The 56,222-nt window shown below is 71.3% G+C and carries 52 protein-coding genes and 1 pseudogene; 30 read left to right on the top strand and 23 right to left on the bottom strand.

Annotated elements, in window-relative coordinates; translation table 11 throughout:
* Positions 1–121: 121 nt before the first annotated feature.
* Positions 122–1,003, bottom strand: a complete 882-nt coding sequence (locus ACIPLC_RS30680; RefSeq protein WP_400476290.1) for an SDR family oxidoreductase — start codon at positions 1,001–1,003, stop codon at positions 122–124.
* Positions 1,004–1,087: 84 nt separating this feature from the next.
* Here ACIPLC_RS30680 and ACIPLC_RS30675 point away from each other — a divergent pair, with 84 nt between their 5' ends.
* Positions 1,088–1,669, top strand: coding sequence for a TetR/AcrR family transcriptional regulator (locus ACIPLC_RS30675; protein ID WP_400476289.1), 582 nt, complete (start codon positions 1,088–1,090; stop codon positions 1,667–1,669).
* Between the two features lie 123 nt (positions 1,670–1,792).
* Here ACIPLC_RS30675 and ACIPLC_RS30670 read toward each other — a convergent pair whose 3' ends face one another.
* Positions 1,793–2,602, bottom strand: a complete 810-nt coding sequence (locus ACIPLC_RS30670; protein WP_400476288.1) for a LysR family transcriptional regulator — start codon at positions 2,600–2,602, stop codon at positions 1,793–1,795.
* 69 nt (positions 2,603–2,671) lie between these two features.
* Between ACIPLC_RS30670 and ACIPLC_RS30665 the strand changes: the two genes are divergently transcribed.
* A complete protein-coding gene (locus ACIPLC_RS30665) occupies positions 2,672–3,568 on the top strand; it encodes an NAD(P)H-binding protein (RefSeq protein ID WP_400476287.1) in 897 nt (298 codons plus the stop codon).
* 146 nt (positions 3,569–3,714) lie between these two features.
* Here the strand turns inward: ACIPLC_RS30665 and ACIPLC_RS30660 are convergent, their stop codons facing one another.
* Entirely contained in the window at positions 3,715–4,911 is a 1,197-nt protein-coding gene (locus tag ACIPLC_RS30660) for an FAD-dependent monooxygenase (protein ID WP_400476286.1), read from the bottom strand.
* Positions 4,912–5,052: 141 nt separating this feature from the next.
* On the opposite strand from ACIPLC_RS30660, the gene ACIPLC_RS30655 reads away from it, so the two are divergent.
* The 3 genes from ACIPLC_RS30655 (at position 5,053) to ACIPLC_RS30645 (ending at position 6,848) form a co-directional block, all read left to right on the top strand.
* A complete protein-coding gene (locus tag ACIPLC_RS30655; protein ID WP_400476285.1) occupies positions 5,053–5,571 on the top strand; it encodes a MarR family winged helix-turn-helix transcriptional regulator in 519 nt (172 codons plus the stop codon).
* Between the two features lie 385 nt (positions 5,572–5,956).
* The gene (locus ACIPLC_RS30650) at positions 5,957–6,403 is read left to right on the top strand and encodes a nitroreductase family deazaflavin-dependent oxidoreductase (protein ID WP_400476284.1); all 447 of its coding nucleotides are present in this window, start codon (positions 5,957–5,959) and stop codon (positions 6,401–6,403) included.
* 220 nt (positions 6,404–6,623) lie between these two features.
* Entirely contained in the window at positions 6,624–6,848 is a 225-nt protein-coding gene (locus ACIPLC_RS30645) for a hypothetical protein (protein WP_400476283.1), read from the top strand.
* Positions 6,849–7,206: 358 nt separating this feature from the next.
* On the opposite strand, the gene ACIPLC_RS30640 is transcribed toward ACIPLC_RS30645, so the two are convergent.
* Complete coding sequence (locus ACIPLC_RS30640) at positions 7,207–7,620, bottom strand: hypothetical protein (protein ID WP_400476282.1); 414 nt, start codon at positions 7,618–7,620, stop codon at positions 7,207–7,209.
* 622 nt (positions 7,621–8,242) lie between these two features.
* Here ACIPLC_RS30640 and ACIPLC_RS30635 point away from each other — a divergent pair.
* Together ACIPLC_RS30635 and ACIPLC_RS30630 are read left to right on the top strand one after the other, a co-directional pair.
* Positions 8,243–8,881, top strand: a complete 639-nt coding sequence (locus ACIPLC_RS30635) for an ATP-dependent Clp protease proteolytic subunit (protein ID WP_400476281.1) — start codon at positions 8,243–8,245, stop codon at positions 8,879–8,881.
* Position 8,882: 1 nt separating this feature from the next.
* Positions 8,883–9,485, top strand: coding sequence for a ClpP family protease (locus tag ACIPLC_RS30630; RefSeq protein WP_400476280.1), 603 nt, complete (start codon positions 8,883–8,885; stop codon positions 9,483–9,485).
* Between the two features lie 119 nt (positions 9,486–9,604).
* Here ACIPLC_RS30630 and ACIPLC_RS30625 read toward each other — a convergent pair whose 3' ends face one another.
* Complete coding sequence (locus ACIPLC_RS30625) at positions 9,605–10,036, bottom strand: helix-turn-helix domain-containing protein (RefSeq protein WP_400476279.1); 432 nt, start codon at positions 10,034–10,036, stop codon at positions 9,605–9,607.
* Between the two features lie 254 nt (positions 10,037–10,290).
* Here ACIPLC_RS30625 and ACIPLC_RS30620 point away from each other — a divergent pair, with 254 nt between their 5' ends.
* Entirely contained in the window at positions 10,291–10,713 is a 423-nt protein-coding gene (locus tag ACIPLC_RS30620; protein WP_400476313.1) for a hypothetical protein, read from the top strand.
* 44 nt (positions 10,714–10,757) lie between these two features.
* Here the strand turns inward: ACIPLC_RS30620 and ACIPLC_RS30615 are convergent.
* The 5 genes and pseudogenes from ACIPLC_RS30615 to ACIPLC_RS30595 all read right to left on the bottom strand — a co-directional run.
* Positions 10,758–10,871, bottom strand: a pseudogene (locus ACIPLC_RS30615) (hypothetical protein); the annotation flags it as partial.
* 53 nt (positions 10,872–10,924) lie between these two features.
* Positions 10,925–13,099 carry an SdrD B-like domain-containing protein gene (locus ACIPLC_RS30610; RefSeq protein WP_400476278.1) on the bottom strand — a complete coding sequence of 725 codons (2,175 nt, stop codon included), beginning with the start codon at positions 13,097–13,099 and terminating at the stop codon, positions 10,925–10,927.
* 429 nt (positions 13,100–13,528) lie between these two features.
* The gene (locus ACIPLC_RS30605; RefSeq protein ID WP_400476277.1) at positions 13,529–13,903 is read right to left on the bottom strand and encodes a hypothetical protein; all 375 of its coding nucleotides are present in this window, start codon (positions 13,901–13,903) and stop codon (positions 13,529–13,531) included.
* A 154-nt stretch (positions 13,904–14,057) separates the two neighbouring features.
* Positions 14,058–15,299, bottom strand: coding sequence for a hypothetical protein (locus ACIPLC_RS30600; protein ID WP_400476276.1), 1,242 nt, complete (start codon positions 15,297–15,299; stop codon positions 14,058–14,060).
* 44 nt (positions 15,300–15,343) lie between these two features.
* Positions 15,344–16,576: a hypothetical protein gene (locus ACIPLC_RS30595; protein WP_400476275.1), complete on the bottom strand. Its 1,233-nt coding sequence runs from the start codon at positions 16,574–16,576 to the stop codon at positions 15,344–15,346.
* A 345-nt stretch (positions 16,577–16,921) separates the two neighbouring features.
* Here ACIPLC_RS30595 and ACIPLC_RS30590 point away from each other — a divergent pair, with 345 nt between their 5' ends.
* Positions 16,922–17,152, top strand: coding sequence for a hypothetical protein (locus ACIPLC_RS30590; protein WP_400476274.1), 231 nt, complete (start codon positions 16,922–16,924; stop codon positions 17,150–17,152).
* A gap of 140 nt (positions 17,153–17,292) precedes the next feature.
* On the opposite strand, the gene ACIPLC_RS30585 is transcribed toward ACIPLC_RS30590, so the two are convergent.
* On the bottom strand, positions 17,293–17,712 hold the full coding sequence (locus ACIPLC_RS30585) for a peptidase inhibitor family I36 protein (protein ID WP_400476273.1): 420 nt from the start codon (positions 17,710–17,712) through the stop codon (positions 17,293–17,295).
* A 370-nt stretch (positions 17,713–18,082) separates the two neighbouring features.
* Here ACIPLC_RS30585 and ACIPLC_RS30580 point away from each other — a divergent pair, with 370 nt between their 5' ends.
* Positions 18,083–19,981, top strand: a complete 1,899-nt coding sequence (locus ACIPLC_RS30580) for an RICIN domain-containing protein (protein ID WP_400476272.1) — start codon at positions 18,083–18,085, stop codon at positions 19,979–19,981.
* A 765-nt stretch (positions 19,982–20,746) separates the two neighbouring features.
* Entirely contained in the window at positions 20,747–21,646 is a 900-nt protein-coding gene (locus tag ACIPLC_RS30575) for a TIGR03619 family F420-dependent LLM class oxidoreductase (protein ID WP_400476271.1), read from the top strand.
* Positions 21,647–21,814: 168 nt separating this feature from the next.
* Here ACIPLC_RS30575 and ACIPLC_RS30570 read toward each other — a convergent pair whose 3' ends face one another.
* Both ACIPLC_RS30570 and ACIPLC_RS30565 read right to left on the bottom strand, forming a co-directional pair.
* Positions 21,815–22,348 carry a hypothetical protein gene (locus ACIPLC_RS30570; protein WP_400476270.1) on the bottom strand — a complete coding sequence of 178 codons (534 nt, stop codon included), beginning with the start codon at positions 22,346–22,348 and terminating at the stop codon, positions 21,815–21,817.
* Positions 22,349–22,749: 401 nt separating this feature from the next.
* Positions 22,750–23,445, bottom strand: a complete 696-nt coding sequence (locus ACIPLC_RS30565) for an alpha/beta hydrolase (RefSeq protein WP_400476269.1) — start codon at positions 23,443–23,445, stop codon at positions 22,750–22,752.
* Between the two features lie 374 nt (positions 23,446–23,819).
* Between ACIPLC_RS30565 and ACIPLC_RS30560 the strand changes: the two genes are divergently transcribed.
* The 12 genes from ACIPLC_RS30560 to ACIPLC_RS30505 all read left to right on the top strand — a co-directional run bounded on the left by ACIPLC_RS30560 (position 23,820) and on the right by ACIPLC_RS30505 (position 36,368).
* A complete protein-coding gene (locus ACIPLC_RS30560; protein WP_400476268.1) occupies positions 23,820–24,812 on the top strand; it encodes an ATP-binding cassette domain-containing protein in 993 nt (330 codons plus the stop codon).
* Positions 24,813–24,817: 5 nt separating this feature from the next.
* Positions 24,818–25,624, top strand: coding sequence for an ABC transporter permease (locus ACIPLC_RS30555; protein ID WP_400476267.1), 807 nt, complete (start codon positions 24,818–24,820; stop codon positions 25,622–25,624).
* Positions 25,621–26,415, top strand: a complete 795-nt coding sequence (locus tag ACIPLC_RS30550; protein ID WP_400476266.1) for an ABC transporter permease — start codon at positions 25,621–25,623, stop codon at positions 26,413–26,415. The genes ACIPLC_RS30555 and ACIPLC_RS30550 overlap by 4 nt, the downstream gene beginning before the upstream one ends.
* Before the next feature lie 90 nt (positions 26,416–26,505).
* On the top strand, positions 26,506–28,272 hold the full coding sequence (locus tag ACIPLC_RS30545) for a glycoside hydrolase family 36 protein (RefSeq protein WP_400476265.1): 1,767 nt from the start codon (positions 26,506–26,508) through the stop codon (positions 28,270–28,272).
* Between the two features lie 43 nt (positions 28,273–28,315).
* Positions 28,316–29,500, top strand: coding sequence for a MalY/PatB family protein (locus tag ACIPLC_RS30540; RefSeq protein WP_400476264.1), 1,185 nt, complete (start codon positions 28,316–28,318; stop codon positions 29,498–29,500).
* Positions 29,497–30,399, top strand: a complete 903-nt coding sequence (locus ACIPLC_RS30535; protein ID WP_400476263.1) for an NAD(P)-binding domain-containing protein — start codon at positions 29,497–29,499, stop codon at positions 30,397–30,399. Before ACIPLC_RS30540 ends, ACIPLC_RS30535 begins: the two co-directional genes overlap by 4 nt.
* A complete protein-coding gene (locus ACIPLC_RS30530; RefSeq protein ID WP_400476262.1) occupies positions 30,396–31,187 on the top strand; it encodes a hypothetical protein in 792 nt (263 codons plus the stop codon). Before ACIPLC_RS30535 ends, ACIPLC_RS30530 begins: the two co-directional genes overlap by 4 nt.
* Positions 31,188–31,254: 67 nt before the next feature.
* Entirely contained in the window at positions 31,255–31,965 is a 711-nt protein-coding gene (locus ACIPLC_RS30525) for a hypothetical protein (RefSeq protein ID WP_400476261.1), read from the top strand.
* A gap of 74 nt (positions 31,966–32,039) precedes the next feature.
* Complete coding sequence (gene galE, locus ACIPLC_RS30520) at positions 32,040–33,050, top strand: UDP-glucose 4-epimerase GalE (protein ID WP_400476260.1); 1,011 nt, start codon at positions 32,040–32,042, stop codon at positions 33,048–33,050.
* A 95-nt stretch (positions 33,051–33,145) separates the two neighbouring features.
* The gene (locus ACIPLC_RS30515) at positions 33,146–33,790 is read left to right on the top strand and encodes a hypothetical protein (protein ID WP_400476259.1); all 645 of its coding nucleotides are present in this window, start codon (positions 33,146–33,148) and stop codon (positions 33,788–33,790) included.
* 32 nt (positions 33,791–33,822) lie between these two features.
* Entirely contained in the window at positions 33,823–35,151 is a 1,329-nt protein-coding gene (locus ACIPLC_RS30510; RefSeq protein WP_400476258.1) for a hypothetical protein, read from the top strand.
* Positions 35,148–36,368 (top strand): radical SAM protein, encoded by a 1,221-nt coding sequence (locus ACIPLC_RS30505; protein ID WP_400476257.1) that lies wholly within the window; start codon positions 35,148–35,150, stop codon positions 36,366–36,368. The genes ACIPLC_RS30510 and ACIPLC_RS30505 overlap by 4 nt, the downstream gene beginning before the upstream one ends.
* 101 nt (positions 36,369–36,469) lie before the next feature.
* Here the strand turns inward: ACIPLC_RS30505 and ACIPLC_RS30500 are convergent, their stop codons facing one another.
* Positions 36,470–36,892, bottom strand: a complete 423-nt coding sequence (locus ACIPLC_RS30500) for a hypothetical protein (RefSeq protein ID WP_400476256.1) — start codon at positions 36,890–36,892, stop codon at positions 36,470–36,472.
* Between the two features lie 428 nt (positions 36,893–37,320).
* On the opposite strand from ACIPLC_RS30500, the gene ACIPLC_RS30495 reads away from it, so the two are divergent.
* On the top strand, positions 37,321–38,370 hold the full coding sequence (locus ACIPLC_RS30495) for a glycosyltransferase (RefSeq protein ID WP_400476255.1): 1,050 nt from the start codon (positions 37,321–37,323) through the stop codon (positions 38,368–38,370).
* Positions 38,371–38,415: 45 nt separating this feature from the next.
* On the opposite strand, the gene ACIPLC_RS30490 is transcribed toward ACIPLC_RS30495, so the two are convergent.
* The 3 genes from ACIPLC_RS30490 to ACIPLC_RS30480 all read right to left on the bottom strand — a co-directional run bounded on the left by ACIPLC_RS30490 (position 38,416) and on the right by ACIPLC_RS30480 (position 42,828).
* Positions 38,416–39,363 (bottom strand): amidohydrolase family protein, encoded by a 948-nt coding sequence (locus ACIPLC_RS30490; RefSeq protein WP_400476254.1) that lies wholly within the window; start codon positions 39,361–39,363, stop codon positions 38,416–38,418.
* A 384-nt stretch (positions 39,364–39,747) separates the two neighbouring features.
* Positions 39,748–41,172, bottom strand: a complete 1,425-nt coding sequence (locus ACIPLC_RS30485) for an MFS transporter (RefSeq protein WP_400476253.1) — start codon at positions 41,170–41,172, stop codon at positions 39,748–39,750.
* A gap of 177 nt (positions 41,173–41,349) precedes the next feature.
* Positions 41,350–42,828: a purine-cytosine permease family protein gene (locus ACIPLC_RS30480; protein WP_400476252.1), complete on the bottom strand. Its 1,479-nt coding sequence runs from the start codon at positions 42,826–42,828 to the stop codon at positions 41,350–41,352.
* Positions 42,829–43,624: 796 nt separating this feature from the next.
* Between ACIPLC_RS30480 and ACIPLC_RS30475 the strand changes: the two genes are divergently transcribed.
* Positions 43,625–44,452 (top strand): M55 family metallopeptidase, encoded by an 828-nt coding sequence (locus ACIPLC_RS30475; RefSeq protein ID WP_400476251.1) that lies wholly within the window; start codon positions 43,625–43,627, stop codon positions 44,450–44,452.
* On the opposite strand, the gene ACIPLC_RS30470 is transcribed toward ACIPLC_RS30475, so the two are convergent.
* Both ACIPLC_RS30470 and ACIPLC_RS30465 read right to left on the bottom strand, forming a co-directional pair.
* Positions 44,439–45,140 carry a helix-turn-helix domain-containing protein gene (locus tag ACIPLC_RS30470; RefSeq protein ID WP_400476250.1) on the bottom strand — a complete coding sequence of 234 codons (702 nt, stop codon included), beginning with the start codon at positions 45,138–45,140 and terminating at the stop codon, positions 44,439–44,441. The genes ACIPLC_RS30475 and ACIPLC_RS30470 overlap by 14 nt on opposite strands.
* A 412-nt stretch (positions 45,141–45,552) precedes the next feature.
* On the bottom strand, positions 45,553–46,470 hold the full coding sequence (locus ACIPLC_RS30465) for a glutaminase (RefSeq protein WP_400476249.1): 918 nt from the start codon (positions 46,468–46,470) through the stop codon (positions 45,553–45,555).
* A 160-nt stretch (positions 46,471–46,630) separates the two neighbouring features.
* On the opposite strand from ACIPLC_RS30465, the gene ACIPLC_RS30460 reads away from it, so the two are divergent.
* Together ACIPLC_RS30460 and ACIPLC_RS30455 are read left to right on the top strand one after the other, a co-directional pair.
* A complete protein-coding gene (locus ACIPLC_RS30460) occupies positions 46,631–46,963 on the top strand; it encodes a hypothetical protein (protein WP_400476248.1) in 333 nt (110 codons plus the stop codon).
* Between the two features lie 66 nt (positions 46,964–47,029).
* Positions 47,030–47,485 (top strand): hypothetical protein, encoded by a 456-nt coding sequence (locus ACIPLC_RS30455; protein WP_400476247.1) that lies wholly within the window; start codon positions 47,030–47,032, stop codon positions 47,483–47,485.
* Positions 47,486–47,758: 273 nt separating this feature from the next.
* On the opposite strand, the gene ACIPLC_RS30450 is transcribed toward ACIPLC_RS30455, so the two are convergent.
* From ACIPLC_RS30450 to ACIPLC_RS30435, 4 genes are all read right to left on the bottom strand, one after another.
* The gene (locus ACIPLC_RS30450; protein WP_400476246.1) at positions 47,759–48,253 is read right to left on the bottom strand and encodes a cupin domain-containing protein; all 495 of its coding nucleotides are present in this window, start codon (positions 48,251–48,253) and stop codon (positions 47,759–47,761) included.
* Between the two features lie 1,098 nt (positions 48,254–49,351).
* Positions 49,352–50,248, bottom strand: coding sequence for an aminoglycoside phosphotransferase family protein (locus tag ACIPLC_RS30445; protein WP_400476245.1), 897 nt, complete (start codon positions 50,246–50,248; stop codon positions 49,352–49,354).
* Positions 50,249–51,037: 789 nt separating this feature from the next.
* The gene (locus tag ACIPLC_RS30440; RefSeq protein ID WP_400476244.1) at positions 51,038–51,739 is read right to left on the bottom strand and encodes a hypothetical protein; all 702 of its coding nucleotides are present in this window, start codon (positions 51,737–51,739) and stop codon (positions 51,038–51,040) included.
* Entirely contained in the window at positions 51,739–52,278 is a 540-nt protein-coding gene (locus ACIPLC_RS30435; RefSeq protein WP_400476311.1) for a SigE family RNA polymerase sigma factor, read from the bottom strand. Before ACIPLC_RS30435 ends, ACIPLC_RS30440 begins: the two co-directional genes overlap by 1 nt.
* Positions 52,279–52,763: 485 nt before the next feature.
* Between ACIPLC_RS30435 and ACIPLC_RS30430 the strand changes: the two genes are divergently transcribed.
* The 3 genes from ACIPLC_RS30430 to ACIPLC_RS30420 all read left to right on the top strand — a co-directional run bounded on the left by ACIPLC_RS30430 (position 52,764) and on the right by ACIPLC_RS30420 (position 56,070).
* Positions 52,764–53,066 carry an ArsR/SmtB family transcription factor gene (locus ACIPLC_RS30430; RefSeq protein WP_400476243.1) on the top strand — a complete coding sequence of 101 codons (303 nt, stop codon included), beginning with the start codon at positions 52,764–52,766 and terminating at the stop codon, positions 53,064–53,066.
* A complete protein-coding gene (locus ACIPLC_RS30425; RefSeq protein WP_400476242.1) occupies positions 53,063–53,455 on the top strand; it encodes a VOC family protein in 393 nt (130 codons plus the stop codon). The genes ACIPLC_RS30430 and ACIPLC_RS30425 overlap by 4 nt, the downstream gene beginning before the upstream one ends.
* Before the next feature lie 323 nt (positions 53,456–53,778).
* On the top strand, positions 53,779–56,070 hold the full coding sequence (locus ACIPLC_RS30420) for a hypothetical protein (protein ID WP_400476241.1): 2,292 nt from the start codon (positions 53,779–53,781) through the stop codon (positions 56,068–56,070).
* The last annotated feature ends 152 nt before the right edge of the window (positions 56,071–56,222 follow it).

Below are 56,222 nucleotides of genomic sequence, written 5' to 3'. Positions count from 1 at the left end.
GGGCCGGTCCCCGTGGCGGCCGCACCGCGCGCAGGGGGATCGAGGAGCATGCCCGGGCCCCCGCTCGGCGGGCGAGCGGGGGCGGGTTCCTCGGCGACCGCAGGTCGGTCCGGCGGGCATCTCAGGCTTCGATGTTCTCCAGGTCGTCGAGCAGGCTCGGGCGCGTCGGCTCCCAGCCGAGGGCGGCACGGGTGTGACCGCTGGACGCGGGCTGGTCGGTCGCGAAGACCGGGCCGAGGGGGCCGAAACCCTCCTGCGGCACCGGCTCGACCGGAAGGTGGAGCCGCCGCCCGATGACCGCGGCGATGTCGCGTACCGCGTCGCCCTCGTCGGCGACGGCGTGCCACGAGCTTCCGGCCGGAGCCTCCTCCAACGCGAGCCGGAACAGGACGGCGGCGTCGAGCGCGTGGACGGCGGGCCAGCGCTGCGCGCCGTCCCCGGGGTAGCCGGCGACCCCGGTACGGCGGGCGATGTCGGTGAGCAGCCCGGCGAACCCGCCCTGGCCCTGGTCGTGGACCGTGCGCGGCAGCCGTACCGCCGAGCTGCGCACGCCGCGTGCGGCGAGTGCGAGGGCGCGGGTCACCGACAGGCTGCGCCCGGCGACAGGCCCGTCCAGCGGCAGCGGGTCTTCCTCGGTCGAGGCGCGTCCCGCCACGTGGGGCGTGCCGGACACGGTGACGAGCGGGCGGTCCGTGCCGACGAGGGTGTCACCGAGGACCGCGAGCGCGGCGCTCTCCTCGGCGATCCCTCGCGCGAGCGCGTCGGGCGAGCTGAAGTCGTTGCTGAAGGCGAGGTGGATGACGCCGTCCGCCTGCTCCGCGCCGGTTCGCAGCACCGTGAGGTCGGCGAGCCCGCCGCGGAGCACGTCGGCGCCGGCGGCTTTCGCGAGGGCCGCGGAGGCGTCGGAACGGGCGAGGGCGGTGACCGAGTGGCCTGCGGAGAGCAGTTCGGCGACGACGGCAGAGCCGATCAGGCCCGTGCCGCCGGTGATGAAGACGCGCATGGTGAGCTCCGAGGAGTGATGCGACTTGTGTCCCATCACTGTACAGCGCGATGCGACAGGTGTCGCGTCATCTAGACTGGCCCTATGCCGAGATGGAAACCCGATGCCCGACAGCGCCTGGTCATGGCGGCCCTCGGCCTGTTCGCCGAGCAGGGCTACGACGAAACGACGGTCACCCAGATCGCCGAGCGGGCAGGGCTCACGCGGAGCACCTTCTTCCGCCACTTCACCGACAAGCGGGAGATCCTCACCACCGGACAGACGACGCTCAGCCGCCTGCTGGCCGAGGGCATCGAGGCCGCCCCCGCGGACGCGACGCCGATGACGGCCGTCGCGGCCGGGCTGGAGCGCGCATCGGGCGAGATGACGTCGTTCAACCGCGAGCTCAGCCCGCTGCTCCACGCGGCGATCAAGGCGAACGCGGAGCTGCAGGAGCGCAACGCGTTGAAGAGCATCGGCATGGCCGCGGCGATGGTCGACGCGCTGAAGCGACGGAACGTCGCAGAACCCGCGGCGCACGTGGCCGCCGAACTCGGCGTCCTCGCGTTCAGGCTCGGATACACCCGGTGGGCCGACCCCGGCCGCGACGAGGACCCCGGCGAGCTGGCGCCCCACGCGCTGGCCGCGTTCGACGAGCTCCGCGCGGCAGCCGCGGAGCTCCGTTAGGGCCGGCCGTTCCGCTGCTCGACGCCTGACGGCCGGCTTCCGCCCGCAGGTATCCGGCTGCGAGCCACCGCCACCGCGGCTCTGGAGGCCCGGGCGTCCGGCCCGGCCGCGACCGCCGATCGCTCAGGTTGGTCGCAGCGTCGCGGTCGCGATCTCCAGGAAGTCGCGCACCGGCTTCTCCTGACGGCCCGCGACGACGGCGAGACAGGTCTCGATCCCCGGAGCGTCCGTCACCGGGAGGTGGCGGAGGTCGGGGCGGGCGTAGGAGCGCGCGACGCTCAGCGGGACGAGCGCGATGCCCCGCCCCGAGGCGATGAGCTCGAACTTCTCCTCCAGGGTCGACGTACGCCGCCTCGGTGAGTCGAGCATGCGTTCACCGTCGAGGTCCGCGGAGGTGAGCTCCTGACGGCCGGCCAGCGGGTGCGTCGCGGGCATGCAGGCGACCCTGGGATCCAGCCCGACCGGGATGGTCCGCAGCCCCGACTCCTCGAACGGCCGCCGCAGGTACCCGACCTGGGCCCGTCCCTCCCGGAGCGGTGCGTCCTGTTCCCACCAGCGCGCCGGGACGAGGTCGGTCTCGACGTCCGGGTGCCGCGCGGCGAAGGCGAGGATCGCCTCCGACACGCGCAGCCCCGGGGAGAAGGCGACGACGAGCCGTCGGGTGCCCCGGTCGGCGTCGTGCACGCGCTGGACCGCCGCGGTGGCGGCCGCGAGGATCCCCGGAGCGTCCCGGTAGAGCTGCGCCCCGGCGGCGGTCAGCTCCACGCTCCGGGTGGTCCGCACCAGCAGCTCGCACCCGAACTCGCCCTCCAGGGCGGCGATCTGACGGCTGAGGACCGGCTGCGTGATGTAGAGCTGCTCCGCCGCCCGGCCGAAGTGCCGCCGCTCCGCCACCGCGAGGAAGTAACGGAGCTTGCGCAGATCGAGATCCATGTCCTCACGGTATCAATCGCCGGAAAAGGGTATTGGACGCCGCCGACGGTGTGCCCCGAGACTCGAAACATGATCGTCATCACCACTCCGACCGGCCACATCGGAGGCCGGCTCCTGGACATCCTGCTCAACGAGGCCCCCGGCCGTGGCGAAGGACTGCGCGTCATCGTGCGTGACCCCGGGCGGCTCCCCGCCGAGGTCCGCGCCCGCGTCGACGTGGTCACCGGCTCGCACGGCGACGCCGAGGTCGTCGACCGGGCCTTCACCGGTGCGGACGCCGTCTTCTGGGCGGTTCCGCCGGCCCCCCGGACTCCGAGCCTGGACGCCGCCTACTCGGGGTTCACCCGCGCTGCGGCGCACGCCCTCACGGCGCACGGCGTGGGACACGTCGTCGGGGTCTCGGCGCTCGGCCGCAACACCCCGGTGGCCGACCGTGCCGGACACGTCACGGCGTCGCTGGCCATGGACGACCTCATCGCGGGGACGGGCGTGGCCTACCGGGCACTCGTCAACCCGACCTTCATGGACAACCTCCTGTGGCAGCAGGCCTCGATCCGCGACGACGGCGTCTTCACCGGCACCCTCGCCGCCGACCGCCAGGTACCGATCGCCGCCACCCGGGACATCGCGGCGGCCGCCGCCGCTCTGCTCCTCGACCGCTCGTGGACGGGGACGGGCGAGGTCCCGGTGCTGGGCCCCGAGGACCTCTCGGCGAACGACCTGGCGCGGGTCATGTCCGAGGTGCTCGGCCGCCCGGTCCGCTACGAGCGGCAGTCCCTCGACGACCTGCGCGCCGGACTCACCGGACAGGGCTTCGGAGCCGCGCACGCGCAGGGCCTCGTCGACATGATGCGGGCCAAGGAGGCGGGCCTCGATGAGGGCGTGCGGCGCACCCCCGGGACGGCGAGCCCGACGACCTTCCGCACCTGGTGCGAGGAGGTCCTCAAGGCGGTGGTCGAGGCGTGAGCACGAGGGCGGTCCTCATCGTCGGGGCGTCCCGCTCGCGCTGAGGGCCGCCATGTGCCGGAATCCGAGCGGCAGTCCCTTGTGATCGGTGGGCTCCGCCCGCAGTGCCGACTACGACTTCCGGTCGCAGGCGCGCGGGCACGCCCTCATCCGGCGTGGTCGTAGTCCGGCAGGATCACGCCGGTGTGGGCCGCACGCCCCCCGGTTCCCGTCAGGCTGGTGGGGTTGCGCAGGGCCGCGTTGCGGGCGTCGAGCATGTCCTGGGTGCCGGGGACGAGGGCGGTGCCGCCCGAGGCGGCCAGTGCCTGGTTCCGCTCCACGAAGGGGCGCGCCCTGCGCTCGTAGGCCGCGAAGGCGGCCGCGTGGTCGGCGTGGCCGGCCAGTTCTCCGGCCAGGAGGTAGGCGCCGACGAGCGAGACGCTGGAGCCCTGGCCGGACAGGAACGAGGTCGCGTGGGCCGCGTCCCCGGCGAGGGCGACGCGGCCGCGGGACCAGGTGGGCAGGTGGATCTGACTGACGACGTCGAAGAACAGGTCGTCGGCCTCGCGCATCGCGCTCACCAGGCGTGGGATGTGCCAGCTGTGCTCGGGGAAGGCGGCGGCGACGAGTGCGCGCTGCGCCTCCCGGTCCCGGAAGGCGCCGAAGGGGGCGTCCTCCCGCTTGAGGACGAGGAAGCCGTGCACGCGGTCGCCGGGTTCGTGGGCGTAGAGGACGGCCGCCCGGCCGGGCGTGTTCCAGATGATCCCTTCGTGGGCGAGGCCCAGGTCGTCGGTGAGGGTGAAACCGGCGAAGACGTGGCCGAGGTAGCGGTGGAACGCGTCCTCGGGGCCGAAGACCAGCCTGCGGGTGTTGGAGTGCAGCCCGTCCGTACCGATCACCAGGTCGAAGGTGCGGCGGACGCCGCTGTCGAAGGTGACGTCGACGCGGTCGGCCCGGTCGTCCAGGGTGGCGATGGAGTCGCCGAAGAGGAATTCGACCCTGTGGCGGAGTGGAGCGTAGAGGGCGTCGGCCAGGTCGCCGCGCCGTACTTCCAGGTCCAGGCCTGCGGCGCCTCCGGTGAGGACCTCGGGGGCGACGGAGCCGATGAGGGCCCCGTCGGCGTCCACGAACGAGAGCCTGCGCGTGTCCACGTGGGCCTCGCGCAGCTGCGGCAGCAGTCCCATGCGGTCGACGACCTCGCGGGCGGCGCCACGGATGTCGCCGGCGTACCCGCCGCCCCGTACCTCTGACGCCCGTTCGACGATGGTGACGTCGAAGCCGTGGCGGTCGAGCCAGTAGGCGAGGGCCGGGCCGGCGATGCTCGCACCCGAGATGAGGATCCTGCGGTTCGCGGAGTGGTTCATGGTGTGCTCCCCTCCTGGCGGTCGCACCGAAGATGCGTACCTTAGGTATCTTTATGGACGGCACGGCGCGCCCGCGGAAAGCGGGCGCGACCCCAGGATATAGATACCTAACTTAGGTATGCAAGTGGAGGTGGTGGTCCGATGACCGCGGACTCGCCGGACAACCCCGGCACGGACGAACAGGCGGCAGCCGTCTGGGCGGCCCTGCCCCGGCTGGCCCAGCTGAGCAACGCCATGACCCGCGGCCGCCTGGCCGAACGGGCGGCCGAGGCAGCGGGGCTCGCCCTGGACCGCCCCGCGCTGAGCGCACTCATGACCCTGCACACGGCGGACCGGCCGCTGCGCATCGGGGAGATCGCCGAACGGATGCAGGTGGTCGGCCCGCACGTCACGCGACAGGTCCAGGCGCTGGAGCGGCGCGGCCTCGTCCACCGCGTCGGCGACCCGCACGACCGGCGTGCCAGCCTCGTCGAGGCGACCGCCGAAGGGACGAGGGCGGCGAACGCCTACGCAACGTCCATGATCGGCTGGTTCACGGACGCGATAGCGCACTGGCCGGACCAGGACCGCAGCGACCTGGGCCGACTGCTCGCGAAGCTGGCCGACGACGTCATCGCCCGTCTGGCCCTCCTCGACGACACGCCACCGCCTGCCACCTGAGCGGACCCGCCCAACGCCAAGAAGATCAAGCCACCGGGTAGCCCGTGGGTGCTCCGCCCTTCAGGGCGGTGCGGAGCCCCGGGTGCCCAGCGTGAACTCCTCCGCCGAAGCCCCCGCACGTCCCCGTCGGCCGTCGGGGCGCCAGCGGCCGGGCCCCGGCCCCCGCTACCGGAACACGTGACGGGGAACCGGCCGCCGCGGCCGTGCCGCTGACCGTTGGTCACCGGCGGCCCGGTCCGCGGCGGCACGCCCCGCCGTCGCGCCGCCTCCTACCGGGCCGCGGCCTCGTGGTGAATCATGGAGGCGGTCGAACGGAGCGAGGGCCTTGAGGCGGATGACACCAGGTCGGCCGCCGCCGGTCCTCATCGAGTGGGACGGGAACAGCATGCCTCTTAGCGGCGAGTACCAGCCGAGCCCGGAGAAGTGGGTCAGCGACCAGGTCGCGTTGTACGAGGGCTCCGGAGGCACCGAGGGCACGACGCTCCGGGGCGTGCCGGTCGTCGTCCTCACCAGCCTGGGGGCCAAGAGCGGGAAGATCCGCAAGAACCCGCTGATGCGGGTGGAACACGAGGGGAGGTACGCCCTGGTGGCCTCGCAGGGCGGCGCGCCCACGAACCCCACCTGGTACCACAACCTGGTCGCGCACCCGCAGGTCGAACTCCAGGACGGCGCAGTGCGCCAGGACATGACGGCCCGCGAGGTCGAGGGCGCGGAGCGGGAGCTGTGGTGGTCCCGCGCGGTCGACGTCTGGCCGGACTACGCCGCGTACCAGACGAAGACGGACCGGGTGATCCCTGTCTTCGTGTTGGAGCCGGTGACCGCCGGCCGGTGACCCCGGGCGGCCCGGAGTTCGGCCGGTGACACGTCCATGAGGCCCTCGAACATCGCTCGCCATTGTTCAACGTCTACGCGGTGACCTGCGGCCACCGCTTGATCCTTGGTTGTCCTCACAAACCACGATGATCTCCGGTGGCCGCACCTTTGCCCAGGCGAGTAGGACGGCGGAGCCCGGCCCTGTATTGCCGGGCTCCGCCCGAGGATGGAGAGCCCTGATGAGTCGCTACGAGTTGAACGAGCGCGAAGCCTTCGTGGCCATGTCGCGGTTCGTGTGGCAGTTCGCGAACCGCGCCGGGGACGACCTCCTCACGCTCCTGGGCGACATCGGCATCCAGGCGGATGGAGGGACCACGGACCCCGCTGCTTGGGAGGATTGGATGAAGTGCGTGCGTTCGGTCGTCGACGGCACAGAGGACCCGGCAGGTGGATCGGCGGGATAACGGCCGCCCCTCGAACGAGACTCGGCATCGCGGTGGCGAGAACACACCGGCCGGGGCTCGGCACGTTCTCCTGGTACCAGGAAGCGCCCGGGTGCAGGACGGGCCGGGTGGCGCTGCGGCTGCCGCTCCCCGGCCGCCCTCGGCGGCCAGCACCCCCGCCTCCTGCTCGATGCGTTCCAGCGGTGGCGCACCCAGCGCCCGGCACACCAGGCCCAGGAACTCGACCACGACGGTTCTCCGGAGTTCCTGAAGACCCGTCATGATCCACATCGCTTGCCGGGCCCCCCTTCTCCTGCCCGAGCTGGTGTACCGCGGTGAGGGCGAGGAGCGGAACTCGCGGGATACGACCGTCGGCCGGTCAGCCGGCGTTGATGACCTTGCCGCAGACGATCGTTCCGTTGAGCGTCACCGTCTGGCCGAGGTCGTAGGTGGCGGCCACCTCCGTGTCGGTCAGCGTGACCGTCCAACTGTCGCCGGTCTTCGTCGCCTTGATGCCGGTCGCGTTGTTCTTCGCGTAGCCGCCGACATGGGAGGCGGTGCTGACCGGCATCATCCAGCCGGTGCCCGACTGGATGCCGGCGACGCTCGGGCCGCCGGCGTTCTGGTCCGACGGCGCCTGGAAGGACTCCAGCTCGCCCTTGATGACGGTGCAGGTGCTGTCGGTGGCCTTGATGGAGCCGGACTCCGAGCCGCTGAAGGTCACGTCGGCGCTGCCCGTGCCGGATTTCGCCTGCGGGCTGGTGGTGGTGCCCGCCGCTGCGGGTGTTGCCACGTCAGTCGTTGCCGCGCCTGCGGACGTCGAGGCCCCGGCCCCAGCTGCGGCGGCGTTCTTCGTGGGGCTCGACGATCCGCATCCGGCGAGGGATATCAGCGTCGCGCCGGTCATGAGGCCGATGATGGCGCGTCGCCGGTGGAGTTCGGTCCGTGACATGTTCTTGCCCCTGATTCTCACGTAAGCACCCGATGATCATTGCGTCGAGTATGGCAGGCGGCTGCCGGTCGTGGGATGACGGACCGGCGCCCGGAGTTGGTCCGCCGAGATCACCACCGAAGGGCCCCGAATCACCACCCGCCGTCCCGGCTGCGGCGCTACGCCGCACCTGGTATCCGCCGGGCCCCGAGACGCACACCGGGCCATCGCCTGTGGGCGCTCCTCGGCGCCCCGTTGTCCCGGGCGGTTCCGTCTCTTCGCCGCGCCCGCCGCGCCCGCCGCGCCCGCCGTTCCCGGGCACGAGGCGTTGCCGTCGGCGGGCGCGACGACGTCGCGCCGCTCGTCGGGCCCGATCTGCCCGTGGCGAATCTGCGGTGGGCAGAGAAAACGCATCCGGGGGTCTCCCGGGGTCAAGAGTGGAGTCGACGGCATCCCCGCCTCGACAACTCGACAAGGAGACCGGATGACTCCCCTCGCCACGCTCGCGCCCCGTGCGGAGGAGGGCGGCACACCGCCCAGCCGCTTCGACGACCATCTCGCGGCACAGCTGCTCGCCCAGCGGATCGTCCTCCTCGGCACGCAGGTCGACGACGTGTCGGCCAACCGGGTGTGCGCGCAACTGCTCCTGCTGTCGGCGGAGGACCCGCGCACCGACATCAGCCTGTACGTCAACAGCCCCGGTGGGTCGGTCACCGCGGGTCTCGCCGTCTACGACACCATGCGGCTCATCCCGAACGACGTCTCGACGCTGGCGATGGGGTTCGCCGCCAGCATGGGCCAGTTCCTGGTCACCGTGGGGGCGCCCGGCAAGCGGCTCGCGCTGCCGAACGCGCGGATCATGATGCACCAGCCCTCGGCGGGCATCGGTGGCACCGCCGCGGACATCGAGATCCAGGCGGAGAACCTCCAGTTCACCAAGAGGGCCATCGAGCGGATCACCGCCGAGCACACCGGGCAGAGCGAGGAGACGATCGCGCGGGACGGCGACCGGGACCGCTGGTTCACGGCCGAGCAGGCCAGGGAGTACGGGATCGTGGACCGGGTGGTGGAGTCGGTCGCCGACGTCCGACCGGCCGCGTCGCGCCGACGGATGGGGTTGTGACATGGGGTCGTACACGGTTCCCTACGTCATCGAGCGGACCGCGCAGGGCGAGCGGTCCTACGACGTCTTCAGCCGACTGCTGAACGAGCGGATCGTCTTCCTCGGCACCGAGATCGACGACGGGGTCGCCAACGTGGTCATCGCGCAACTCCTGCACCTGGAGTCGGAGAACCCGGAGCGCGAGATCTCGATCTATCTCAACTCGCCTGGTGGATCGTTCACTTCGCTGATGGCGATCTACGACACGATGACGTTCGTGCAGGCACCGATCTCCACGTTCTGCGTCGGTCAGGCGGCGTCGACGGCGGCGGTGCTGCTGGCCGGCGGAGACCCGGGGCGACGGTTCGTGCTCCAGCACGCGCGGGTGCTGCTCGGCCAGCCGGCCAGCGGCGGCCGGCAGGGGACGGTCTCCGACCTCAGCCTCGCGGCCAAGGAGGTGGTCCGCATCCGCTCGCAGGTGGAGGAGATCCTGTCCCGGCACACGCATCACGACGTGGCGACGCTGCGCGCGGACATGGACCGGGAGAAGGTGCTCACCGCCGAGGAGGCCGTCGCCTACGGGCTCGCCGACGAGGTGCTGAGCCGACGGCTCGCGTTCGTCTGACCCGCACGGCGGTGGCCGAAGGCCCGCGAGCAGGACGGTACGGCGGTGGTGTGCCCCGTCGTACCGTCCTTCGGCCTGGCCTGGCCTGGCCTGGCCTGGCCAGATCAGATCAGGCCAGATCAGGCGGCGAGGCAGAGGCCGTCGTACTGCGCCGTGGGCGACGTACGGCTCCGGCCGACCTCGCTCCGGGCGTGCCGGGTCAGTTCGTCCTGGGCGAGCGAGAGCAGGTCGGCGAGGCCGAGGCCCAGGGCCCGGGCGGCGGCCGCGAGCACCTCGGAGGAGGCCTCCTTGAGCCCGCGCTCCAGCTCCGACAGGTACGGCATCGAGATCCGGGCCGCCTCCGCGACGTCCTTCAGCGTGCGCTCCTGGGCGAGCCGTTCGCGTCGCAGCGCGTCGCCGACGAGGTCGCGCCACAGGGGTTCCCTCGGCGCGGGCGCCGTCGGTGCTCCCGCCGGTCGCTGCGGGACGCGGGTCGCCCCACCGGAACCGGGCGACGAGGCGTGCGGGCGCAGGGGGATGACGCGGGCTTCGTTCGGCGCATGAGTGCTCACCCCTTCAGCCTAGGGATCCAGGGCGCGGGGGGAAGGGAGCGGCGTTCTGCCCTGGGTGAAGTCGTGCGGGCCGTCCTGCTCGCGCTCCTCCGTGTTCCTCGCGTTCCTCGCGTTCCTCGACGGGCGGGAGCACGACCTGCCCGCTTCCGTCGCACAGCGGCCGCCGTCCCGGCCGGGCACCCCGGTCGCCGCCGGGACGGTGTCAGCCCGCGAGCGCCGACGCACCGATCGGGCGGTGACCGGAGGCCGGGCCCGTGGCCGTCGAACTCGCCACGGGCCCGGCCGGGTTCTCCTACGCGTGCCGTGCTCCGCGCCTGCGCGCGACCACGACCAGTACGCCGCCCGCACCCAGCAGCGCCGCCGCACCGGCCACGCCGAGCGGCAGCACGGTGCCCGCCCCGGTGGTCGGCAGCGTGCCGCCGGGCGTCGCGTCGGGCCAGGAGGGCCAGGCGTTCCGCGCCGGCGGCGGCGAGTCGCTCGGCGACGGCGACGCCGTCGGCGAGGACGACGACGGGGTCGGCGGCGGGGTCGGGGCCGCATTCGGCGGCGACGGCGGGGCCGCTCCCGAACCGGCCGTCGGGAGCAGCCGGTTGACGACCGTCACCGTGATCCCGTCGTCCAGGTTCTCGCAGGTGAGCACCAGCGGCCCGAAGACCGTCACGTCCGGCGCCGCGTAGCCGTCGGGCGGGCTGAGCTCCACCCAGTAGTACGTCCCCGGCCCGACGACGGTCCGGCAGATGCCGTCGGCCCCGGTGGTGCAGGGAACACCGATCGGCGTGTCCTTGTGCTCGCCGGTGGTCTGCAGCCAGCCCGGCCCGCCGGTCCTGCGCCACAGCTGGAACGTCGCCCCGGCCAGCGGCCTGCCGTCCTGGTCGTGCTTGACCAGGGTCAGCGGCCCTCCTGCGGCCGGAAGCCGAAGTCGAGGGTGTGGTCGTCCTCGCCCGGCCCGCCGGTGGTCAGTTCCCGCTCGGCGTACGTTCCGCCCGGCGGGACGATGCCCTTGGAGTTGATGAACGGGTTGTCGCCGACGTCGTGCCTGGTGGGCACCCACTGGTACAGCGGGCCGCCCTGGGCGTAGTCGGCGGGGTTGTCCAGCCGGATCGTGTACTTGGTGTGCGGCTTGAGCCCGCCGTCCACGTTCGAGTCGTCGAAGTAGTACTCGCCGCGCGCCGTCGTCCTCGCCGTGCCGACGAGCTTCCCCGGCCCGTCGTACAGGTGGACGGTGGCGCCCTCCACCGGGCGCTGGCCCGGCTTCTGGATGCCCTTGTGCTCGGAGTCGTACCAGACCCGGTTGCCGATCTGCAGCGGCGCCTGGTCGCAGAGCACCTCCAGGTCGCCCATCGAGGCACCCTTGCCGAACGGCGCGGGCACGTTCGCCGGGTTGAGCCGCAGGCCGAACCCCGGGTCCTCCTTGCCGTCCCGCTGGACGAACGACGTGCCGTAGCCGAAGGCCGTGCTGTTGGGGTCGAACCCGGAGATCCCGATGGTGTTCTCGACCTTGGACAGCGCCATCCCGGCGTAGGCCGCGTTGTGGTGGACGCCCATCCGGCTGGTGTCGAAGAAGCGGGTGCCCCGGGGCGAGAGCCCGCAGCCGGTGTTGGTGTCCATCACGTAGGTGCCGCCGGTCGGGCAGGCCTTGTTGAGGTCACCGCCCGACAGCACCTCGCCCACCGCGGCGCCCGACGCCGACTGGCCCGTCGCCCGGTCGGCGAAGCGGTCGCGGAAGGCCAGCAGCATCGAGCCGTCCGTCTCGAAGCCGACCTCGCCCAGCTCCGGCTCCGGCTGGGCGCGGTAGCCCGAGCAGGTCTGGCCGTTCTGCGAGGTCGGGTAGGTGTTCGTCCACGGGAACCAGCCCGCGCCGTCGCACGGGCCCGAGCCGACGGTCGACTGGCGCGGGTAGTCCAGCGGCTGGTCCAGCACGGCCTGGTGGAACCGGCCGGTGGCCAGGTCGAACGGCAGCACGATCGCCCGCAGGTCCGAGGCCTTGCCCGTCGACTCGCCCGAGCAGACACCGCCGAGGTAGCCGACGCGGTCCTGGAGGCCCAGGCCGAACGGCCGCCAGTCTCCGGCCGAGGGGCAGCCCGGGTCCGGGATCGGGTAGACGCCCCGCGGTTCGGCGGCCGTCGGCGCGGTCGCGTCGTAGCGGTACAGCTCGCGGGTGTTGAGGTTGACGACGAACAGGTCCCTGCCGTCGTTCGTCACCTTGAGCCCGCCGAGGCTCTCCCTGCCCGGTGCGACGAGGAACGCGTCGTCCGTCCCCGGCCCGTGCACCGTGCTGCCGGCGTCCGGGACGGTGGCGAACAGCGTGGTCCGCTGCTGCGCCAGGTCGGTCACGTAGATGCCGCCGGCGCCGCCCGGACCGTAGTCCGTGGTGCGCTTGGCCGCCGCCGAGGAGAACACCCGCCGGTCGGCCTTGTTCCACGCGATGCCGTAGAGCGTGCCCGTCTGCGCGTCGGTGGCGAGGTCCGTGGCGTTGACGTCCACGCCGTCCTGGCCGCGCGCGCTGTACGGGAACGACACCAGCGTGCGCTGCGCACCGCCTCCCCAGGTGGTGTTCTGGCAGGCCGTCACCAGCGGCGCGTTCTTCTGGCAGTAGTCCCCCGGGTACCACAGCCCGGTGGTGTACGAGACGTCCTTGCCGCCGGAGAGGTCGACGAACTCCTCGTTGGAGCTCAGCTGGTTCGGCGCGCCGTCCAGCCCCTGCCGCGAGGCGAACGCCGGGAACAGCACGCCCGGCTTCGGGTTCACCACCTGCACCCGGTACTTGCCGCTGTGCTCCCGGCTCCGCGGCGGGGTCAGCGTCACCGTCCCGTCGGCCCCGGTGGTGCCCTCGACGCGGGCCCGCGCCTCACCGGTGAGCGTCACCTTCACGCCCGCCAGTCCCGGCTCCAGCGCGGGGGTCCACACCCCGGAGGAGTCCACGGCCCGGATCACCCGGACCGTCACCGCCCCGTCCTCCGTCTGCGAGAACGCCGCCGGCGCCGACAGCGCCCCGCCCCCGCACAGCGCGGCGGCGAGCACCGCGGCCCGCGCGGCGCCCTTCCTTCTCCTTCTCGTCCCCACCTGATCCCCACTCTCATGGTCGGCGGACAGCTGCCCGGTCCGGGCAGGACTCCCAGGAGAGCGACAACCGGTCGTCCACGTCCTGATTTCGGGGCGCATTCACTTGTGTGTGTGACACGTGAAGGGCGGAAAATCGCATCGAGTTCGAATGGGGACGCACAAGTTCGTATACCGCCGGAGTGATCCCGATGCCCGGGGCCGCCCGGATCCCGGCAGCGGGAACCCGGTCACCGTCACGCCGGCGGAGTCGGACGGGCCCAGCAGGGTGGCCGCCGGGCCGGTGGCCGCGGCGGGCGGGATCGGAGCGTCGACTCCACGCCGGGCGGTCCGTAGTCCCGATCCGGTCGGGACCGGTTCAGCCGCGTAGGTGGTTCAGAAGCGGAGGTGACAGCCGAGCGCCGTGTCGAAGCCGATGCGGGACGTCCTCCCTCACAGGGGAGTCAGGATGTCCTGGTGCGCCCCGTCGAGGACGAAGCCGTTGTCCAGCCGGACCCGGACCGTCACCCGGTTCCCCCGTTCCCGGTGCGCGGTCCACTGCGGCTCCAGCGCGGCGATCTCCGCCTCCAGGCGCTCGCGGCTCGCCACCGGCATGGTGTGCCCGTAGTCCTCGAACAGCGCTTTGAGTCGCTGGTACTCGCGAACGTCATGACTCTCCGGGAGTTCCCCGTCCACCCGCTCGACGGTGCCCTCCATCCCGGATCCCAGCGAGAGGAACCCGGCGACGAACCCGGGCTCCCCGGCGACCGCCTCACCGATCCCGAGGTCCTCGACCAACCTGACGCGCCGGCCTTCCTTCAAGGTCATCCGCCCTCTGCCCTCTCCATTGCGATCGAGGCCGCCAGCGCCTGCTGGCCCGCGGCCCTGGCCATTATCCGCCGGTGCGTCACGGTGCCAGACCTTCGGTGACAGGGCCCCGCAGTCTCCCTACGGCGGTTGCGCGGTGCCGGGCGGTCCGGCGTCAGGGCCCCCAGACGACGGCGTGTCCCGCCACCGGCTGGCCGGCCGCGTCGAGCTCGACGGCGTTCCCGGCGATCACTCCGTCGTCGTTGATGAAGCCGGCCTGGGCGTACGGGCTGAGCGGGGACGGCGGGAGCGGGACGGCCGTTCCGTCGGGCTTCCACAGCAGCGCCGTGCTGCGGGTCCAGTCCGGGCCCTGTGCTTCGCCGACCGCGGTGCCCGTGCCGTTGACCGCCATGGCCTCGCTCTGCTTGCCCGCCGGGTCGCCCAGCAGGGTCTGGGTGCCGTCCGGGTCCCAGCGCGCGGCGTGCTGGGAGTGGGTGGCATCGAATGCCGCCCCGACGGCGGTGCCCGCGTCGTTGACGGCCCTCGTCCGGCCGTAGCCGGCGTCGCGGACGGTGCCGTCGGGTGCCCAGACCAGCACTCGGTCGAACTCCGCGCTTCCGGCCTTCCTCCCGTGTCCGAGCACCACGCCGCCGTCGGTCATCTCGTCCACCCGGGCTCCGGCGATTCCTGTGGGGAGCGGGAGCGCGGTCACGGCGCCCGTCGGGCTCCAGAGCACCGGATGTTCCTGGCTGTCGCCGCTGAGACGCCGCTCGGACGTGCCGGCGATGATGCCCGCGTTGTTGACGGAAGAGGTCGATCCGCTGTCGTCGCCGGGCAGGAGCGGCAGGGCGACCCTGGTGCCGTCGGGCTGCCACTTCAGCGGTGTGGGACGGTAGTTCCAGTCGTACGCGCCGCCGATCACGACGCCGGCGTTGTTGATCCCCTGCGCGCCGCCGCCGCGGACCCCGGGCGGCAGTTCCAGCGCCGTCGGGGTGCCGTCAGGGGCCCAGCGGACCGGGTGGTTGTCGGACAGTGTCTGGAAGGAGACTCCGACTACGGTGTCGGCGTCGTTGAACCCGTGAGGGCGGCTGGACTGGTCGCCGGGCAGCGGCGCCAGGGTGGTGTAGCCGAGGTGGTCGGGGTGCCAGCGGATGGCCCGCGGGGCGGCCTGGGCGGGAGCGTTCGGGTAGTACTCCCCGACGACGGCACCATCGCGGTTCAGGCCCCACACCATGCTGGAGACGGCGTCCGGCGGGATCGGAAGGAACTGCGGGACCGGAAGGAGCTGAGGGGCCGGCAGCGACTGCGACCGCACGCCCTGGTCGGCCGCCGCCAAGGGCGCTGGGCCGAGAAGCAGGGCGACGGCCGTTGCGGCGGCGGCGAGGGCTGCGAGGCGAGGGGTGCGTGAACGGGGCATCCGGAAGGCTCCTGTCTCGTCGGGGCGACTGCGGGTCGCGGCCATCAGCGCTTCCAGACCATCGCGCGCGGTAGCGTCGGCTGGCCGGCCACGCCGGGCTGGATGGCGTGTCCGGCGATCACCCCGGCGTCGTTGACGAGGGAGGCCTGGGCGTACGGGCTGAGCGGGGAGGGCGGGAGCGACACGGCCGTCCCGTCGTGCCTCCACAGCAGTGCCGTGCTGTGCTGCCAGTCCGGACCCTCCGCGAAGCCGACGGTGGTGCCCACGTCGTTGATCCCGGTGGCCGTGCTCTGCTTGCCCGCCGGGCCGCTCAGCAGGGTCTGGGTGCCGTCCGGGCCCCAGCGCGCGGCGTGCTGGGAGTGGGCGGCGTCGAACGCCGCCCCGGCGATGGTGTTCGCACTGTTGACGGAGCTCGGCCTGCCGTAGCCGATGTCCCGGACGGTGCCGTCCGCCGCCCAGACCACCACCCGGTCGACGTCGGTGCTCCCCTCGCGTTGCCCGGCGCCGAGGATCAGGCCGGCGTCGGTGATCCCGCGGGCCCCGGCCGCGGCGATCCCCGGGGGGAGCGGGAGCGCGGTCACGTCGCCCGACGGGCTCCAGATCACCGTACGTGTCCGGGGTTCGCCGCTGAGGCGCCGCTCGGACCAGCCGAGGACGTAGCCCGCGTCGTTGATGAACGTGGTCGACCCGGTGTCGTCGTCGTCCAGCAGCGGCAGGGCGACCCTGGTGCCGTCGGCCCGCCACTTCACGGGCACGGAGCGGAAGACCGCGTCGTACGAGTAACCGCTCACGACACCGGCGTCGTTGATCCCGTACGCGCCGCCGCCGCGGGCTCCGGCCGGCAGTTCCAACGCGGTCGGGGTGCCGTCCGCCGCCCAGCGGACCGGGTGGTTGTCGGTCACCGTTCCGAAGGAGACCCCGACCGCGACGCCCGACGCGTTCATGGCGCCCGGGCGGGTGCCGGCCTCGCCGGGCAACGGCTCCAGGGCGGTGTAGCCGAGGTGGTGGGCGTTCCAGCGCAGGGCGCGCGGGGCGAACTGGTTGGGGGCGTTCAGGTAGCACTCCCCGAGGACGTCGCCCGCGTTGTTCAGGGCCGCCAGGGTGCTGGTCCCGGCGGCGTTCGGCGGGAGCGGCAGGAGGTGCGGGGTCGGCAGGAGGTACGGGGTCGGCAGGGCGGGGTCGGCCGCCGCGGTGGGTGCCGGGCCGAGCAGCACGGTGGCGGCCGTCGCGGCGGTGGCCAGGGCCGCTGCCGGGCGAAGGATGCGTGAACCAGTCATCCGGGAACTCCCGTCTCGTCAATGATTCGGTAGATCAAGAAAATTGATGTGTCATCAGTTGTGGATCCGGCCGGGTGTGCGGTCAGGGGGCGGACGCGTCCCGGTCGTCGCTGGTCCGCCGACAGGCTGGCCCCCCGGGCGGCCGGATCCGCGCCCCCGGATGACTGCTGATCTCATGGGGTCAACCGCCTGCTCGCCCGTGACACCGCGCGGGGCGTCGATTCCACGCCGGTGGAGTGCGGGTGTTCCCGGGAGAGCGTCAAGCGCTCGGACCTGACCGGCTGGGCCGAGTGCGGCTACTGCGCCAGCTGCTCCCGGGTCTTCTGGGGTCTGCGCCTGCACCTGGTGCGCACCCCGCAGGGCTGCCCGTCGCCTTGGCGCCGGCCGGGGCAGGCGCTGATCGGTGACCGGCAGTACTACGGCCGAGTCTTCGAGCATGAGCTCGTCGAGTGGGGAGTGCAGTTGCTTGGTCCGGCCCGCAAGAGCGAGCCCTTGCGGGCCGGATTCGCGCTGTTCGAGCCGTTTCGGCAGATCATCGAGTCCGTCGACCAGCTTCAAGGCCCAGATCGACCTTGACCGTCACCAGGGTTCGTACCCAGGACGGTGTGATGGGCCGCTTCCCGCAACGTGTCCTCGCGTTGACCTGCGCGATCTGGCACAACGACCGCGCCGGCCAGCCTGTCGGGAGCCGGCTGACCGCCTACGGCCACTAGCCCCTAGAAGACCGTGACGACGGTTGCCTTGTCGTTGATTCCCCACGGGACGTTCACCGGCGGGCCGTAGGGGCCGGAGCCGATCAGGTAGTTGTTGCCTTCGAACAGGCTCAGGGTGCCGCCACTCCTGTTCCAGAAGGCGCTTGTCCTGTAGTCCATGCCGAAGTCGGCAAGCGTCCAGCGTCCGGCGCTGGGAACCACCCAGATCTGGCCACCGCCGTTGGTGTCCGAGAACAGGCACGCCTGGCCGTGCATGCAGTTGTCCCACACCGTCGCCAGGGACTCGCTGCTGACGGCGATCGGGTGGATCACGGCAGGACCGCCGCTCCCCTCGCCGTCTGCCGCCTGGGCCGAGGCGGTGCCAGCCGCAGACGCGGTCATCAGGATGGCACTGGCCGCGGCCAGGGCGAATTGCTTGCGCATTTGCTTCCTCTTTCTTGTCGATCTTGCGGTCTGAAATGCTTTCCACACGTAGCGTTCTGGGCAATTTGTGAGGGGCCCTTGGCCCTTGCCGAACGGTTCCACTAATGCGCCCGACCATCGGCGCTCATCTCTCCCCGTAGCGCCGCGCTGTTCGCGGTGTGGCCGGAGCGGCTTCCCGGTGTGGCGGCCGGTCGTGTTCGTACGCAGGGACGGCTGTGTCGCGGGCCCCGACAAGTTGTCCGAAGAACCGGTGGAGACTCCACAGTGCGGCCTGTTTGATTGTCCAGCTACAAGAGGTTGATCGAGGGCCAGGTGGGCGGCGGACAATCCGGTTTGGCCGCGGACAAGACGCAAGACGAGGGGGCACGGGGTGGCTGGTGCTGGACGTCCGCAGGGGCGGCTCAAGGGGGAGACCGAGCAGGCGGACGCGCTGGCCCGGTTCGTACGGGAGGTGACCTCCGGGATCACTGTCCGCGAGCTCGCTCGCCGCTACCCCGTCGGCAAGACCAGTTGGAGCGCGTACCGCTCCGCGGAGAAGGACATCCCGTGGCACTGGCTCCAGCGGCTGGTCCACGACCAGGTGGCGGACCCACGGGCCCGGACGGTGCTGCTGGCGCGCGCTGCCCACCTGCACGAACAAGCAACCCGGGCAGCCGGGGGGCTGCGGCCGCCCGCAGCGGAACGCTCGGCCGCGCAGCAGGCGCTGGACCTGGCCCGGCAGGCGCAGCGGCAGGCCGAGGCGGGCGTCGCGCAGGCGGAGGAGTTGATCCGTGTGCTGGTGGAGATCGTGGCCGAGCTGCGGGGTGAACTGGGCGCCGGCGCGGAGGACGAAACGAGCCCCGCTTCAGGGCAGGCGGGCGACGGGGGTGCGACGGAGCTGCGGCGGGCCCGGCTGCGGGAGGCGACGCGTTGCCTGGCCGAGGTGCGGCGCATCAGGCAGAGCGCGTGCGAGGCGCAACGGACGGCGGAGCGGGAGCAGGATGCCATCGGGCTCCTGGCCGGCCAGGAGTGGACGCAGTCCCGGGCGGGTGGCGGGCGGGAGCCGGGGTCCGAGCTGGCGGTGGTCGACGGGGTGCAGGCACACCTGCCGGTGCTACGGCGTTTGGGCGCCGATCTCGTGGAGGTGCGAGCGGCCTTGGCCGACCAGTGCCGGGAGGTGGGCCGGATGGCCCCCGCCACGGTCGGCCCCGGGATTGTCCGGGGTGAGCTGGTCCGGGCCGCGGACAATCGCCTGACCGGCCCGCCTGCGTACGGCCCGCTTGCGCCCGGCCCGGTGTTCGTCGGCCCGCCCCGTGGCGGGCCCGTCGGTGCGCGGCGCCGTACGACCGGAACCGGCGCGGCCATGGGGGCGGCGGTGTTGGCCGGGGTGCTGGTGTTGGCCGGTGTGCTGGTGGGCATGCACCTGGGCCCGGCGCCCGCCGCCCTCGATACGGTCCCCCAAGCGGCCGGCACCCGTGTCGGGCCGGAGGCCGGTGCGATCGTCGGCTCCCCCTCTCCGGGGGGAGACGGCCCCTCGGCTCCGGCCCCCAGTGGCATGCCGACCACCCTGTCGGCCTCTCCCTCGCCGAGCGGTACGCCTCCGCAGTCCGTTGGGACGGAGGCCGTACCGGCCACGCCCCCACCGGTAGCACCCGCACCGGCGGTGCCCGCACCGTCCGGTACGGCGGCCCGGACCGCAGCAGCCGGCGCCCCGCCGGAACCCGCAGCCCCCTCACCTTCGAACGGGAGCGACAGGCCCACGTCGTCGCCGGCGCCATCCGCATCAGGGCCGAAGCCGGTGACGGACCCCCCGGTACTCGGCCGCCTCGGCGGAACCCCGATGGCCCCGCCGGCGGGATCGGTGGCGATCAAGAACGGCTACAGCCTGCAGTGCGTGGCCACGACCGGCGGCAGCCGGGAGGAAGGCCAGCAAGTCCAGCAATTCCCCTGCGGCGACTACCCCGACCACTTCTGGGAGACCCAGAAGACCCACACGGACGCCGAAGGCGACACCTACTACCGGATCGTCAGCTACAACAGCGCCCTGTGCCTCTCCGTCCGGGATTCCAGCACCGAGGCCGCCGCCCAGGTCGTCCAGTCGGCGTGCACGAACAGCCCCGGGCAGTCCTGGAGGATCGAGAAGTGGCCGCGCGGCATCCGTTTCGTCAACGGCAACAGCCGCCAGTGCCTCGCCGTCTCCTACCGCAGCAACGCCCCGCAGGCTCCCCTGATGCAGTACCCGTGCGGGGACTACCCGGACCACTACTGGGACTACGGCCCACGCCGGTAGGCGAAACCCGTTCCACCCGCCGCCGACACCGCGTGTGGACCGGTCGGCTGATGGACGCACTCGCCTGCGGTCCGCTCGGCCACGGACCGTGTCCCGAACCCGGCCCCGAACCCGGCCCCGAACCCGGCCCCGAACCCGGCCCCGAACCCGAACCCGAATACCGTCGCATATAGGCAGGCTGCCTGCTAACATTTGACAGGTGGCCTGCCTATCTGAGTGAGGGCCTCCGCGATGGGGTCAGTTCCGTCGCAGGGGCGCCGGAGGAAGGAGCCGTATCGTGCCCGTCCTGGACGACACCGGTACCGCGCGGCAGCCGGTCGGAGCCCTCGGCGCCGCGGACCTCGCCGAACCCGGCGTGGCCGGGAGCCCGCGATGCTAGAGCGCGGAGTCCGCCAGGCGGTTCATGATCTCTGCGGCCCGGTGCAGCGAGCGAGCTCGCGGTCACCGGGCCGTCCGCCATGATCCGGTGCAGGGTGGTCAGGTGCGACCAGTTCCACGGCAGGTCGTCGATCGGGGCCTCGCTGCGCAGCCGCGCCCGCAGCCGCGTCATGGCCCGCGTCAGCTCGACGGCGGTGCCCTCGGGCGGAACCGGTTCGCTACTCACCGGGCCAGCACAGGGCGGCGCGCGTACGTCCGGTCCCGGCCCCGACCGGCTGCGGGCCGCAGTCCACGGTGATTGATCAGGCCGGCGGTCCGGCAGCGCCGCTCGCGCTCCCGCGGCGGTGCGCGCGAACCGTCTCGATGGTGAAAGGTTCGGTGGATTCCATGATCACAGGCATCAGGTTCCCCTCGCAGGAGATCGGTTCGGATCGCGCGGTCCTGCGTGACTGGGCCCTGCGGGCGGCCGGGGCCGGCTTCTCCTACATCGCGGTGAACGACCACGTCGTGGGGGTGGACCCGGTCGCCCGGCCCGACTACGGCGCCGGGTTCCCCGACGCCGCACGACGGACGGCGGCGTCCTACTCCGTGCACACCGAGTTCCACGAGCCGCTGACGACCATCGCCCACCTCGCGGCCCTCTGCCCGGACCTCGGGTTCTCGACCGGCGTGCTGGTCTGCCCGCAGCGGCAGACGGCGCTCGTCGCCAAGCAGGCCGCCGAGGCCGACATCCTCACCGGTGGCCGGCTGCGACTGGGGGTCGGTGTGGGGTGGAACCCGGTCGAGTACGAGGCGATGGGGGCCGACTTCCGGACGCGTGGCCGACGGATCGAGGAACAGGTGTCGATCCTCCGGGCCCTGTGGACCCGCCGGACCGTCGAGATCGACGGCGAGTTCGACCGGGTGGTCGGTGTGGGCCTGGCGCCGAGGCCGTTGCAGCAACCGATCCCCGTGTGGATGGGCGGGTGGAGCGACGTCGTGCTGGACCGCATCGGCCGGATCGCCGACGGCTGGTACCACGGCGGCGAGTTCGAGCCGGGCGTCCTCCGCAAGACCGAGCGGATCGTCGCCGCCGCCGAGCGGGCCGGCCGCCGGGCCTCCGACATCGGACTGGAGGGCGCGGTCGAACTCCGGTACGGCCTCGACGGGATCGAGGGCAGGGCCCGGCAGTGGGCCCGCGCGGGCGCCACCCACCTGGTCGTCGATCCCATGCACGCCGGGTACCGCGGCAGCGGACACCTCGACCACCTCGCCCGCATCGCGGAGAGGTTGCCGCTCGGGGGGTGAGGCCGCCGCCGCGGTGCGGTTGCCGAGGTGCCGTTGCCGCGGTGCCGCTGCCGAGGCACCGGAGCGGGACCCGTGCGGGCTGTGCCGCGACTACGGACACGGTGCGGCAGCCCTTCGGCGTACCGGGCATCAGCCGGGCACCGGCCACCCCGTCGTGACGGGCCCCGCTCAGAGCGCCAGTTCGACGAGGCCTGCGAGCAGACCGACAACGATGCCCAGGGCCGCCACGGCCGCGAGCCCGATGAGGAGGCCGACCACCAGGGTCATGCCCTCCGGGACCGCACCGCGCCGGACGCCGACCAGCAGCCAGCCGGCCGGCACGGCGCCCAGTACGAGGATCATGCCCGCACCGATGCCGTACTTCATGGCGGGCGCCGACGACCGCTCGTAGGCCACGCCGCGCACCAGCCGCACCGGGAGCCGGGTGCCGGCCCGGTGCCTGCCGGTCGTGCCACTCACCACGACTGCGCGGCTCTCGTCCGCGGAGGCGCCGGCCGGCGTGAACCGCCCCTGGCAGTCGGTGCCGTCGCTGGCGCCCTCGCTGTCGGACACCTCGTAACAGCGTTCCACCAGCACCATGCCGTCCGGCGGTCCCAGCCCCATGGCCGCGCCCATCCGCTCCGCGCTCAGCCACCAGGCCAGCGACCCCGCCCCGGTCAGGAGCGCCACCGCCAGCATCCCCGCCGCCATACGCACCGCCACACGCACCGCCACACGCCACACGCCGCCTCCCCGCGCACGCACCGCGACCGCCGCCCCCGCTGCTGCTTGCGCCCCGCCGCCCCCACCTCGACGGTGCGCGGGCCACGCGCACGGCGGAAGGCTTGCCCGACGCCGGGACCGATCTGGCCAACTGAGGATGACAGCACGACAGTTGGTGCGCAACGCCGTACCGGCCCGGCGGTGTCCGAGGCCGGTGAGCGGCGTGGTGTCGGGAGGGTGCGCGGGTGCCTGAGGGACGGAGAGTTCGAACCCGCGGGTCTCTGACGGCCGCAGGGGGGGGCGGAGACCCGCGGGTTCACCGGATTCGCGCCTGGGGGCCGAGAGCCCCGTTCCCGTTCAGCTGCCGTAGGCGTATCCGACCGTGGTTGCCGTCAAAGGCGTCAAAGGTTCAGCAGCAGGTCCCGGACCGCGGCAGGCCGGGACAGGAACGGGTGGTGGCCGGTGTCGAGTTCGACGACGTCGTCGGCGCGGCGGGCGAACTCGCGTTGCAACTGCGGCGGGGTGCCCCGGTCCTGGGCGCAGACGAGGTAGGTCGAGGGCAACTGCTGCCATGCGGCCGCCCCGACCGGTTGCCCGGTCACCCGCACGCTCTGCCGGGCGAGGTGGTCCGCCGCCTGCGCCTGGACCTCGGGGTCGCAGTCCTGAAGGAACGTGTCCACGAGCAGCTCGGGGCGGACCCCGAACGTGCCGGCGTCGGGGTCGACGTCGAGGAACGGGGCAAGGCTGCCGTCCCCGAACTCCGACAGGCTCTGCCCCACCTCGGGCAGGTAGCTGGAGACCAGCAGCAGGTGGCGCACCGACCCGATGCCCGCAGCGGCCTCCGCGGTGACGACACCGCCGTAGCTGTGGGCGACGACGACGGTCGGCTCGTCGCCGGCCCGCAGCACCTGCCGCACCGCGGCGACGTCCTCGGGCAGTCCCGGACCGCCGACGCCGCCGGGCAGGCCGGCCTCGCCGCAGCTCGGCAGCGCCGGGGCCACGCTCGGCACCCCCCGCTCCTGCAACAGCTCGGCGGTGCGGTGCCACCACCACGATCCGTCCCGCACGCACGCCCCGTGCACGAACACGACTCTCATCGCCGCCTCCACATTTCCAGGTCGGTCTCAACTGCCCCCCATGCTCATAGTGTTGCGTCGCCCGCCCGTCGTCGAAGGGCGCAGGCTCGCCGTTCAGTGATCGAAGTGACCGGAGTGACAGAAGTGACCGAAGTGATGGAAGTGACCCTCCGGGGAGGTGGCCCGCGCGCCCGCCTCGTCGGCGGCCCGTACCGATCACGGATCTTGTGTGACATGGCACTGGTGGCCTAGGTTGAATGGCGAAAGACGGACCGGCACAGACCGTCCGCACGATTTGAACGTTCAAATTTTTGCTCGGCCTGTCGTCGCCGTCGCGGTGACCGGGCCGGATGGCCGACCCGCCGACCCATCGCCCCGCCGCATCGAGGACGGTCATGAGCAATGCAGCGATTGAGGCCCGTGGCCTCAAGAAGGTCTTCACGCCGGCTGTCCGCCAACCGGGGTTCAAAGGCACGGTCCGATCCCTGATCGCCCCTGAGCATGCCGAGATCGTCGCGGTCGAGGACGTCTCGTTCACGGTCGACGAGGGCGAGCTGATCGCGCTGCTCGGACCGAACGGAGCCGGGAAGTCCACCACCATCAAGATCCTGTCGGGGATCCTGACCCCCACCGCGGGTGAGGCCCGGATCGCCGGGCGGATCCCGTACCGGGACCGGATCGCCAACGCCCACCACATCGGCGCGGTCTTCGGCCAGCGCACGCAGCTGTGGTGGGACCTCCCGGCCACGGAGTCGTTCTCGGTCCTGCGCGACATCTTCAAGACGCCGTCCGCCGATCACGCCCGGCGTCTGGCCGAACTCGACGGACTGCTGGAGCTGAGCGCCTTCTGGAACCGCAGCCCCCGGCACATGTCGCTCGGGCAGCGGGTCCGCGCCGACCTGGCCGCCGCACTGCTGCACGACCCGCCGATCGTCTTCCTCGACGAACCGACCATCGGCATGGACGCCGTGGTCAAGGAACAGGTCCGGGAGTTCCTGCGCTACCAGGTCACCGAACGCGGCCGCACGATCGTCCTCACCACTCACGACATGAGCGAGGTGTCGCGGCTCGCCGAACGGGTCGTGCTGATCAACCACGGGCGCGTCGTCTACGACGGCGGCCTTGCCGAACTCCAGCAGGACTACGGCAGCGGATGGCAGATCCGGGTCGTGGTCGACGACGACGCCGAGCTGCGGGGCGTCCCGGGATTCCTCGCCAAGGAGGGCCCCGCGCTGGTCTTCGGCGGTGACGACCCCGACGAGCAGCGCAGGCTCATCCGCCTGCTGACCGAGCTCGACGTCGTGCGGAACCTTGAGGTGCGCTCCGACGATCTGGAGGACATCATGGCCACCGTCTACCAGCGGCGCACGCTTCCGGCGGCCCGATGACGGCCATGACAGCCGCCACCCGCCGTTGGCGAGTGGCCCGGATCTCCGCGCGCTACGAAGTCTCACAACCGGGGCGCGTCACGGCGATCGCCGTCCAACTGGCTCTGCAGATCTTCCTCATGTGGTGTCTGTGGCGCGCCCTGTACAGCGCATCGCCGACGAACTCGGGGCTCAGCGAGGCGCAGGCACTCACCTACGCGGTCCTCGGCGTGCTCTACACCCGGCTGCGGGGCCCGGACCGGTCGGTCGCCGAGGACACCGTCGCCCAGCACGTCCGCGAAGGGAGCATCTCCTACTGGTTCCTCCGCCCGATCGAGCCCCGGGCCTACCACCGGCTGCGCGCGATCGGCGACCAGGCGTACGGCTTCGCCTGGGCGACGGCCGGCTACCTCGTCTGCCTTCTCCTCGGCGTGGTCCAGAAGCCCGCCTCGGCCGCGGCCTTCTGGGTCTTCCTCCTGTCGCTGCTCCTCGGCCAGGTCGTGCTCTACCACCTGCTGGCCATCACCGACGTCGCCACCTTCTGGCTGGTCGACAACACCGGCGTGATCGGCATCATCGGCTTCGCGCAGAGCCTGTTCGCCGGCGCCATCGCCCCGCTGTGGTTCTTCCCCGGCTGGTTCCGGACCCTCAGCTCGTGGCTGCCCTTCCAGAGCTCGTTCCACATCCCCGTATCCATCTACGTCGGCCGGATCCCGGCCGGGTCGGCGGCGCGTGACCTCGTGGTGCAACTGCTCTGGTGCCTGCTGCTGTCCGCGGTGCTGCACCGGCTCTGGACCCGGGCCGGACGACGCGTCATCGTCCAAGGAGGATGAGCGTGCTCACCTTTCGCCTCGTCACGATGTCCGTCAGGGCCTCCGCCGCGAACCGTGTCGACTTCCTCTCGCGGATCGCCGTCGGCGCGGTGACCCAGGTCGCCGTCGTCGTCTTCGCCACCGTGCTGATCACGCGGTTCCCGGGGATGGGCGGGTGGGCACAAGGGGACGTGCTGCTCATCGTCGCGATCCGGATGAGCGGCCACGCGCTGGCGGTGGCGTTCTTCGTCGGACTGCGGCTGGTCCCGCGTCTGGCGCGGACCGGCACCATCGACGCGCTCCTGCTCCGCCCGCTGCCGGTCTATCGCCAAGTGCTGTTCTCCTTCTTCCACGTGCCGGTCATCGGTGACCTGATCGTCGCGGCGGTGCTCACCGCCACCGCCCTGGCCCACCTCACGGTCGACTGGACTCCCTGGCGCGTCGGCTACCTGATCTGCGCGATCGTCGGCGCGATGCTGCTGGAGGCGGCCGTGCAGACCTTCCTCAGCGGGTGCACGCTCCGCTCCCCGGGCGCCAAGCTGTGGCAGGACTGGGCCGAGGAGCTCATGGCGACCTTCGGTTCGTATCCGCTGCACATCCTGCCGGACGCGGCTCGCGCTGCCTTCACCTTCCTGCTGCCGGTGGCTTTCGCCGCCTACCTGCCCGCCGCCGTGCTCACCGGGCACATGACCGCACTGCCCGTGCCGGGGTGGGTCGCGGCCGCCGCACCGGCGGTCAGCCTTCTGCTGTTCCTGGCGGCGCTGCGGTGGTGGAACCGGAAGTTGGCCCGATACGAGAGCGCCGGGGGCTGATACCGACCGCTCCGTCCGCTAGTGCCGCGTCAGGCACTAGCTGACACCGGCCCCCTCGGCGGGCCCGATCTGAGAGGAGAACCGTCCGCCATGGACGAAGTCTGGGAACCGCACGCAAGAAAGCTCGCCGGGACGCGTCGGCGCGTCGGCGCCGGTGGCCTCGAACTCGAGGTCGTGGGCGGAACACCCGTGGTCCGCACGCTCGACGACGGTGTCATCGAGGTGACGCTGACCCATGAGGACGGCGACGGCTCCGGCACCGCCGGCCGCGACGTGCGCGTGTCCTGGCTGGTGCCCTGCACCCGGGCGACCGCGCTGTGGACTCCGCTGACGTCCGGCGCGCACTGGATTCCGGCGGCGTGGTCGCCGCCCAGGCCCGCCTCGTTGCCGAAGGGCGCCCCGGTGGCCTCCCTCGTCGGCAGCGGGGACACCGGTCTGTGCACCTTCGCCGCATCCCAGATCGACGCGCTCCTCGGAGCCGGGGTCGTCGAGGAGACCGGTGACTTCCACTGCTCGGTGCAGGCCTCCGGCGCGCTCACGGTGCGGATCGACACCTCCGGTCGGCACTTCGCGCGATGTCTGGCCGACGTAGCGGCGTGGTGGGGCGGCGGCGAGACGTACCGGATCCCGGACATCGCCCGGATGCCCGCGTATTCGACCTGGTACTCGATGCACCAGGACGTCGCCCCGGAGCGGGTCGAGACGCAGGCGGCGCTCGCGAAGGAGTTGGGCTGCGAGGTCGTCATCGTCGACGACGGCTGGATGACCGCGGACCGCGCACGAGGGTACGGACACTGCGGCGACTGGGAACCGCTGTCCCTTCCCGACACCGCCGCGCACGTGGAACGCGTGCACGGGCTGGGGATGGCGTACCTGCTCTGGTACGCGCTTCCGATCGTCGGCCGCGACAGCGCGGCCTGGAAGGAACTCGAACCGTACCTGCTGCGCCGGGTCGACTTCCTCGACGCGGGGGTGGTCGATCCCCGCTATCCGGTCGTCCGGGAGCACCTGGCCGGGCGGGTGACGCGCAGCGTCGCCGAGTGGGGTATGGACGGCGTGAAGTTCGACTTCGTCGACTGGTTCGCCGCACGGGACGGCGATGCGGACGAGACGCACCCGCCCGGGCCGGAGGCCGACTGCGCCGTCGTGTCCGAGGGCGTGCAGCTGCTGCTCGCCGAGGTGCACGAGCGGCTCGCCGCGGCCCACCCCGCCGCCATGGTGGAGAACAGGCAGCCCTACGTCAGCCCCGGACTGTGGCCCTACTCGACGATGATCCGCGCGACGGACTGCCCGCTGAACCCGACACTGAACCGCACGCGCACGCTCGACCTGCGGCTGATCGCCGGCCCGCTGGCGGTGCACTCCGACATGCTGATGTGGCATCCGTCGGAGACGCCCGAGCAGATCGGGGTGCACTTGATCAGCGTGCTGTTCTCCGTGCCGCAGATCTCGGTGGACCTCGCCGCGCAGACGGTCGAGCAGCGGGAGGCGCTGTCCTTCTGGCTCAGCGTGTTCCGCGGCCACGCCGACGTCCTGCAACTCGGGGCGCTGGAACCGTCGCGCCCTGAACTGTGCTACCCGATCGTCCGGGCCCACGACGGCGCCTGCGTGGTCGTCGCGCGCTACGCACCGCTGCCGGTCGAGGTGCCTGCCGCCGGCTGGTCGAGGCTGCTCGTCGCCAACGCGGACGCCTCCGCCTCCGTGCTCCTGCTCGGTGGCCCGGAGGCCGGGGCCGAGGCGGTCGTCCAGGACGCCCGCGGCCGCACGGTGTGGAGCGGGCTCGTTCGTCTGGGAGCGGGATCGACGACCGTCGACGTCCCGACGGGCGGCCTCCTCACCCTGACGGCAGGCCTGTGACAAGGCGCCGTCCTGAGCGACCTCCGATGCAAGGACGGGAACGATGAGTATTCACAGACTGCTTCTCAACGCCAGACACCCCGAGACCATCGGGGCGTGGGTCGCCGAAATGGCCTACCGTACCGCCGCGCCGGTGAGCGAGGCCGTCACCCGGGAGATCACCGCCGGAGTACTGGGATACAACGATCCGCTGATGCTGACGGCTGCCCGCGAATCGACCGCACGGTGGCTGCGGACGTCGTACGCATGGGAGGTCGACCCCGCCCAGGTGGGCTTCGTGGGCGACATCGTGAGCGGTTACGCGGCGGTGCTCCGCCATTTCCTGCCGACCGGCGCCCCGGTGGTGGTGCCCACGCCGGCCTACGGGCCCCTGCTCACGGTCCCGGAGCTCCTGGGCCATCCCGTCGTACGCGTCCCGGGAGTGGAGACGCGAGCCGGGCACCGGATGGACGTCGACGGCATCGAGCGGGCCCTGGCCGGCGGATCGCGGCTGGTCGTCCTCTGCCATCCGCACAACCCGACCGGCCGGTCCTTCTCGCGCCCGGAGTTATCGGCCCTGGCCGACGCCGTCTCCCGCCACCAGGCCAGGGTCTTCAGCGACGAAGTCCACGCACCGCTCAATCTCTCCGGCCGGCCGCACATCCCCTACGCGGCGGTCGACGAACGGACGGCGGCCCACACGATCACCGCCACGTCCGCGTCGAAGGCCTGGAACGTCGCCGGCCTGAAATGCGCCCAACTGATCTTCTCCGCAGCCGGGGACGGGCCGGTGTGGCAGCGAGTGGCGGCGTTCTACCTGCGATCGGTCTCGCGGCTGGGAGTCGCCGCGACCTGCGCCGCCTACGACCACCCGGACTCGCACGACTGGCTGGCCCGGACCCTGCTCCGGCTGAGGGCGAACGGCGACGCCGTGGCCGAGGCGGTGAGCGCCATGCCCGGCGTCAGCGGCTCCCGGACGGAGGCCACCTATCTCGCCTGGCTGGACTGCACCGCACTCGACCTGGCCGATCCGGCCGCCTACTTCCGGAGCCGGGCCGGAGTGGACCTCGCCGACGGAGCCGAGTTCGACGGCCCTGGCCACGTACGACTCAACTTCGCGCTCCAGGAGCCGGTTCTGGCCGAGGCGCTGGCCGCCATGGCGGCGTCCCTCCGGGAGCTCCGCGGGTCCGGCGCGGACCCTTCGCACGTCCGAGGCGGCCTGACGGATCGGACGGGGGAGACGGCATGACGGGCGGTGGCGTCGCCGGACGCCCGCACGGGGCGGGCGGGCCGGCGCAGATGCGCGTACTGGTCGCGGGATACGGGGTGTTGACCCAGGGCATCCTGCCGCACCTCGCCGCCCGGCCCGGCTTCTCGGTCGGGCTGACGAGCCGGCACCAGGTCGAGCCGCCCCTCCCGGGCGTCGAGTCGGTCGATGCCGAGTCGGTGCAGGACTTCCGGCCGGACGTCATCCTCGGTTGCTTCGCGTCGGACCGGCGCAGCCGTGCGTTCTGGACCGACTCCCGGACCCGGCGCGCGATCGCGGAGCGCGGGGCCGGTTGCATCGAGATGTCCACCCTGAGCCTCGACCGGGCACAGCACTGGCATGCGGAGATCACCGCCGCGGGTGGCGTCGGCACGGAGTCGCCCGTCACCGGCAGCCGCAGCGGAGCCTCGGCCGGGACGCTGTCGGCCTTCGTCTACCAGGGCGTTCCCGATCCACGCGCCGACCAGGTGCTGCGGACCTTCACCCGTAGGCGGTACGACTTCTCCGCCCCCGGGCACCCCACCAGGTTCAAGCTGGTCTACAACGCCTGGGGGGCCTCCCTGCTCTACTCCATGGCCGCGTTCGTACCGGTGCTGCGAGAGTCGCTGGGGGAGGACTTCACGGTCGCCGAACAGGTGGTCAGATCGGACGGCTGGATGGCGCCGGTGTGTGCCAGCAAGCTCGACCGGATGCTGAGCGGTCGGTACGACGACCCGGACTTCGCCGTGCAGCACATGGTCAAGGATCTCGATCAGGCGGCGGAGGTCCTGGGCCCGTCCCACGAACTGCTCGCCCTGGTGCGTGAGGCTTTCGACCGGGCCGCCGCGCTGCACGGCCCCGGCGCCGACTACACCGCGGTCACGGGAGGGCAGGTCCGGTGAAGGCTGCCGATCTCGGACTGCTGCGGCCCTGGCTGGAACGGGAGTTCGCCGATGTGACGGGCATGTCGGTGGCGGTCTCGGGCTCGATGGCGCGAGGTGACTACCGGGTCTCGGCGACCGGGGAGATCACCTCCGACCTCGACCTGGTACCCGTCATAGCCCGGGCGGCCGACGTCGACCTGGCCAGGGCCCAACTGGCTCCCAGACTCGTGAACCTGGCGAACCGCTTCGGAGTCACCTGCACCGCGGCCATCACGCTGATGACGAACTACCTTCAGGTGCCGCACGCGGCCTACGTCACCAGCATGGCCCGGCAGCCCTTCGTCTGCGATCCACTCGGGTTGCGGCGGCTGCCGGCACCGGTGCCGGACACCTCCCCGGAACGGGTCCTTCCCTGGCTCGTCCAGCCGGTCACCTACTACCTCGCGAAATCAGGGGTCAGCGGCCAGGAGGAGAATCTGACGAAGGCGTCTCTCGCGCTGCGCCGGCTCGTGGGTGACCCGCACCTGGCGGCCCGCGCCGTGCCCGAGGCGCTGTCGCGAGACCTGGGGACGCTCCGGCGGCCCGGCGCCTCGATGAACGCGCAGCGCCACGCCTGTGTATCCTCCCTCGCGCTGCTGGTGGAGCTCCGCGTGGCCGAACTGCTCCCGTCCTCAAGGGAGTTCATGCATCGCGACGCGGCTGCGGAACCCCGTGACACCACCTTCCTGACGGTACGTAACCTCACCTTCCTGGAGAACCAAGGCCTGCTCTTCGCGCAGTCGGCGATGAGTGCGCGTCCGTCATGAGCCATCCACGCGGCATCCCGGCTTGGCCGGCAGTCCCGTAGTCCGACCATGGAAACCGAGAGAAACCTTGCCCATCAACCTTCCCAACCGCTTCACCTGCCTGACCCGGACCGCGGTGTTCGACGAGCCGGAGACCATCGACTTCCGGGAGATGGCGCAGCCCGGCGTGCCCGGGGAACTGCTCGACCAGTTACGGGTCCGGCGTTTCCTCGTCTCCCTGTCCCGGGTCTCCTCCGAGGTTTCGGAACGGCACTCGATCGAGTTCACCGAGGTCCTGGTGAAGATCCCGGTCCGATGGCGGGACCGGGCGTTCCTGTTCCCGGTGGCCGGCTATGTGGACCACGAGCACTCACTCATCCGCGGCTACCTGCTCGGGTTCCGGAAATTCTTCACGCCGCGGTCGCCGGACGCGGAGCCGTTCACCCTGAGCCGGCCTGATCGAGGCCTGGACGTGGACCTGCGCGACACGGGCGAGGGCCGGCCGCAGGAGGAACCCCTGCCCGGCGAGCAGGAACTCGAACTGCTGCTGTGGCGGGACTACGACGTGGGCCCGACGGCACGGTCGCACGGCCTGGGGACCCTGACCGTCGAGGACTACGTCCGAGGCGGTGTCCGGGAGCTCACCGCGGCCAGAGGATCTCAGACCGTGGCGGGCCGGGAGGTCCCGGTCCGCCGCCTCTTCGAGCTCAGGGACGGTTTCGTGGTCACCGGAACGGTGCCGCTCGCCGACCCGGACGATGCGGCCGAGGCAGGGCGCACCGTCAGGACGGGCGACTGACCCCCGTACCCACCCTCCGCTCGGAAACACCACCCCGGCCGCGGACAGCGGCCTGAACCCTTGGGAGTGCCTGCATGGACCTTCTCATCACCGGCGGTGCCGGATTCATCGGGAGCACCGTCGCGTCCGCCGCGCTCGACGCCGGCCACCGCCCGATCATCCTCGACAACCTGGGCACCGGCCGCATCGAGTTCACCGAAGGCCGGATCTTCTACGAGGGGGACATCGCCGACGGCGCCCTCCTGGAGCGGATCTTCGACGACTTCCCGGACATCGAGGCCGTCATCCACTGCGCCGCCCTCATCGTCGTCCCCGATTCGGTGGCCCGGCCGATCGACTACTACCGGGCCAACGTCTCCAAGACGCTGGACATGGTGGACGTTCTGAACAGGCGTGGCTGCCGGCGCCTGATCTTCAGCAGTTCGGCCTCCATCTACGCCGTCTACGACGACTTCACCGTCGACGAGTCGTCAGGCGTCGCACCGCTGAGCCCGTACGCGCGCACGAAGGTGCACGTCGAGCAGATGCTGGAGGACATCGCCACGGCCACGGACCTCAAGGTGCTGTCGCTCCGGTACTTCAATCCGATCGGCGCCGACCCGAAGATGCGCACCGGCCTGCAGATTCCGTCGCCCAGCCACGCCCTGGGCAAGCTGATCGAGCTCACGCAGGAGGGCAGGCCGTTCCAGGTGACCGGCAACGACTACCCGACCCGCGACGGCACGGGCATCCGCGACTACGTCCACGTCTGGGACCTGGCCCAGGCCCATCTGGCGGCGCTGGACAGGTTCGACACCGTCCTGGAGTCGGAAAGCCACCGGGTGGTCAATCTCGGCACCGGGACGGGAACCACCGTCAAGGAACTCGTCGCCGCCTTCGAGGCGGTGACCGGCGAGCCCGTGGAGGTCGTCCCGGCGCCGCGCCGTCCCGGTGACTCGGCGGGCGCCTACACCCGCAGCGACCGGGCCGCGGTCGAGCTGGGCTGGACGCCCCGGTACTCCATCGAGCAGGGCATCGCGGACTCGCTGGCCTGGATCGAGAAGCGCCCCTCGATCCTGCGGGACCTGGCCCTCCCCGCAGTCTGATCCTGAGGGCATCACCGGGTGACCCGATGGCGCAGGCCACCGGGTCACCCGGTCGAGGGACAACACGTGCGCACTGAACACGAAGGAAGGGGACCATGGCCGTGAACCTGTCAGCAGCCGACGTCGAACGTCTCAGACGCGGCAGCACCGCGGTGGCGACGCTCGGCCCGGTCGGCACCGACGCCCATGCGGTGGCCGACGGACTCTTCTCGGACGTCGTCCTCACCGAGTCGTTCGCCGCGGCGATGGCCTACGGCGCGCAGCACGACACCTACGCCCTGGTGGCCGCGGGCTTCCTGGAGCGCGGCGAAGCCGACGTCGTCGACAGTTGGGTCGACCTGCACTTCCGCTCGATGGACCGCATGCTGCTGGCCACGATCTGGGAGAGCTCCACCAAGACCATGTGCATCGCCACCAACATGCGGCGGGTCGACACGCTCGACGATGTCCGGCGCATAGCGATCCACCCGGCCACGGCGGTCTTCGCCCGCAAGTACGCGCCTCAGGCCAGCATCCGCTACGCGAACGCGAAGCCGATCGCCGTGGAGTGGGCCGACCAGGGCGAAGTCGACGCCTGCGTGGGCTCCCTGGACGTCGTCCGGAAGGCGGCCAACCTGGTGGTCCAGGAGGTGTTCACGCCGACCATGGTGTGGTGCCTGTACCAGCCACGGGCCTGGGGGCAACGCGGCCCCCGCGACCCGGAGCCCACCGGCCCGCCACGCAGCGGAGCTCTCCACTGACCGCCGGCCACCCAACACGTGAGAGGTACCGCATGACCCCGCTCGACACACCCGCCGCACGACCGGGCCGCGTCGCTCTCGTCCTGGCGACGCCCGGAGGAATCACCTACGAGGGCGGCGGCGCACACGTCGTGATCAATCAGTTCGTCGAGGCGTTCCCGCTGCTGTCCCGCCAGTACGAGGTCCTTCGGCGCGCCTCGTTGCGCATCGTCGCCGCCGACATGGCCCCCTCCAGTGAGAACTACCGCGGCGACCTCCTCCGTCGCGCGCAGGAGGTCGCCGCGGCCCACTCGGGGGGAGTCGAGCTGATCCGGAACGGAGACCACCGGTTCACCGGGTTCACCGATGTCTACGGCCCCCCGAAGGACATCGAACGCAGACGGCGGATCTGCCGCGACTTCGCCGGCGGCATCGCACGCGCCGGCGAGGACTACGACCGCGTGGCCGTGCTGGCGCACGAGGACCACCTCAGCCGGCTTCCGGCCGAACTGGACCGACGAGCGCGACACGGCGACCGCTACGCCGTCTTCTGGTTCCCGCACACGCTGTCGGAGTTCTTCTCGACGCCGTTCCCGGAACGACGCTCCGCCGAACAGGAATCGCTCGCGGGATTCCGCCCCCAGGACCGTGTCGTGTCGGTCGGAGGCACGGTCGACCGATTCCTCCGGGAGTCGTACGACGTTCCCCCCGACCGCCTCGTGAAGTGCTACAACGAGATCTACCCGGATGCGGCGAGGTACTCGACCGCCGGGTCGGACGAGGCCGATCTCCCGGATCGGCCCTTCGCGCTGTTCTGCGGCCGGATGAACCCCGACAAGCGTCCGGACGTCATCCTCGACATGTACCTGCGGGACACTGAATTCCGCCTTCCGGACCTGCTGTTCATCGCACCTGCCGAAAAGGCGTCTCCCTACGTCGAGGAGATGCTCTCGAAGATCACCGCGATCCAGGGGATGCGGCCCGGACGGATCGTCCCCGTCACCACCTACCAGTCACGGCTCGTCCACCAGGCGATCCAGTCCCCGAACGTCCGCATCGTCCTGATGCCTTCGGCCATGGAACTGCGCAGCATCCTGTCCCTCGAATACTGCGCCCTCCTCCCGGCAGGCGTTCCCGTCGTCTACCACGAGATCCCCGCCCTCACCGAGGTGTTCGCGCGACGACCCCTGACCTTCGCATCGGATTCGGCCGAGCCGTCCTCCTACACCACCTCGGTGCACGAGGCTCTCGCACAGTCCACGCCCCAGGACCGGGGAGCGCCGGGCCGTGGCTCCGGCGACCAGTACTGCCACACCTACACCGAGCTCATGGCCCAGGTGACGGGATGGCTCGACATCGAGTCGACCGGAGGCGGTTCATGAACCACGTGGAAATCCTCCCCCCGCATCCGCTCCGGGCCGACTACACGCGGCACTTGCCGGCCGGAAGCGCCGAGGACCTCTTCCAGCGAAGGCTGGAGCCGCAGAACTTCAACGGGCGGTACCTCGACCACCTCGTCAAGGTCCTGGAACAGGCGCTGGACCGGGATCCACAGGACGGACGCAGTGCCTACATGCTCGCGTTCTGCCTGCTCCAGAACTCCGCCGACAGAGCCGCCGTGTACCGCGCGAACGCGCTCCTGGACCGGACACGCGCCGACGGGAGCACCACCCGCACCCCCGGAGCGGAACGCCTGCGCGCACTGACGACGTCGATCATCTCCCGCATGGAGCGACCGCTACCCGGCATCCGTCCCATCGCCTACCGGGTCAACTGGTCGATCAACAATCGCTGCCCCATGGCATGCCGCGGCTGCTACAACCCGTTCGCCGCGGACCAGATCAGCGCCGAGACGGCGTACGAGATCATCGACCGACTGGTCGCCCACGGCACCACCGACGTCGTCGTCTCAGGCGGCGATCCGCTCCTGTGGCCGCCGGTCTTCGACGTCGTCGACCGCATGCGCGCCGCAGGCCTGCGAGTCGCCCTCGACACGACCGGCTACACCTTGGACACGGGAAAGATCGACCGGTTGAAGAACTCCCTGGACTCGATCCGATTGCCCCTCGACGGCAGTACGCCGGACATACAAAGGGCGTTCAGGAGGAACAACGACCCGGATCTCGTGTCCCGCCTCCAAGGATCGCTACGCCTGTGCGACGACGCGGGATTCCACGCGGTCCGTGTCCACACCGTGGTCTCGAAGCAGAACGTCGACGATCTGCCGGCGATCGCGGAGAAGATCTTCGGTCACCAGTCGGTCAAGCAGTGGGTGCTCTTCCAGTGGTGGGGACGCCGAGCGGCCCGACACCTCGTGAAGGAGATGGCCGTCTCGCGGGAGGAGGTGCTCCAGGCGGTGACAGCGCTGAAGGCCGACTATCCCGGCAAGGAGATCCATTTCGCCGCGGCCGAGGAACGCGAGCTGGTCAACTTCTTCATCCAGAGCAGCGGACAGGTCGTCACCATGGCCTCCGGGCACGCGGAGGAGTTCATCGTGGGCGCGCTGCCGACCGGCGATCTGGCGGACATCGTCACCAGCCCGATCCTCGACTTCTCGGCGATTCACTGCGGGCTCCCCGTCTCCGTCCCCCAGGGATGACGAAGGGCTGCCCCGGGCCCACGGACCCGCACGGCACGGTGGACGCGGCACCCCGACCCGACCGGCCCTCGGGACAGCCGGGGGCCCGGGGTGTGGTCCGGTCAGGGGGATGGGGAAGCGGGGCCTCGCCGGGGTGGGGTGCTGGGGCGGCCTCGGGGTGCGGTGTCGGTGAGGTGGCGGTGGGCGGCGTGGAGGTGTTCGGCGGCGTGGCGCAGGTGTCGGCAGGCCATGGCGGGGGAGGCGGCGGTGTGGGGGCGGAGCCAGCGTTCGGCTGCGTGGACGGAGGCGAGGGCGGCGGTCAGTGCGTGGTGGGCGGGCCGCATCGAGGGGATCTCGGCGACGTCGCGCACGGTTCGGGCGAGGAGGACGGCGAGGTCCTCGGTGTCGGGCCATGCCCCGTCGGTGAAGTCGTGGCCCCACCACGAGAGTCGGGCCGCGCATATCCCGACCCAGGCCTCCAGCCGGTCCTCCCAGGACGGGGGGCTTGCGGGCGGGGGCGGGCTCGGGTTCGGGATGATCGGCACCCGAACATGATCCGCCCACGGGCCGCCGTCGCGCGACGGTTTCACGGAAACCTGTTGACGACCTGTTGCACAACCCGCTGTAGGGGGCAGGTGCTTTGTCCTCACCCGTCGCCGGCATCTGGTCCGGTGTCGTGCTGCCGGTGGTCCTGTGAGCGGCTGTCTGGGCAGCCGGGCCTGTGTACTCCGTCGAGCCGCTGGGGCGCGGGCGCCAGCCCGGGGGAGAACGTCCCGGGAGCGGTGTGACGTCCCTCGACCGCGTTGGGCCGGTGACACACGAGGACATTGCTGCCACCCTGAGCGTATGAGTGCGGGGAAGGCTCAGCTGCTGAGCACGAAGGTCGCTCCACGGCCCCGGGGAGGCAACGCCGCTTCGTAGGGGCTCCCTCGTGGTTTTGGTATCACCGATCGTTGTTTCTCAGGGAGGTGCGGTGACCGGCCGAGTCATCTACGCGTCGTTCGAGTTCCAGTTCCCGGTCGGCGGCATCCGCGTGCTGAACCAGCAGGTCTCGCTGCTGCGGGCGGTCGGTGTCGAGGCGTTCCGCTGGACACCCACGCCGGGATTCCGCTACACGTGGTTCGACGACGATGTGCCGACCCTGTCCGGCATGACCTTGGGCCTCGGGCCCGAGGACGTGCTCGTGCTGCACGAGGTCAGCGTGGTCCCGGACCACGACCCGGCGCCCGGCGGCCGCAAGGTGATCTACTCGCAGGGGCACTACGTCAACTTCCTGACCTGCCCCGACCCCGGCCCGTATCCGGGCTGGTCGGCCCGGCCGGCTCTGTGGACGATCTCGAAGGCGGGCGTCGACATGCTCCGCCGCGCCCTGCCCGAGTTCGAACCGCACCTGGTGCCGAACATCATTGACACCGGGTTGTTCCGGCCGGCATCGACCGAGCGGGTTCGGCGCATCGCGTGGATGTCCCGCAAGCGTCCGATCGAAAGCACGCTGCTTCGCCGTCTGCTCCACGCCGACCCGCGGTCCAAGGGCGTCGACCTGTACGACATCCACGCGGTTCCCCACGAGGAGGTCGCGCGCGTGCTGTCGGACACGTCGGTGTTCATCGCGTTGGGAGCGCCCGAGGGCGAGGGCTTCGGCCTGCCGCCGGCCGAGGCGATGGCCAGCGGCTGCCTGGTGACCGGTTACGCCGGTGGCGGCGGAGCGGAGCTGTTCGACTCGCCGTCTGCGTGGCGAATTCCGGAGCTCGAAACGGATCAGTTGGCGGACAAGGCCCTTGAGCTGCTCGACATGCCCAACCAGGAGGAGGTGCGGCAGGCGGGCCGTCAGTGGGTCGCCGACCGGTACACCACCGAGGCCGCCGTCGAGGCACTGATCGAGGGCATCCGCAAAGCACGTGCCCTCCCCGGTGGCGCGGCGCTGGCCACCCATCCGGCTGCCTGGATGGAGGAGTTGCTGAGGCACTTCCCGGTGCCGCCGGAGACGAACGCCCGGGTGGAACCGCCGGCCGCTTCCCGGTGAGCTGGTTCGGAGTCGGTTCATCGCCCGGAAGGGAGACCTCAAGTCTTAGACGGTGAGAAGGCGTTCAGCGTTGGTGTGCGCGATCTTGGCGCGGTCCTCGGGGCTGAGCGGAGCGGTTTCCAGGAACGTGGCGTGCTGGACGGGGTCTCCGAAGGGATAGTCCGTGGAGAACATCAGTCGGTCCGCTCCGAACACTGTCAGTGCACACTGCAGGGGAGCGACGGTGGTGTATCCGCTGATCGTGAGATGGACGTGGGAGCGCACCGTGTCGGCGACGGACTCGTGCCCCGGCCGCAGCCGGCTGAGGACCGCATCGGCGCGCAGCAGGGAGAACGGCAGGTTCTCTCCCATGTGTCCGACGATGACCTGCAGGCGCGGGTGCCGGTCGAACACGCCGCCCAGCACCATGCGCAGGACGTGCATCCCGGTCTCGGCGTGCCAGCCCCACCCTGCGGTCATCAGCAACGCGGCGACGGCCGGGTCGAGACCTGCTCCGTACGCCTCGGCGACAGCGGCCGGCGGATACGTCGGGTGCAGGTATACGGGGACCCCGAGCTCCTCCGCCGCCGCGAGGACCGGTTCGAACTCGGCGCTGTCGAGGAACCGGCCACCGGTATGGCCGTTGATGATGATTCCGCAGAACCCCAGATCGCGCACCGCACGGAAGGCTTCGGCCGCGGCGGCTGCGGGGTCGGGCATGGGGAGGGCCGCCAGCGCGCGGAATCGCCCCGGGTACTGCCGGATCGCTTCGGCCGCCCGGTCGTTGAGCGCCCGCGCCAGGTCAACCGCACGCGGACGAGGCACCTCCTGAGCGGCCGGAGCCACCACCGACAGCACCTGGACGTCAATGCCGGCCGCATCCATCGTCGCTATCCGCCCCGCGCCGAGATCCGCCAACGGGCCCGCCGCGGCGGGTGGCAGGCCGTACCCGGCCATGACCTCCTTCGCGTGCTCGGAGGGCAGGAAGTGCTCTTCGACGGCGATCAGTCGCATGCGTTCCTCGTTTCCTTGACGGCGGCGGCCGCGCCGGCCCGCACACCGAGTATCCGGATCGGCCCGGATCGGTCGCAACGAGTCCGCGGGCGCATGCCGGATACCGCGCGAGAGAGAGTCGGGATGCGTGGAATCCCTCGACTCCACCCGCTGCCGAGCGGCCGACTCCCACTCCTCCAGCAGCCCCACCACCGACGTCACCCCGGCACCTCCACCGCGAGACAACCCGATGGATCCGGACATCACCCGCCCGGGATCGACATCCCGGGCGGGAGGGTCCGGGTCGATGTGGTCTCCGGCTACGTCTGCCGCGGACCCGCCACCACCCGACTGAAAGACCTGGTCGAAGCGCCGACACCGGCGGCGGCGACGAAGGGCCGGGGGCTACCGGGCCGCTGCTCGGCGCTGGGCGGCGGCGAGTACCAGGGAGGCCGCGGAGGCCAGCAGCGCCGCCACGATCACCGCCGTCCAGCCGCGTCGGAAGGCGTCCAGTGCGGCCTGCGGTCCGTGCGGGGTGCCGATCAGGCTGACCGTCAGCGCCACTCCCACCACCGCGCCGATCTGCCGGGCCATCGTGGTGACCGCTGATCCGGTGGCGAAGCGCGTGGGCGGGAGCGCCGCCGCGGCGGACCCGATCAGGGTGGGCAGGGCCAGTCCCACGCCCAGGCCGGTGAGCAGCATCCCGGGCAGCAGTCCGGTGGCGTAGCCGGGCCGGCCGTCGATGGTGGCCACCCACCAGCCGATGCCCACAGCGAACAGCAGGGTGCCGAGCGCGGCCAGCCGCCCGGGGCCGAGCCTGCGCACCAGCGCGGCGCTGCCCAGTGCGACCGGCGGCACCAGCAGCGGGCCCGGGGCGATGGCCAGTCCCGTGCGCAGCGCCGAGTACCCCCATGCCTGCTGGCACCACAGGACCGAGGTCAGCAGCATCCCGGCGAAGGCGACGGTGAACAGCAGCGCGGCGGTGTTGGCCGCGGCGAAGCTGGGTACCCGCAGCAGCGGCAGTTCGACGATGGGGGCGGGGTGGCGTGCCGAGCGGCGCAGGAACCAGCCGGTCAGCAGGACGGCCGCGAGCAGGCCGCCGAGGACCCGGGGCGAGTCCCAGCCCCAGTCGTCGCCCTTGACCAGGGCCACGGCGAGAAGGGCGATGGCGGCGGTGAGGAGTCCCGCGCCGAACAGGTCCGGCAGCGGTCCGTCCTCCTTGCCGCGCAGCCTGGGCAGCACGCGGGCGCCGACGGCGATGGCGGCCGCGCCGACCGGGACGTTGACGATGAACACCCAGCGCCAGTCGGCCTCGACCAGCAGTCCGCCGAGGACCGGTCCGAGCCCGGCGGCGATTCCGCCGATCGAGGCCCAGGCCCGGATGGCGGCGGGGCGCTCGGCCGGGGGAGTGGCGTCCAGCAGCAGTGCGAGGGAGGTCGGCATCAGTGCGGCGGCGCCCGCCGCCTGGACCACCCGGGCCGCGTCGAGCCAGCCGACGGCCGGCGCGAGCGCGCAGAGTGCGGAGGCGATGGTGAAGACGGCCAGCCCGGCGAGGAACACCCTGCGGTGTCCGATCCGGTCCGCCAGCCGTCCGGCGGCGACCAGCAGTGCGGCGAAGACGATGGCGTAGCCGTTCAGTACCCAGGAGAGGGTGGCCAGGTTGCTGCCCTGGAAGTGCTGCTGCATCGCCGGAAGGGCGACGTTGACGATGAACAGGTCGAGGTTCGAGACGAACACCGCGGCGGCGACCACCAGGAACGCGGCCCGACGGTGCGGCCGGTCCCGGGCGGCCGACACCGGTACTGGGTTTGATATTTCAACTATCTCCATGTCCGGGGATGCTAGCGATAGTGAGTTTGAAAGCACAACCCCCTGCGGCGGGCTGGTGGAGCGACCGGCGCCCAGCACGCCGACGCCCGGCACAATCGAAACCGGACCGCCCGGTCGCCGGCTCAGCTGAGCCGGCGACCGGGCGGTCCGGGGAGTGGGGAGAAGCGCGTCGCGCGGTCAGGCGATGACCCGTTCGGCCTGCTCCGACTGGAGGTCGGTGGGCTGTTCGGTGGTGGCGGAGGTGTTCTCCCGGGGTACGGGGAGCACGGCCATGATCACGGCGGAGATCACGATGGTCGCCGCCCAGGCGAGTCCGTACCTGCCGATGGGAGTGTCGGAGAGCGGGCCGGCGAACCAGTCGCACTTGGTGAAGGCGAGCCCGATCAGCAGCGCGAGCACCCAGGACACCATCGCCTGCCAGCAGAAGCCGCCCGCGTACCAGTAGCGGCTGCTCCTGCTGGTGTCCATCAGCGCGGCGGCGTCGTAGCGCACCGCGCGCGACCGGCGCCGGAACATGTCCACCGTGTAGACGCCGATCCAGGCCGAGAAGGAGACGGCGAGCAGGATCAGGAAGGTGATGAAGGAGCCCAGGAAGCTCTTGGCGACCAGCATCAGCAGCAGGCCGCCGACCAGCGAGATCACGGCGTTGATGCTGACGGCCATGGCGCGCGGCAGCCGCACACCCATGGTCTGCGCGGTGAAGCCGGCCGAGTACATGGAGAGGCTGTTGATCAGCAGCATGCCCACGATCGCGGTCAGCAGGTAGGGCACGGCCAGCCAGGTCGGCAGCAGGTCGCCGAGGAAGGAGACCGGGTCCGCGGCCTGCGCCAGGCCGGGCGAGGCCACCGCCATCACGGCACCCATCAGCACCATCGGCACCATCACCAGGCCGGCACCGGAAACCGTCACGCCGACGATCTTCCTGCCGGAGGCGGCGTGCGGCAGGTAGCGGGCGAAGTCCGGGCCGGTGGGGACCCAGCTGATGCCGCCGGCGGCGATGGTCCCGATGCCGGCGATCATCATCGCGGTGGTGCCGGCGGGCTTGGCGAAGACCTCGCTCCAGTGCATGGTCGCGACCAGGTAGCCCAGCACCAGCACGCTGAAGATGCCGAAGAGGTACGTCGACCAGGTGTTGCAGACGTTCAGCGCCTTCCGGCCCATGCCGGAGACCAGGAAGGTGCAGGCGACGAAGAGGAAGAGCGTGATGACGATCAGCGCGGTGTTGCTCTTGACGCCGAAGAGCAGGTCGAGAACGGTCAGCACGGCGTAGGCGCCGGTGACGGCGTTGATCGTCTCCCAGCCGAACCGGGCGACCCAGAGCACCGCGCCGGGGAAGAGGTTGCCGCGCACGCCGAAGGTGGCCCGGGAGAGCGTGGCACCAGGGGCTCCGCCCCACTTTCCGGAGACCGACAGCAGACCGACCATGCCGAAGGAAGCGAGCGCGGCGCACGCGGCGACGATCAGGACTTGCCAGAAGTTCAACTGGTTGAACACCACCAGGGCCGCACCCATGGTGAGGAGCAGGACGCTGATGTTCGCCGCGACCCAGGTCGGGAAGAGCTCGCGGACTCTGCCCCGGCGCTCGTGGTCCGGGACGGGTTCGATACCGCGTGTCTCTATCGCGCCGTCGGTGTCGGCGGTGGACCGGTTGTCCATGAGGGTGGCTCCGTGCGTGTGAAGCGGAGATGAATCAGGCAAATGGAATATTTATGGAACTCTTCGCGCGTAGCGCGGGGGTTGAGCCATCCTACTTTGTCCGCTTCGCTCCAGGCTCAGCCCGGTATCGGATGTATCGGAGGGGAGGACGCTGACCGTGCGGGCACGGGCGCGGGCACAGGCGCGAGCGCGAGCACGGGTGAGGGTGAGGGTGAGGGTGAGGGCGACGCAAGGTGCGGTCCGCCCAGCTCCGCCGAGCGCTCACCTGGTCCGGCAGGCTCGCGGGCGTGTCCCCGGCCTCCTCCAGGACGGCACGGGCCCGTTCGCCGAGCCGTGGCCCACCTGGGCGCCGGACATCCCGCAGTTCCCGCGCCCGGGCCCGCTGCGCACCGCCCCGTCCACCCCGCCGGAATCATGCCGTCGTCCCTGCGATAACCGGCCGGGCGAGCCGACCGTGCTCGGGGGTTCACGGCCGGCCCGCTCCGAGCGTGTCCCACGATCGCATCGCGCGCCCGCCACGCTGCGCCGTGCGGAGCACCCGATGACCCGGACGGAAGCGCCGAGCAGCGGCACACCGTCACCGGGCCGGCAGACCTGGACGCGGGCGTCATGGCGGGCGGAGCCCTGGCGCCGATCGCCGCCGACCGTCTGATCGCGCTTACGGGCTCGGTGTGCTCCCGTCCGCTCGGCAGGTGCCAGCGTGCCGGCCATGACCGTCAGCGCGTGACGCTCTGGCCGGCCAGGAGTCCTGATGTGCCCTGTCGGCCGACGCGCGGGGCGCATAGGCTCCTTGGCTGTGAAGGTGCTGATCTCTGTTGACATGGAGGGCGTCTCGGGGATCGTGCATCCTGCCGAGACGAATCCGGATCGTTACGACTACGCGCAAGGCCGTGCGTTGATGACGGCCGAGGCGAACGCCGTGATCGCGGGTGTCCTGGACATCGAGCCCACGGCTGAGGTGTGGGTTGCCGACGCTCACGGGACCTTCCGTAACCTGCTGCCGGAGGAACTCGACCGGCGGGCCCGGCTGGTGCGCGGAAAGCCACGCTCCCTGGGCATGCTCGGCGGGCTCGACGAGCACACCGACGCGGTGTTGCTCGTCGGTTACCACGCCCGTGCCGGCGGCGGCCCCGCCGTGCTGGCGCACACGATGAGCGACGCCATCCTGGACGTTCGCGTAGCCGGCCGTTCCTTGGGCGAGATCGGTCTCAACGCTGCCATGGCCGGGCATGTGGGTGCGCCGGTCGTACTGCTCAGTGGCGATGACGCCGCCTGTGCCGAGCTGAGTGATCTGGTGCCCTCGGCTGTCACCGTCGCGGTCAAACAAGCCCTCGGCCAGGCCGCCGCCGTGGCACTGCACCCCGAGGAAGCCCGGGAGCGTCTGCGCCAGGCGGCCGCCGAAGCTGTCACGCGGCGCGCGATGGTCTCGGCGTTTGCCCTTGCCGGACCGCTTGAGGTCGAGGTCGACCTTTACGGCCCCTACATGGTTGACCTGGCGACACTCGTGCCAGGTGTCTCACGCGCCGAGGGTGGCCGGACGGTCACCTTCACCGCCGCGGACTTCGCCGTCGCCTACCGGTTGGTCCTGCTGCTCGTGCAGCTCGCGAGCATCAAGCCCGGCTAGCTGGGGCGAACTGTTCGACGGCCTGAGCCCGCGATCCTCCCGGATGGCCGGGGAGGACGGGCGGCCGACGGCGACGGTACTGGTGCGGACGCAGATCACCGAGGATGCTCCCGTCCGTGGGGGCCGTCCGGTGCGGCGTAGCTGTTGACGGACCAACTGCTGCGCACCGCCCCGAGCGCTCGGCGTGGATCGTCCCGAGCGCCGGTGCTTCGGCTTCCAGGCCCGGGCACCCACGAGTGCGTCGCCAGGCGGTCAGGCTGCGGCTGGGGATGTCGGCGAGGGCGTTGGAGGCGAGGACGTCCAGGCGGCGGTTGATGACATAGGCCACGGCGGTGGGGAAGGCGTCCATGAGTTGGAGGAGGGCCGGGTGCACCTGGTCGTGCGGGTGGGCGGGCGCTGACTTTGGCAGCAGGCCGGCCAGGCGGTAGGCGTGCCAGCGGGCGTCGAGGCCCAGTCGCAGGGCGCCGGCGATGGCGTCGATCACCTGCCCGGAGGGGTTGGTCTCGCGGCCTTGCTCCAGGCGGGCGTAGTAGTCGGCGCTGACCCCGGCCAGGACGGCGACCTCCTCGCGTCGCAGGCCCGCGACCCGGCGGGAGCCGGAGGTGGGCAGGCCCACGTCGGCGGGCGTCACCTGGGAGCGGCGTGCCCGCAGGAACGCGCCCAGCTCGTGGCCACTCATGCTTCGCATCGTACGCCGCTGCCCGGGCTGTCGGCGGTGGTGCACGCGGGCCCGGTGGCCGGTGCGCCCCTGGGCCTCGGGCCAGTACCCCGTCGCTCTGGCCACCGGCTCCCCGGGTGCGGCTCGCACGGTCGCAGTGTGGTTCCGGGCGGCTGTTCCTGGGTGTGGCACTCCTAGGCAGGCCTGGCCTTCCTGGTGGGTGGCGAGGCGCCGATAGTCGGTGGTGTGCCGGTCCGCGGCCGTAGGACACCGGGCCGGACGTCCGCCCCGAGGCGGTCACACGCCACCGATCGTCGTGCCAGGAGAACCGCCATGGACACCAGCCTCGCCACCGGCGGCCGGCCCGGCGAAGGGCCGGGCTACTTCGTGGAGCCGACGCTCGTCGACGATCCCCCGGAGTCCTCGCGGATCGTCCAGGAGGTCAGAAGATGGACCAGCCGGTGTGGGTGGTGAGGGTGTCGAGAGCGGTGATGCCGGCGATGGAGTTGCCGTGGGTGTCGAGGGCCGGCCCCCAGGTGCAGAGGGTGCCACGGCCGGGGATGACGGCGAGGATGCCTCCGCCAATGCCGCTCTTGGCGGGCAGGCCGACGCGGTGGGCGAACTCGCCCGCGGCGTCGTAGGTGCCGCCGATCAGCATGACGGCGTTGACGCGCTTGGCCTCGCTGCGGGTGAGCAGTCGGGTGCCGTCGGCGCGTATGCCGTGCCGGGCCAGGAACCCGGCGGCGAGGGCGAGGTCGCGGCAGCTCATGGTGAGGGCGCACTGCCAGAAGTAGTGGTCGAGGACGTCCGGGACGGGGTTGTCGAGGCGGCCGTGGTCGGCGAGGAGGTGGGCGAGGGCGGCGTTGCGGTGTCCGTGGTGGCTCTCGCTCCAGGCGACCTGGGCGTCGAAGTCGATGTGGGGGTTGCCGCTTTCGGTGCGGAGGAACTCGCGCAGGGTGCCCCGGGAGTCGCCGGTGAGGGTGAGCAGCCGGTCGGTGATCACCAGCGCGCCGGCGTTGACGAAGGGGTTGCGCGGGATCGCGTTCTCACGTTCCAGCTGGGCGAGGGAGTTGAAGGGCGACCCGGAGGGCTCCTTCCCCACCCGGGTCCACAGGGTGTTTCCGTCGGCGGCCAGGACTAGGGCGAGGGTGAACACCTTGGAGATGGACTGGATGGAGAACGGGACCTGCCAGTCCCCGGTGCCGCGTGGTGGTTTGCGGGTGCCGGTGTCCGCGATCGCGAGGCCGAACTGGTGGGGGTCGACGGCGGCGAGGGCCGGGATGTACTGGGCGACGGTTCCCTCGGCCAGGACGGGGTGGACTGCGTCGTTGATGCGTTCGAACAGGTTCTCGTAGTCCATGCCGGTCCCCCTCCGCGGGCAGGACGCCGTTGTCCGGCCCGGCATCAGCATGCGCCGGGGAGCTCGTGGGGGGAAGAGCGCCAATCGGAGAGGAGAGGTCCGATTTCCGACTATGGTGACGTTCGGATACATCGCATTACCGGAAAGTGACGGACGTCGGATGGCGGATCACCTCACCCAGAACCACAACGCCCCCTCCCCGCGGCCGCCGGGCCAGGAGAACGCCCCGCAGGGGGACATCGCGGCACTCCACGGAACCGTCGTGAAGTGCATGGGCCGCACCTACCAGGTGACCGTGCCGGACACGGCCGCGGCGGTCACCATCACCGACGTCACGGACATCACCCGCCCCGCCCTGCTCGGCACCGCACTGCCCGACGACGCGGGAACCTGGCAGGTCAGCACCGCCCGTCAGCCGTGCTCCACCCGAGCCCGGGACCTGCTGCACGCGGCAGCCCTCCTGCACGAAGCCGCCTGCCCACGACCCCGGTGACCAGTTCAGAACGAACTCGGCCCGGGGGCTGGAAAGTTGGGGTTCCCGGGCGGGAGCGTTCTGTTCGTGTCGGATGATCCGGCGCCTGATGGCTGGGGCTCAGCAAACAGCAACGGGCAGCGTCGTGTGTCTCGTCATGCCTGGTGGGGGCTGATGGCGGTATGCATGGCGGGGTTTTGCCGTCGTCTCGCTGATCCCCGGATCCTTCGCGATCTGGGCGATGGGGTCTGCCGGTCTCGGCGACGATCCGTACGGTGCTCGCGCGGAGCTCCGTACGGATCGTCGCCGAAGCGGATCAGCCGGCAGTCGGCAGCCGTCGCCGCTCCGCAGGTGTGGTCGCTCGGCACGATTCAGTTCATCAACTTGCAGAAGGGCTACGGCTACATCAATGACGCCGGACGTGCTCTCTTCTTCTCGACCGCCACCGTGTGGGGGAACTGGTGGAGCTTCTGCGGCGGCGAATCGGTGGAGTTCCAGGTTTCGGGTGATACCGCGGTCGACGTCCATCGGTTCCCGTCATGACTTCCCGTGGTCCGCTTCGCAGACAGGGCTTCGGCCAACTACGCCGAAGCCCTGACCGAAGGACGGGCCGCCGACGGCCCGCAGCTCATCCCCGTGCTCAGGAACGTACGGGCCCGGGGGCTCGTCGGCCGCCCCCGCACCGGGCACGCGGGTGTCGACTGCGAGCAGTGTCTCGACGTCCGACAGCCCGTGCGGGCTCTGCCGGACCACCGTCATGGCGAAGCACCTGAGGCGGTCGACGCCACTGGCCTTGCGGGCGGGCGGGCGGGCCGGTCAGGCCAGGTAGTGGTCGTGCCGGCGGTAGAGTTCCGCCCATTCCGGCTCGCTCATCGGACGTTTGTCGGCCGCTATCTCCGAGATTTCCTCGAAGAACGATTCGCGTGGCACGCCGGGTGCGAAGAGCATCAGCATCGAGGCCGGTTCGCCGGACTCGTTGCGGAAGCCGTGCACGGCGCCCTCCGGTACGTGCAGGAAATCACCCGCCTCGGCGTCGATCCATTGTTCGCCGTCATACAGGTTTATGGTCCCGGACAGGACGAAGAACGACTCGGACATGGTCCGGTGGAAATGCGGCGCAGGGCCTGTCGGTCGAGGCCCCATGTCCAATCGGTACAAGCCGAACACGTTCTTCGCGGAGGACGTGCTGGCCAGGTAGTGGACTTCCGTTCCCCCCGCGCCGATCAGCACGTCCGGCGCGGTGGTGCCGAAGCGGAACGTTGCCGTATTCTCGCCCGATTCACCCCAGTAGTGAGCCATTGGGTAGGACATGGCGAATTTCCCTTCGAGGTATTCGCGTGATTGGTCGGTAGTCCGTCCCCCGGTGACGAGAGCGACGTATGCCTGGCCGGCTCTCGACGTTGCCGGGCGGGGCGGCGGTGGTCGGCCCGGGCACGTCGAGCATGTCCGGAGCGCCCTGCGTGGCGTGAACCCGGCGAAAGGCCGACGGATTCACCGGTTCTTCGCCCGCCAAGGCCCCCAGGCGTCCGGAGGATCCGGCGGCCGGGCCGCCCGGAGGCTCCGGCAGCGCGATGACGCCCATGGGTCCACGGTGCGCCGAGGCGGCCGTCGGCGCACCCGCAGCCGGGCGGTGCCGTGGCGAGCGCGCACGGTGGTGGCGTCGACGGTCGACCGCCCCGGCTGTGGTCCGGCGGGGTGGAGGGGCGAACTCGACCCGGTCCTCGACGGTGATGCGGTGGTGGGAGGTCACGGCGTGCTCTCTCAGCGGGCGGACCACACCAAGGTGTGGTCACGCAACGGACGGGTGAGGTCGAACAGCAGGCGGTGGTGCCACATGAGGTGGTAGGCGACCGTCCCCGGAAAAGGCAGTTCGACGTCCGCCCTCCTTCGGATCTATCAAACTCAACGTTGCCCGGAGAGTGAACGCGTCATCCATGCCCTGCATTGTGCCTTGCCCCGGACGCCCCGTTCATGGAGCCCCAGCAGAATGCGGCGGCATGACACGCCCGGATGCTCCCAGGCGCCAAGATCTCTGCCCACTACTCTCAGCAACTCGACTGCGGTCATACTCGCCGGGCCGTCAGATGGGCTAGTTCGGATAAGCACGTGTCAGATGTTCGCTCCTCCGGCCGGACCCGGCACAACACGGTCGACCGGAGGAGATCCGCGACAACCTCATCGCCCGCACCGCCGAAGCCGAACGCGAAGGCTGGCTCGGCGAGGCAGAAGGGCTCCGCGTCAGCCTGGCCGGCGCCCAGGACAAGCTCACCCAGCTCGATCGAGGCCACGGGCAGCATGCAGCCGTGGACCTTGGCATTCCCGCCACACGTGGTGACCGATGAACCCACGAAGGTGGGCTGCCACATGGCCCTCGACCAAGGTCGAGAGCAAGTTCAAAGCAAGCGTGCATCAAATGCCCTTCAAAATACGATCAAGTGCCGCCCGGCCTGCGGGTCCCCAGTTCGGCTTACCGCCGGGGAGGCCCCGATCTCCGTTCTGCCCCATGAGCATCAGGAAGAGGCTCTTCATAGCGGCCAGCCCGCGGGCGCGCCGGATCGCCGCCTCATCCGCTCGCGCGTACATGTCGAAGAACCGTGAGGCCGTGCCCGCTGGTAGCAGCACCCATGCGGCAGCGAGGTCCCACGCCGGATCGCCGGCGAACATGTCACCGAAGTCGACGATGCCCGAGAGCGTTCCGTCCAAGACGACGACGTTCGCGGGATGGAGGTCGCCGTGCACCCACACCGGCGGGCCCTCCCACGCGGGCGCCCCAACGGCATCGTCCCAGACGGCTCGGACGTCGGCAGCGATGTCGTCGGGAGCAACGGCCTGGAGGAAGTTCCTGAAGCCGTCTGTGCAGTTCCTGGGGTGGGCTCCGCGGTCTGTGGCGAATGGCGCCTCGGCGGGCGCCTCCACATGGAGCGCCTGGAGGAAGCCCGCCAGCGTGTCGGCCGCATGAGTGCCGCGGCTGATCGAGCCGTGGTCCAGCGGCTCGCCGGGAACCCACGTCATCACGGTCCAGTGCTTGGGGAAGCGCTCGGACGGTTCGCCGAACCGCACCGGGGTCGGCACGGGGAGCGGCAGGCGCGGGGCCAACACGGGTAGCCACCGCCGCTCCTTCAGCTGGAGCTCCGGGGTGGGGTCCATGCGTTGCATGCGCACGGCCAACTCGTCCCCGAGGCGCCACATTTGGTTGCCCCAGCCGCCCGCCACCTCGCGGATGGTCAGCCCTGCAAGGTCTGGATGTTGCTCCTGCAGCAGGTCGCGGACCAAGTCTGCGGTGATCTCGATCTCGGTGTCGGTCATGCGAATTCACTGTACTGAGGCAGCAGGCGGAGTGGCAGATCGGAGGCTTTGTGACACGGAACGACCCCAAAGTTCAGAGAAGCCTGCCTGACCTGCCCGGTCTTCCTCACCGGACCGGAGTTCCTGCCCGAACTCCAGGCCCAGCGGCGACGGACGCTGACGCTCATCGACAACGCCAAGGGCTGCGGCCACCAGCGGGTGACCGAGATGAGCGAACAGGTCCTGACCAACCTCGACCGGATGATCATCGAACTCGAAGCCGACGGGCCGCAGGAGACCGCCGATGCGAGCTGACAACTCCCCGCACGTCGTCGCCGGCGCCGTCGAACCCACGGGAACCACCCGGACCGGGTGAGTCTCCACCAGCAGCGCAACCCGGTTTGGCGCTGACGGCTGCACCAGTCGAGGTCGGACAGTCACTCCCACCGCCTGTTGGTCCGGATGGCAATCGCTTGATCCTTGTCCACAGGCTTGGGGCAACAGAGTGGGTGGCAACGCCAGCTGGCTCCGCACCGGCCGGACGCCGATCCATATCCGTTACTCACTGTGGCGATCAACCGGCCACTGCACCGTTCACTGCGGTACTGCAGAAATGACTGCGCTGATTCATGCGCGACTGCACTCTTTGGTGCCGCTCGTTGGTGCCGCTCGACAACTCCTTCTCGTCCCCGACAAGATCGAGATGTCCTGCATCGCCTGGGACGAGGACGGGCACTTGCTCGGCGACGCGCTGCGCCGGGTCGCGGTCCCGGCGGCCGCGTACCGCCGGGACCGCGAGGCCGGTCTGGTTCAGGACGACAGTGTTTTGCTCGCGAGCACCGCCCCCTGGGCGTCGTACGCGACGAGCTTGATGCCGTCGAGCGGGTACGCCTTCGAGTCGCTGGGGGTCTTGCTGCTGGGCCCCCAGACGTAGCCGGTGGCGTAGCCCGGGGTGCCGGGAAGCGAGACGACGGTGGCCCAGTGTGCCTGGCCGTCCAGCTCGATGGTCATCCGGGCCACCTGTCCGGGCCCGTGGTAGACGAGGTTGTACAGGCCCTCCTGGTACTGCGGGGGGGACCCGTAGTACTGCATGGTGATCTCGGTCGTGCTCTCCGTCCAGGAGTACCCGCTGCACCCCGGACCGCTTCGGTACGCCGGAGCGTCGTGGATGCAGATCTCCCGGTCCTTCAGCTGCATCCACCAGTCCGGGCGGCCCAGCGGCAGTTGCTGGCCGGGCTCCACCACCACGGTCTCGGGAGCCGGCTCCGCCGGTACCAGCGGGGCTTGCGAGGCCGGCCCGACGGCCTGGACCCCGTGCTGCGCGGACAGTACCGCACCCGTACCGGCCACCACGGCGAGCGCGGCCACCACAGCCGACGCGCCCATCGCCACCCGGCGCCCCCGCCGCTGCCGGCGCACCTGAACCCGCACGGGCCCGGCAGACCAGTCCGCCACCGCGACCCGGGCCGCCTCGTCCCGCAGCGCGCCGCGCACCATGTCCTCGGTGTCCATCACCTGTTGCCTCCGTTCGTGCCGTCGATCGTTGAACCGGTGTCCGCCGCGTACGGGGCCAGCGCCGGGTGGCCGCGCAGTTTCGCCAGGCCTCGGCTGGCCTGGCTCTTCACAGTGCCCAGCGAGCAGCCGAGCACCTCGGCGACCTGGTGCTCGCTCATGTCCTCCCAGTAGCGCAGGACCACCACGGCCCGCTGGCGCTGCGGCAGTTGCGCCAGCGCCTGGAGCAGCGCCGAGCGCTCCTCGACATCGTGGTGGCCACCGCCCGCGGTGTGCGCCTGATCGGGCAGGACGGGCATGAGCAACTGCCTGACCCGGCGGCGCCGGTGACGGCTCAGGTTGTTGTTCACCAGGGCCCGGTGGATGTAGGCGTCCGGTTCCTCCAGGCGGTTGATCCGGGACCAGTTCCTGAAGACCTTCGCGAAAGTCGCCTGCACCACGTCCTCGGCCTCGTGGTAGTCGCCTGTGAGCAGGTAGGCGGTGCGCACCAGCCGCCGCCAGCGCGTGGCGGCGAACCCCTCGAAGTCAAGCTCCCGCAGGCCGGGGCCGCCCGCGGAAGCCGGTGCCGTGACGGGCCGAGGCCGGTCCTCCACGGGGATGTGCAATACGCTCACGGTCGTCCAGTTCCTCTTCGCGTCCTGGCGACGACCCGACCGGACCATCGCTCTGCCCTACTCACCGCCGCGCCGCCGCAAGGGTTGCACGCCGGCGCCGAATCACCTGGGCGTCGAGCACGGGGCCCGCGAAGGCTGCCGTCCGCGAGAGGACGGACAGCGCCCGCAGCACTGTCGATCGCGTACCCGAAAACAGGGGGATCTCTGTAGGTCAGGCGGATTCGACCGGTTCGAGACGGACGGCCGGTCCGACGCCGTCGGCTTCCTTGACCGTGCGGCGTACGGCTCGTTCGGGGCCACGTCGGGTGACGTGGTCGGCGCCGAGGCCGGCGCCCGCCGACGGTGGGCCGACTCGGGGCGCGGCGCACCTCGACTTGATAGGCAAGTGACAGCTTGCCTATCCTGTGGTGGTGGCCGACGACCTCTTCAAAGCCCTGGCCGACCCGACCCGCCGCACCATCCTCGACGAGCTCGCGGAGAAGTCCGGACAGACACTGTTCGAGGTCTGCTCGCGACTGAGCGTGAAGCACCGGCTCGGCATCTCGCGCCAGGCGGTCTCCCAGCACCTCGCCGTGCTGGAGGCCGCCGGGCTCGTCGAGACCAGGCGGGAGGGCCGCTACAAGTTCCACGACCTGAACACGGAACCGCTGCGGCAGATCGCCGAGCGATGGCCCTTGCCCGACGCACCCGGACCGCAGGAGAGCACTCCATGAAGATCCATCTGACCAGCGTCTTCGTCGACGACCAGGCCAAGGCCCTGCACTTCTACACCGAGATCCTCGGCTTCGTGAAGAAGTACGACGTCGACATGGGCGGGGGCGCCCGGTGGCTGACCGTCGTCTCGCCCGACCAGCCCGGCGGCACCGAGCTCCTCCTGGAGCCCTCCGGCCACCCGGCCGTCAAGCCCTACCGCGACGCGCTCGTCAACGACGGCATCCCGCTCGCCCAGTTCGCCGTCGACGACGTGAAGGCCGAGTACGAGCGCCTGCGCGGCCTCGGCGTCCGCTTCACCCAGGAGCCCCTGGAGCTGGGCCCCGTCACCACCGCCGTCTTCGACGACACCTGCGGCAACCTGGTCCAGATCGCGACACAGCCCCGGTAAGCGGTCGGCCACCTGCGGGACTCGGCCACCCCGGCGCGATAGCGATCTCGGCCGCCGGTTCGCTACCGTCGGTGCTGCGCAGACCGCCCTCACGCTGGGCTTGGCCTGTCGCAGGAGGGGTTGGGCGGCCGCTGCGGCGGACATCCCGATCGTCACACAGGGGGACGACGGCCGGCACCGGGGCTCCGACCGGGCCGCAGGCGCGGAGGCCGGTCACGGAGAGCCTCAGAAACGAGAACCGTTTCCAAAAACCCCGCCATTGATCGGTCAAGGTCTGGCGGAACGCGGCCGTGGCGACCGCCCGCTCCGCCAGGGTGGGCGCCATGAGACTCCTGAACTCCCGTCCTGCCCGGCGTGCGGGCCGAACGCCGTTCCGCGCGCTGCCGCTGATCGCGCTGGTCGTGGCCGGCGCGGTGATATCCCTCGGCACGGTCGTCCCGGCCGCGGCCGCGACCGCCCGGGTCGACCTGAACGTCCTCGTCGTCACCGACGGCAACCCGTGGGTCGAGGGCATCCGCAAGCAACTGGTCTCCGAGGGCGTACCGACCACCGTGGTCGACCTCACCAGCAGCAACCGCGTCACCCTCACGGCGTCCTTCCTCGCCGACGCCCTGGCCGACGGCACGCCGCACGGCCACTTCGAGGGCGTCGTCCTGCCCAACGACGCGCCGAGCCAGCTCTCCGCCGCCGAACTCTCCGCCCTCACCGGCTACGAGCAGGCCTACCACGTCCGACAGGTCGACTCCTACGTGTGGCCGGGCGCCAACACCGGTCTGAGCACGCCCGCGTGGACCGGTTCGCTCGACGCGACCGCCGCCACCGCGTCCTCCTCCGCCCGGGCCGACGCCTTCCGCTACCTCAACGGCCCGGTGCCGTTCGAGGGCACCGCGGGCGGCAGCGGCTCGTACGGCGCGCTGGCCACGCCGGTGCCCGACAACCCGGCCACCGGCTCGCACTTCGAACCGTTCCTCACCGAGACGGTGCCCGGCACCTCGACGCAGGGCGTGCTCGCGGGCGTCTACACCGGCAACGGCCGCCAGCAGTTGGTCCTCACCTTCGCGTACAACTCCTACCAGCAGCAGTTCCGGCTGCTCGCGCACGGGATCGTCGACTGGGTGACGAGGGGCGTCCACCTGGGCTACTGGCGCAACTACTTCTCGGCACACATCGACGACCTGTTCAACGCCAACTCCCGGTGGAGCCAGAGCGGCAAGTGCACGCCGGGCGAAGGCGACTGCGCCGCCGGCGTACCGGACACCACGCCCATCCGGATGGCCGCCGCCGACGTCACCGACACGGTGAACTGGCAGCAGCAGAACGGTTACACCCTGGACTTCCTGTTCAACGCCGGCCCGGGCGTCGAGTACCGGCAGGAGCAGGGCGGCGACGACCCGCTGAGCGACGCGCTGCTGGCGAACAAGAACAACTTCCGGTGGGTCAACCACACCTACGACCACCCCTTCCTGGGCTGCGTGCAGGACTTCTCGGTGATCCCCTGGCGGTGCCGGACCGACGCCTCCGGCGCCATCGAGTACGTCGACCAGCCCACCATCAGCTCCCAGATCACCCAGAACATCCAGTTCGCCCAGGCCAACGGCCTCCCGTTCCGGCCGAACGAACTGGTCGCGGGCGAGCACTCCGGCACCGTGATGCTGCCGCAGCAGCCCGACGACAACCCGAACTTCCTGGCCGCGCTGAGCGCCGCCGGCATCCAGTGGCTCGGCGTCGACGCCTCCCGCGAGACCGGGCAGCGTCAGATCGCCTCCGCGCTCGGCACCCCGCGCCACCCGGTCAACGTGTTCTACAACGTCTCCACCCAGGCCGACGAGGTGAGCGAGTACAACTGGCTCTACACCTCCAAGGCGAACGGCGGCAGTGGCAACTGCGAGGCCAACCCGGCCACCACGACCTGCATCGCACCGCTGGACGTGAACACCGCCTGGTCGAGCTACGTCCTGCCGCTGCAGGTCGGGATCACCCTCGGGTACGTGCTGTCCAACGATCCGCGGCCCTTCTTCATGCACCAGTCCAACCTGACCGACGACAAGCTGGCCCTGCAGACCCTCAGCGGCATCCTGTCCACCTACCGCACCTGGTTCACCGCGGACACCCCGGTGGTCAACCAGACCCTCACCGACTCCGGGACGGTCCTCCAGCAGCAGGCCGGCTGGCAGCAGGCCCAGAACGCGGGCTCGGTCACCGGCTACGTCCAGGGCGGTGTGGTCACCCTCCAGGGGGCCTCCGGCACCGCCGTGCCGGTCACCGTGCCCGCCGGCACCACCGTCACCGGCGGCGGTTCCTTCGGTGCCGCGTACGGCGGCGAGCAGTCCGCGAACACGACGCTCGGCGCGACGGCGACCGCACTGACGCTGCCCGCGAACGTGTTCGGCACGGTGGCCGACTCGACCCCCACCGGCCCGGGCGCGGAACTCGCCTCCTACGCCAAGGGCTCCCCGCACGACGTGCGCCGCAGCGGCGACGCCGTCGTCATCACCGACCCGACCGGCACCCACGTCCTGCCGAAGCTCGCCGGCGAGCCGCAGGAGCAACTGCACGTCGGCGACCACCACCACAACCCGTACAACGCCGTCCCGAAGGCACCGGCCAAGAAGTAGCCCGCACCCCGTGCCGCGGCGGCGGGCCCCCCCCGCGCGCCCCCGCCCCGGCGGGCCGCCCCCCCCCGCCCGCCCGGGGGCGGGCCGCCGGCGGGGCGGAACCCGCGCGCCCGCGCAGCGCCCCCCCGCCCCGCCCGGGCGGGGCCGTCCCG

Origin of the sequence: Kitasatospora sp. NPDC086801 (genome assembly GCF_044745805.1) — a bacterium.
Taxonomy (GTDB): domain Bacteria; phylum Actinomycetota; class Actinomycetes; order Streptomycetales; family Streptomycetaceae; genus Kitasatospora.
This window is presented reverse-complemented; position numbering and strand designations above follow the sequence as displayed.

Coding starts and splice junctions, on each gene's coding strand:
- ACIPLC_RS30425 (WP_400476242.1), top strand. CDS start 53,063: ATGAAGATCCATCTGACCAGCGTCTTCGTCGACGACCAGGCCAAGGCC.
- ACIPLC_RS30670 (WP_400476288.1), bottom strand. CDS start 2,602: ATGGATCTCGATCTGCGCAAGCTCCGTTACTTCCTCGCGGTGGCGGAG.
- ACIPLC_RS30450 (WP_400476246.1), bottom strand. CDS start 48,253: ATGTCCTACCCAATGGCTCACTACTGGGGTGAATCGGGCGAGAATACG.
- ACIPLC_RS30445 (WP_400476245.1), bottom strand. CDS start 50,248: ATGACCGACACCGAGATCGAGATCACCGCAGACTTGGTCCGCGACCTG.
- ACIPLC_RS30465 (WP_400476249.1), bottom strand. CDS start 46,470: ATGGACTACGAGAACCTGTTCGAACGCATCAACGACGCAGTCCACCCC.
- ACIPLC_RS30480 (WP_400476252.1), bottom strand. CDS start 42,828: ATGGACAACCGGTCCACCGCCGACACCGACGGCGCGATAGAGACACGC.
- ACIPLC_RS30550 (WP_400476266.1), top strand. CDS start 25,621: ATGAGCGTGCTCACCTTTCGCCTCGTCACGATGTCCGTCAGGGCCTCC.
- ACIPLC_RS30545 (WP_400476265.1), top strand. CDS start 26,506: ATGGACGAAGTCTGGGAACCGCACGCAAGAAAGCTCGCCGGGACGCGT.
- ACIPLC_RS30460 (WP_400476248.1), top strand. CDS start 46,631: ATGGCGGATCACCTCACCCAGAACCACAACGCCCCCTCCCCGCGGCCG.
- ACIPLC_RS30600 (WP_400476276.1), bottom strand. CDS start 15,299: ATGCCCCGTTCACGCACCCCTCGCCTCGCAGCCCTCGCCGCCGCCGCA.
- ACIPLC_RS30650 (WP_400476284.1), top strand. CDS start 5,957: ATGCCTCTTAGCGGCGAGTACCAGCCGAGCCCGGAGAAGTGGGTCAGC.
- ACIPLC_RS30655 (WP_400476285.1), top strand. CDS start 5,053: ATGACCGCGGACTCGCCGGACAACCCCGGCACGGACGAACAGGCGGCA.
- ACIPLC_RS30595 (WP_400476275.1), bottom strand. CDS start 16,576: ATGACTGGTTCACGCATCCTTCGCCCGGCAGCGGCCCTGGCCACCGCC.
- ACIPLC_RS30635 (WP_400476281.1), top strand. CDS start 8,243: ATGACTCCCCTCGCCACGCTCGCGCCCCGTGCGGAGGAGGGCGGCACA.
- ACIPLC_RS30470 (WP_400476250.1), bottom strand. CDS start 45,140: ATGCGAAGCATGAGTGGCCACGAGCTGGGCGCGTTCCTGCGGGCACGC.
- ACIPLC_RS30510 (WP_400476258.1), top strand. CDS start 33,823: ATGACCCCGCTCGACACACCCGCCGCACGACCGGGCCGCGTCGCTCTC.
- galE (WP_400476260.1), top strand. CDS start 32,040: ATGGACCTTCTCATCACCGGCGGTGCCGGATTCATCGGGAGCACCGTC.
- ACIPLC_RS30560 (WP_400476268.1), top strand. CDS start 23,820: ATGAGCAATGCAGCGATTGAGGCCCGTGGCCTCAAGAAGGTCTTCACG.
- ACIPLC_RS30555 (WP_400476267.1), top strand. CDS start 24,818: ATGACAGCCGCCACCCGCCGTTGGCGAGTGGCCCGGATCTCCGCGCGC.
- ACIPLC_RS30535 (WP_400476263.1), top strand. CDS start 29,497: ATGACGGGCGGTGGCGTCGCCGGACGCCCGCACGGGGCGGGCGGGCCG.
- ACIPLC_RS30565 (WP_400476269.1), bottom strand. CDS start 23,445: ATGAGAGTCGTGTTCGTGCACGGGGCGTGCGTGCGGGACGGATCGTGG.
- ACIPLC_RS30540 (WP_400476264.1), top strand. CDS start 28,316: ATGAGTATTCACAGACTGCTTCTCAACGCCAGACACCCCGAGACCATC.
- ACIPLC_RS30645 (WP_400476283.1), top strand. CDS start 6,624: ATGAGTCGCTACGAGTTGAACGAGCGCGAAGCCTTCGTGGCCATGTCG.
- ACIPLC_RS30485 (WP_400476253.1), bottom strand. CDS start 41,172: ATGGAGATAGTTGAAATATCAAACCCAGTACCGGTGTCGGCCGCCCGG.
- ACIPLC_RS30660 (WP_400476286.1), bottom strand. CDS start 4,911: ATGAACCACTCCGCGAACCGCAGGATCCTCATCTCGGGTGCGAGCATC.
- ACIPLC_RS30605 (WP_400476277.1), bottom strand. CDS start 13,903: ATGACCTTGAAGGAAGGCCGGCGCGTCAGGTTGGTCGAGGACCTCGGG.
- ACIPLC_RS30505 (WP_400476257.1), top strand. CDS start 35,148: ATGAACCACGTGGAAATCCTCCCCCCGCATCCGCTCCGGGCCGACTAC.
- ACIPLC_RS30675 (WP_400476289.1), top strand. CDS start 1,088: ATGCCGAGATGGAAACCCGATGCCCGACAGCGCCTGGTCATGGCGGCC.
- ACIPLC_RS30585 (WP_400476273.1), bottom strand. CDS start 17,712: ATGCGCAAGCAATTCGCCCTGGCCGCGGCCAGTGCCATCCTGATGACC.
- ACIPLC_RS30515 (WP_400476259.1), top strand. CDS start 33,146: ATGGCCGTGAACCTGTCAGCAGCCGACGTCGAACGTCTCAGACGCGGC.
- ACIPLC_RS30440 (WP_400476244.1), bottom strand. CDS start 51,739: ATGGACACCGAGGACATGGTGCGCGGCGCGCTGCGGGACGAGGCGGCC.
- ACIPLC_RS30665 (WP_400476287.1), top strand. CDS start 2,672: ATGATCGTCATCACCACTCCGACCGGCCACATCGGAGGCCGGCTCCTG.
- ACIPLC_RS30630 (WP_400476280.1), top strand. CDS start 8,883: ATGGGGTCGTACACGGTTCCCTACGTCATCGAGCGGACCGCGCAGGGC.
- ACIPLC_RS30420 (WP_400476241.1), top strand. CDS start 53,779: ATGAGACTCCTGAACTCCCGTCCTGCCCGGCGTGCGGGCCGAACGCCG.
- ACIPLC_RS30680 (WP_400476290.1), bottom strand. CDS start 1,003: ATGCGCGTCTTCATCACCGGCGGCACGGGCCTGATCGGCTCTGCCGTC.
- ACIPLC_RS30575 (WP_400476271.1), top strand. CDS start 20,747: ATGATCACAGGCATCAGGTTCCCCTCGCAGGAGATCGGTTCGGATCGC.
- ACIPLC_RS30490 (WP_400476254.1), bottom strand. CDS start 39,363: ATGCGACTGATCGCCGTCGAAGAGCACTTCCTGCCCTCCGAGCACGCG.